This window comes from Streptomyces lasiicapitis (genome assembly GCF_014646335.1).
Lineage (GTDB): Bacteria > Actinomycetota > Actinomycetes > Streptomycetales > Streptomycetaceae > Streptomyces > Streptomyces lasiicapitis.
In genome coordinates this window covers 1-57,473 of sequence record NZ_BMNG01000018.1, presented here as the reverse complement: position 1 = coordinate 57,473, position 57,473 = coordinate 1, and the positions used below count along the sequence as shown (strand labels likewise).

The following is a 57,473-nucleotide window of genomic DNA, read 5'->3' as shown; positions in this document are numbered from 1 at the left end:
GGCTGGTGGAGTAGACGTGCTCGAGGCGCCAGCCCTTGGGGAACTTCTTCGTCCACTTGACCTTGCCGGTCTCGGGGTCGAGTTCCTCGATCTCGTCGTGCTCGGTGGGCGTGCTCGCGCCGCACGACAGGGCCCGCAGCATGCGGTCGCCGCCGGTGAACCCGGCCGGGAAGCAGGTGCCCTCGTCCTTCTTGCGCGACACGAACAACTGGTCGCCGTCACTCATGCTGTAGGCGGTGCCGGACTGGGAGCGGCCGACCATCAACGTGTCGTCGGTGATGTTGAGTTCGAGGCTGAGCGTGGAGTCGAAGAGACCTTCCTCCTTGATCTGCTTCTTCCAGCCCGGCTTGCCCGTCTTCAGGTCCACGACCTGGAGCTGGTCGCACTTGGCGCCGTCCTTCGTGCCCGCCTTGTACGCGACGACGATCTTGCCGTTGTCGCTGACCTGCTTGGAGGCCGCGCAGATCTCCTGCGGCAGCTTGATCGCGTCCCAGGCGGGCTTGCCGGACTGGACGTCGTAGGCGAGGAGTTCCTTGTACGCGGCCTTGACCGCGATGCCGTCCTCGATCCACATGCCGGGGGCGTCGGCGCCCTTGCCGGGGGCCTTGGGCGCCTCCTTGTACCAGAGCACCTTGGCCTCGTCCGGCTGGCGGCCCGCGTTCAGGTTCTCCTTGCCCGCGTGGCCGTCGCCGCTGCCGTCGCCCGGGTTGACCGGGGCGGAGGACTTGGGGTTCTTGTTCTTGGCGTCGGTCTTCTTCTTGCCGTCGTCGTCACCACCGCTGGTGACCGCGAAGACGGCGCCGCCCGCGACAAGGAGGGCCGCCACGGCCGCGCCGATGATCACCGCGGGCTTGCCCTTGAAGGGGCTCTTGCCGCCGCCACCGCCGGGCGGCGGGGTGCCGGGGCCGCCGGGGTGACCGTGCTGGCCGGGCTGCGGGTAGCCGTAGCCGGGCTGCTGGCCGTAGGGGCCCGGCTGGCCGGGCTGCGTGGGCTGGCCGTACGGGCCGGGCTGCTGCGGGTAGCCGTAGGGGCCTGCCTGGCCGGGCTGCTGGCCGTAGGGACCGGGCTGACCCGGCTGCGTGGGCTGGCCGTACGGGCCCGGCTGCTGCGGGTAGCCGTAGCCGGGCTGCGGAGTCGGCGGCTGGCCCGGCTGCTGTGGATCCTGTGGAGCTCCGAAGCCGCCGTGCGGCGGCTGATTGGGCGGCTGAGTCATCAGCGCTTCCCCCTTCACTGATTTTTCGGCACGCCAAGTGGTGCTCAGGCCGCCCTTTCTATCACCCCATTCAAGCCATGACGGGGGCCGGTCCTGCCCCTGTACCCAAGGGAGGACCGGCCTGTAATGCGGTTGTTACGGGATACTCACGCGTCCTCCGCGAGTTCGAGCCAGCGCATCTCCAACTCCTCGCGCTCGCCGATCAGTTCGCGGAGCTCCGCGTCCAGTTTCGCCACTTTTTCGAAGTCCGTGGCGTTATCGGCGATCTGTGCGTGGAGCTTGGTCTCCTTCTCGGAGACCTTGTCGAGCTGCCGCTCGATCTTCTGCAGTTCCTTCTTCGCGGCGCGGGCGTCGGCGGCGGACACGGCCTTCGTGCCGTCCGCGGCGACGGCGGCGGGCGCGGGGGCGGCCGGGACGGCGGCCTCGGTCATCCGCTGCCTGCGCTCCAGGTACTCGTCGATGCCGCGCGGCAGCATCCGCATCGTCGCGTCGCCGAGGAGCGCGAACACGCGGTCGGTGGTGCGCTCGACGAAGAACCGGTCGTGGGAGATCACGACCATCGATCCCGGCCAGCCGTCGAGCACGTCCTCCAGCTGCGTCAGCGTCTCGATGTCGAGGTCGTTGGTGGGCTCGTCGAGGAAGAGGACGTTCGGCTCGTCCATGAGCAGGCGGAGCAGCTGCAGCCTGCGCCGCTCACCGCCGGACAGGTCCCCGACGGGCGTCCACTGCTTCTCCTTGCTGAACCCGAACGTCTCGCACAGCTGGCCCGCGGTCATCTCCCGGCCCTTGCCGAGGTCGACCCGCTCGCGCACCTGCTGCACGGCCTCCAGGACCCGGAGCGTCGGCTTCAGCTCGGCGACCTCCTGCGAGAGGTAGGCCAGCTTGACGGTCTTGCCGACGGAGACGCGGCCCGCGGCGGGCTGCGTCTCGCCGCCGGTGCGGGCGGCCTCGGCCATCGCGCGAAGCAGCGAGGTCTTGCCCGCGCCGTTCACCCCGACCAGGCCGATGCGGTCGCCGGGGCCGAGCTGCCACGTCAGGTGCTTGAGCAGCAGCTTGGGGCCCGCCTGGACGCTCACGTCCTCCAGGTCGAAGACGGTCTTGCCGAGCCGGGTGGTGGCGAACTTCATCAGCTCGCTGGTGTCCCGGGGCGGCGGCACGTCCTTGATCAGTTCGTTGGCGGCCTCGACGCGGAAGCGGGGCTTGGAGGTGCGGGCCGGGGCGCCGCGGCGCAGCCACGCCAGCTCCTTGCGGACCAGGTTCTGCCGCTTGACCTCCTCGGTCGCGGCGATCCGCTCACGCTCGGCGCGCGCGAAGACGTAGTCGGAGTACCCGCCCTCGTACTCGTAGACCGTGCCCTTCTGTACGTCCCACATGCGCGTGCACACCTGGTCGAGGAACCAGCGGTCGTGGGTCACGCAGACCAGGGCCGAGCGGCGCTCGCGCAGATGGCGCGCGAGCCAGGAGATGCCCTCCACGTCGAGGTGGTTGGTGGGCTCGTCGAGCACGATCAGGTCCTGCTCGGCGATCAGCAGCTTCGCCAGGGCGATGCGGCGGCGCTCACCGCCCGAGAGCGGCCCGATGACGGTGTCGAGGCCGTGCTCGAACCCGGGCAGGGCGAGCCCGCCGAACAGGCCCGTGAGCACGTCCCGGATCTTGGCGCTGCCCGCCCACTCGTGGTCGGCCATGTCACCGATGACCTCGTGCCGCACGGTGGCCTTCGGGTCGAGCGAGTCGTGCTGCGTGAGCACCTCGATGCGCAGGCCGCCGCTGTGCGTGACGCGCCCCGAATCGGCCTCCTCCAGCTTGGCGAGCATGCGGATGAGGGTCGTCTTCCCGTCACCGTTGCGCCCGACCACGCCGATCCTGTCCCCCTCGGACACACCGAGTGAGACACCGTCGAGCAGCGCGCGGGTGCCGTACACCTTGCTGACTGCCTCGACATTGACCAGGTTGACGGCCATTTCTCTCCTGACGACGGAATGCGATCGATCAACCAGCGTAGTCGGGCCCCGGGGCATGCCGCGGCGCGCGCTTCCACGGCGGCCGCCGGCCGCGGTGGGTGTCTGCCGTGCTGTGTCGTACGCCGCCGACGCTACGGGCGCGGTACGAGCACCGTCGCACCGGGTGCGGGTGCCTCGGCGACGCGGGCCGCGCGGCAGGTGCCGGAGGCGAGCAGGGCCTCGGCGACGCGGGCTGCGGACTCGGCGTCCTTGACGAGGAAGGCGGTGGTGGGCCCCGAGCCGGAGACGATGCCGGCCAGGGCACCCGCCGCCGTGCCCGTCCTCAGGGTGTCGGTGAGCGACGGGAAGAGGGAGAGCGCGGCGGGCTGGAGGTCGTTGGCGAGGGCGGCCGCGAGGGCGGTGGCGTCGCCGGTGCGGAGCGCTTCGAGGAGGGCCTCGGACGCCTCGGGCACGGGGGCCTCCGGAGTGAGGCGGTCGAACTCGCCGTACACGGCCGGGGTGGAGAGGCCGCCGTCGGCGACCGCGAACACCCAGTGGAAGGTGCCGCCGACCGCGAGCTCAGCCAGCTTCTCGCCGCGTCCGGTGCCGAGGGCGGCGCCGCCGACCAGGCTGAACGGCACGTCGCTGCCCAACTCGGCGCAGATGTCGAGGAGTTCCTCGCGGGAGGCTCCGGTCCCCCACAGTGCGTCGCACGCCACGAGTGCGCCCGCGCCGTCCGCGCTGCCGCCCGCCATGCCGCCCGCCACGGGGATGTCCTTGGCGATGTGGATGTGCACGTCGGCCGAGCGGCCGTACCGCGCCGCCAGCGCCTCGGCCGCGCGGGCCGCCAGGTTCGTGCGGTCCAGGGGGACCTGGTCGGCGCCCGGCCCCTCGCAGGTCACCCGCAGCTCGTCCGCCGGTGTCACCGTGACCTCGTCGTACAGGCCGACGGCCAGGAAGACGTTCGCCAGGTCGTGGAAGCCGTCGGGGCGGGCGGCGCCCACGGCGAGCTGGGCATTGACCTTGGCGGGGACGCGGACGGTGATGCTGCGGGGGGTGATGCTGCGAGGGGTGGTCACTTACCGGGTTCCTCGGTTTCGGCGGTGGTGTCGGGCTGGGGAAGCTTGTTCTCCGCGATCCGCGCGAACTCCTCCACCGTCAGGGACTCGCCGCGCGCCTGCGGCGAGACGCCCGCGGCGACCAGGGCCGCCTCGGCCGCCGCGGCGGAGCCCGCCCAGCCCGCGAGGGCCGCGCGCAGCGTCTTCCTGCGCTGGGCGAAGGCCGCGTCGACGACGGTGAACACCTCCCGCTTGGACGCGGTGGTCTTCACCGGCTCGGCGCGGCGCACCAGCGACACCAGGCCCGAGTCGACGTTCGGGGCGGGCCAGAAGACGTTGCGGCCGATGGAGCCCGCGCGCTTGACCTCGGCGTACCAGTTCGCCTTCACCGACGGGACGCCGTACACCCTCGAGCCCGGGTCGGCGGCGAGGCGGTCGGCGACCTCGGCCTGCACCATCACCAGCGTGCGCTCGATGCTGGGGAAGGTGTCCAGCATGTGCAGCAGGACCGGTACGGCGACGTTGTACGGGAGGTTCGCGACCAGGGCGGTCGGGGCGGGGCCCGGGAGTTCGCGGACGAGCATGGCGTCGCTGTGGACCAGGTCGAAGGAGGCCGCCTTCCGCGGGACGCGGGCCTCGACCGTCGCCGGGAGCGCCCCGGCGAGCACGTCGTCGATCTCCACGGCGGTGACGTGGGACGCCGTCTCCAGGAGGGCCAGGGTCAGCGAGCCGAGGCCCGGACCGACCTCGACGACGACGTCGTCCGGGCCCACCTCCGCGGTGCGGACGATGCGGCGGACGGTGTTCGCGTCGATGACGAAGTTCTGGCCGCGCTGCTTGGTCGGGCGTACGCCGAGTTTCGCGGCGAGGTCGCGGATTTCGGCGGGGCCCAGGAGGGCGCCTTGCTCGGTACTCACCGCCCCAGAGTAGCTCTGGGTGCGCCGCACTCTTTCCCCCCGGCGGGGCGCCTACATGGGGCTTCGCCCCTCTCCCCCATTTTTCGGCCCTCCGGGCCTCGTCCTCAAACGCCGGACGGGCTGATTCCCCGCCGGTCGTCGAGTCCGGCTGAGCCGGCGCACCCACCCGGCCCGTCGACGCCATGCAACCGTCCGCGGCACCGGAAGCCTGGCTTGCCCGCAGCTGTCGCGTGCTGTGACCCCGGTTCCGGCGCGACGCCTTCTGTGTCGGCGAACGGGCGGGCGGGTGGGAAAGGTCAGAGACGGCGGCCGCAGTGGGGCCAGGGGCTGGCTCCGCGTTGGACGTAGAGCTTCTTGGCTCGGTGGGTCTGTTCGGCGGCGGGGGCGTCCTGGGGGCGTCCGGAGCCGCCCAGGCCCTGCCAGGTGCGGGTGTCGAACTGGTAGAGCCCGCCGTAGGTGCCGGAGGGATCCACGGCGCTGGCGCGCCCGCCCGACTCGCAGGCGGCGAGCGCCCCCCAGTTCAGCCCCTCCGCCCCGGCGACGGCAGTCGGCTGCGCCTTCGTGCCGACCTTCACGATCCGCGGCTGCGGCTCCCGCACCACCTCGCTCCTGAGCCGCTTCGGCTTCTGCCGCACGCCGTTGACGGTGCGTACCGAGTACGTGATCCGCCGCGCGCCGGCGCGCCCGGCCTGCGACACGACCTCCGTGCCGCGCGGCAGCGAGGCGTCCTCGGTCTTGCGCGTCTCGAACGGGATCGGCTCCTCCCGCACCTCCTTGCGGCCGGAGATCCGCATGACGGTGACGGTCTGCCCGTCGCGCGGAAAGCTCGCGGTCGGCACGGACGTCGTGTCGGAGCCGCGCAGGGTCACCCCGGACTCCTCGACGGCCTCGCCGACGGTCGCCGCGTTCGTACGGATGGTGCGGGACCGCCCGTCGGCCATGATCGTCACGGTGCGCTCGGTGCGGACGTCGAGGTCGAGTCCTTCGCGGGCGATGCGCTTGCTGCGCGAGGTCGAGAGGTAGGCGCCCTCGGCGCGCACCCCGAGCTGGTGCAGCGCGCCGTCGACCGTGCGGGCGGTCGTCCACACCTTGCGGCGCTGGCCGTCGAGGGTGAGCCGGACGGGCCGCCCGTAGCGGACGGCGATCTCGTCGCCGCTGGCGAGGGCGGTGGCGGCGGTGGGCGCGACGATGTCGTGCGCGCCGACGTCCACGCCCTCGTCGGCGAGGAGTTCGCCCACGTCGTCGGCGAAGGTGTGCAGCGTGCGGGACTTGCCGTCGACGCTGAGCTGGACGGCCTTGTCGTTGGCGACGAAGGCGGAGGTGCCGCCGGCGAGGAACGCGACGACGAGGGCCTGCGGCAGGAGCCTGCGCAGTCCGTCGGGCCGCTGGGCGGACCGCCGGCGCCGCGCGGCCCGCCGCGCCCCGGCCCGCCCGTCGGAACGCCCGTCGGCCGGTTCGCCGGAACCCCCGTGGGCCAGTTCGTCGGTACGCCCGTCGGCCCGCGCCGCACCCCCGGACTCCGACTCCGGCTCCGACGCCCAGCCGGGCTCAGCCGCGAACCCGCCCCCGCCGAACGCGTCCGGCGTGAACACCCGCGTCGGCAGCTCGTCCACCGCCGCCCCGCCGACGCCGAACACCTGCGTCGGCACGCCGTTCCCGGCGAACCCCTCGGCGCGGTCGAACTCGTCGGCCGCCCGGAACTCCCCGGCCGTGAAGACCTGGGTGGCGGGGCCGCCCCCGGTCCCCCCGCCCTCGTACCCGTATCCGGGCCCGTGGGCGGCATGGCGGTCGTACGTCTCATACGTCTCGTACGCGTCGTACGAACCGTGCGGCTCGCTCGGCGGCGCGTACTGCGGCTGCTGCTCATACGTCTCGTACTGCGGTTTGCTCACGACGACGCTCCAGCGACAAGTGACCCAGGTGCAGATCGGCTTGCAGAACCTAGCGGAGGCGCCGTCACTCTCCAAAGCAGCGTGACTACGCAGTGTCGCTGTACTGACCCAAGCTGTCAGGCCGGAGAAGGCTTCGGTCGTTATCGATCAGTAATCAAAGGCGCGGGCGGTGTTCGAGGAGATCGCCGCGGCCATGGCGTCCTCGTCGATGGCGCGCACCTCGGCCATGGCGCGCAACGTGACCGGAATGAGATAGGGGGCGTTGGGCCGTCCGCGGTACGGGGCGGGGGTCAGGAAGGGCGCATCGGTCTCGACGAGGACGAGTTCGAGGGGCGCGACGGCGAGCGCGTCGCGCAGCGGCTTGGCGTTCTTGAACGTGACGTTGCCGGCGAAGGACATGAAGTAGCCGCTCTCCGCGCAGAGTTGGGCCATGTCGGCGTCGCCGGAGTAGCAGTGGAAGACGGTGCGCTCGGGCGCGCCCTCCTCCTTCAGGACGCGTAGCACATCTTCGTGGGCCTCCCGGTCGTGGATGACCAGGGCCTTGCCGTGCCGCTTGGCGATCTCGATGTGCGCGCGGAAGGAGCGCTCCTGGGCGGCCTTGCCCCCGGGGCCGGTGCGGAAGTAGTCGAGGCCGGTCTCGCCGACGCCCTTGACGTGCGGCAGCGCGGCGAGGGCGTCGATCTCGGCGAGCGCCTCGTCGAGGGCGCCCTCGCCCCCGGCGGGCCGCGCGCCCTGGCGCGACCAGCCGTCGGGGTCGCCGTGCACGATGCGCGGGGCCTCGTTGGGGTGCAGGGCCACGGTGGCGTGCACGGCGGTGTGCGCGGCCGCGGTCTTGGCGGCCCAGCGGGAGCCCGCGACGTCGCAGCCGACCTGGACGACCGTCGTCACGCCCACGGCCGCCGCCTTGGCGAGGCCGTCCTCGACCGTGCCGGACTGCATGTCGAGGTGGGTGTGGGAGTCGGCGACCGGCACGCGCAGGGGCGGGGGCGGCGGGGGCGGGGTGGTGTCGGCGGGCATAGGTCGATGGTACGAAGCCCGGATGGGAGCTCCCCAATCCCGCCCCTTCCCGAAACTGGGGCTCCGCCCCAGACCCCGCTCCTCAAACGCCGGAGAGGCTGAAACTCACCGGCACGATCTCAGCCCGCCTTGCGGTGGAACGGGTGGAGGAGGTCCGAGAGGTGCCAGTGGTGGTGGGGCTTGGGCTCGCCCGCCTCGTCGTCGGCCGCCGCGGCCGCCTCGCCCGCGCGGGCGACCCGCTCCGCCGCCTGCCGACGATGCATCGATTCGAGCGCCGACCGCACCGACGACACCTGGCCCGCACGCATGATCCGCACCACGTGCCCGCCGCAGTTCAGGCAGGTGGGCCGGGTCAGCGGCGACGGCACGTGGTGGCCGTCCGCCAGGTACATCACGAATTCCTGGCCCTTGGCGTCGACGTGGTGCTCTATCTCGTACGTCTGCTCCCAGCCGTGCCCGCAACGCATGCAGGCGAAGGCGTAGGACTCTTCGACGACCTTGGCAGCCGCGGTGCGGTGACCGGTGTCTGCGATCTCACTCATGCCAGCTCCTCTTGTCCGCTGGACAAGCGCCGCCAGTCCGGGGTTCCTGACCCGGTCCGGCCGCGTGGGACGGGTGCGTCCCTGCACCCAGTGGACGCCTTTCCCGGAGCGAGCGCATCAGACCTGTCGACTGTTGGACCCGATTTGGCAGTCCCATGGAAAAACAGGCTGGCGCGCGGCCCGTGCTTTGCTTTTCACGATAGTCCTTTGCCTGCCGATGGGCTCTTTCGAGCCACCGCACGCCCCTTTGCGCCGGGCATGCGCCGGGCATGTGCCGGGCCCGCGCCGGCTACGACCCGCCCGCCGCGTTCCCTGCCGCGTTCTTCGCCGCCACCACCGCGTCGAACACCTCCCGCTTGGGCAGCCCCACCTCGGCCGCGACCGCCGCGATGGCCTCCTTGCGCCGCTCCCCCGCCTCCTCGCGCACCCGCACCAGGCGCACAAGCTCGTCGGGCCCGAGCGCGCCGGGGTCCTTGTCCGGAGCGCCCGCGACCACGACCGTGATCTCGCCGCGCACATCGCCGGGCGCCGCCCACTCCGCGAGCTCCTTCAGCGTGCCGCGGCGGATCTCCTCGTACGTCTTCGTCAACTCCCGGCACACCGCGGCCCTGCGCTCGTCGCCGAACGCCTCGGCCATCGCGGCGAGGGTGTCGTCCAGGCGGCGCGGCGACTCGAAGTACACCATCGTGCGCCGCTCCTCGGCCGCCTCGCGAAGCCGCGAGAGCCGCTCGCCCGCCTTGCGCGGCAGGAAGCCCTCGAAGCAGAAGCGGTCCACGGGGAGGCCGGACAGGGCGAGGGCGGTGAGCACGGCGGAGGGGCCCGGCACGGCCGTGACGCGGATGTCGCGCTCGACGGCGGCGGCCACCAGGCGGTAGCCGGGGTCGGACACCGACGGCATGCCCGCGTCCGTCACCAGGAGCACCCGCGCCCCGCCCGCGAGCGCCTCGACCAGCTCGGGCGTGCGCGCCGCCTCGTTGCCCTCGAAGTACGACACGACCCGGCCGCCCACCTGCACGCCGAGCGCCTGCGTGAGCCGGCGCAGCCTGCGGGTGTCCTCGGCGGCGACCACGTCGGCGCCCGCCAGTTCGGCGGCGAGCCGGGGCGGGGCGTCGGCGACGTCACCGATGGGCGTGCCCGCGAGGACGAGGGTGCCGGGGCCGGTGGCGGGACTGAGGGGTGAATCTGCGCTTCCTGTCACGGATCCATCCTCGCAGGGGCCGGGCGCGGGACTGTCACAGTCTGGTTCCCTACGATGGCGCGGTGACCAGTACCGCGTCTTCCCCGGAGACCCGCCAGGGCCGGCCAGCCGAGGAGCAGCAGCCGTCGTCGTGGCAGCACAGGCTGCGCCGCTTCGGCCACGCGGCGCGGCGCAGAGACGATGTGCGGACGCGGCTCGTCCCGCCGTACAACCGCCCCAGCGACCGGCTGTGGGCGGCGCTCGGCGTGCCCAGGCAGCTCTCGGACCCGCTGGTGCGGTGGTCGGGCTGGCTCGGGCCGCTTGCGGTCGCGCTGGTGGCGGGGCTGCTGCGGTTCTGGAATCTCGGCAGCCCGAAGGCCGTGATATTCGACGAGACGTACTACGCGAAGGACGCCTGGGCCCTCATCCACAAGGGCTATGAACTGAGTTGGCCGGACAAGGTCAACGACGCGGTCATCGACCAGGGCAGCGGGGTCGCGCTGCCCACGGACCCGGCGTACGTCGTGCATCCGCCGGTCGGCAAGTACGTGATCGGGGTCGGGGAGTGGCTGTTCGGCCTCGACCCGTTCGGCTGGCGGTTCATGACGGCGGTGCTCGGCACCCTGTCGGTCCTGATGCTGTGCCGGATCGGGCGGCGGCTGTTCCGCTCGACGTTCCTCGGCTGTCTGGCGGGCGCGCTGCTCACCGTGGACGGGCTGCACTTCGTGATGAGCCGCACGGCGCTGCTCGACCAGGTGCTGATGTTCTTCGTGCTCGCGGCGTTCGGCTGCTTCCTGATCGACCGGGACAAGGCGCGCGCGAGACTCGCGGCGGCGCTGCCGGTGGACGCCGACGGCATCGCGCGCCCCGACGCGTACGTCGCGGAGACGCTGCGCATCGGCCGGCGGCCGTGGCGCTGGGCGGCCGGGCTCTGCCTCGGCCTGGCCTTCGCCACGAAGTGGAACGGCCTCTACGTCATGGTGTTCTTCTGCCTGATGACCGTGCTGTGGGACGCGGGCGCGCGGCGCGTGGCGGGGGCGCAGCGGCCGTATCTGGCGGCGCTCAAGCGGGACGTCCTGCCGGCGTTCGTGACGACGGTGCCGGTCGCGGTCGGCACGTATCTCCTCTCCTGGCTCGGCTGGATCCTGTCGCCGAGCGACGGCACCGGCGGCTACTACCGCGACTGGGCGGCGACGGCGGGCAAGGGCGGCGGCTGGACCTGGCTGCCGGACTGGTGGCGCAGCCTGTGGCACTACGAGAACAAGGTCTACGACTTCCACGTCGGCCTGTCCTCACCGCACACCTACCAGTCCAACCCGTGGAGCTGGATCGTCGACGGCCGCCCCGTCTCGTACTTCTACGAGTCCCCGGCGCCCGGCAAGGACGGCTGTCCCGCCGACACCAAGGAGAAGTGCGCCCGCGAGGTCCTGGCACTCGGCACCCCACTCCTCTGGTGGGCCGCGGCATTCGCACTCCTCTACGTCCTGTGGCGCTGGTTCTTCCGCAGGGACTGGCGGGCGGGCGCGATCGTGTGCGGCGTCGCGGCGGGCTATCTGCCGTGGTTCATGTACCAGGAACGGACGATCTTCTACTTCTACGCCGTGGTCTTCGTGCCGTTCCTCTGCCTTGCCGTCGCCATGATGATCGGCGCGATTCTCGGACCACCGGGTTCCTCGGAACGCCGCCGCGTGGTGGGCGCCGCGGCCGCGGGCGTCCTGGTCCTGCTGATCTTCTGGAATTTCATTTACTTCTGGCCGATCTATACCGGGCAGGCGATCCCCATCGACTCGTGGCGGTCCCGGATGTGGCTGGACACCTGGGTCTAGCTGGGCGAACAAGGCTGAGGGGCGCGACCGTTGTCGCGCCCCTCTTGTCGTTGTTGGTCGTTGCCGGTCGTCCTGGGCCGTGGTCGGACGGCCCAGCGACGGCCCGAGATCGGCGCCTTTGCAGCGGGCTCCGTTAACCGCCTGCGACCTGTGGCGTTCCGTGTGCCGCCCGCTGACGGGGACACGTGGGGCTGCGGGGTGTCGGCGACCCGTCATGTTCGTACATCTGGACAATCGAAATCGGGCGACGTGAGCCTTTGGCCTGGCGCATAATTCGGCGCAGGCGACAGGGAGGGATCGCGCATGGATACGTACTACGCACCGCTCTCAGGTCTTATTCCAGAAGGATTCTCTGAGCCTGCCCAAGCAGGACCATATGGCATGGTCCCGCGAAAGTGGGAGGTCAGCCTATTCGATTGGGCGGAGCTGGGTAGCAAGCATAAGCTCCACATCCCGTACACGGTAGGCGACATGCGCCTTAAGAGCTGCAACCTGGAGCTGGCCATAGCGGCGGAGTCCATCGAAGATGCTCAAGGTAAAATTGCCCCGTTCCACGTGATGATGTACGCTCGCGGATTTCACCCCTTCTCGGTTCAGTTCATTTCCAGTCACTCCGTAAATGAATATGCGGGGATATGCTCGCGAAAGTCGAGCTATGGAACCGACCTCCTTCCGGAGGGGCTGCGGGTCGGGATCACCAGCGACACAGCGTCCGTTGAGATTTGGGGGGCACCCTACAGCTCGGGCTCCTCAATCCGTAGGGAGGCGCTCAATCGATCCATCACGCCGAACCTGTTCGTCCAGGTAGCTGACGATGTCGAGAAGTGGACAGTCCTCCGCGATAGGTACCCGGTCTGCTTGTTCCTTGAGCGTGTTCTAACTTCCAGCCCAGTAGTTTCTGATGTCGGGCAATCACTTCTTCACGTCTGGACTGGCCTGGAATCGATATTCCCTAAGGTTCAATCCGAAGTCAGCTTTCGACTTGCCCTGTACCTGGCTCAACTCCAGTCCCCTTTGGGGGATCGGCAAGATTTCTTCCAGCGGGCAAAGAGATCCTATGGGGATCGATCGAAGGTGGCTCATGGTGGCGCCATTAAGGCCAAAGGTGGCGTGGACCCTTGGATGGAGGCTTGGATTATTTTGACGCACACGGTGTGCGCGATTCTTGAACGGCGCAGTGTTCCAACGGAGGAGGAACTGATCCAAGAGCTTTTGGTGGCGGCCGATGCCAGTGGTTGAATCGATGATTCCTCTTCAACCCACCACTATCACCAGATCCCATCCCGTCCGTCTAAAAAGTGGGGTCGGTCTAGATAACGTGCCTGGTCAGCTCCTATGGTCCCCTCGCGTGCGGGGGTGGTCCCTTCATCGTCTTCGAAATCATCCGCACGATGTGATGGTCCCCGCGCGTGCGGGGGTGGTCCCTGGCGGGGCAGGCAAGATGTATTGGCCAGGGAGGTGGCCTGCGCACACGGACCCCGATGAAGGGCTAGCACCGCATCACGTGATGCGGTGGCCCCCGTTACGCTGGTACGCACCACCTCAGAACGGAGAGTGCGCTGCGGATGGGGCCGAAGACAGCCAAGGTCTACGAGACGATTCGTGCACGGCTCGCGTCCGGCGAGTACGCCCCCGGCGACAAGATGCCCTCGGAGCGAACGCTCGTTGAGGAACTCGGCATCGGCCGGACGGCGCTTCGACAAGTGCTGGCCCGGCTTGTAGCGGAAGGCGCTTTGGAGGTTCGCGGCAGGAGTTCGTACCGGGTGCCCGGAGCGGTGAGCGTCGAGGCTCCCGAGGGGCTGGAACCCTGGCGCATCCACGGTGAGCGAGACCTCTACGACAACCGCTGGGTCAAGCTCCAGCTTTGGGATGTTGAGCCGCCCGGCCTGAAGCGGTTCGAGCACCACGTGGTGAAGCTCCACCACGTGGCCATCACCGCAGTTCTGGACGACCAGGACCGCGTCTTGATGATGTGGCGATATCGCTTCGTCCCACAGCAGTGGGGCTGGGAGCTGCCAGGCGGCATCGTGGACGAAGGCGAGGAGCCTGCGGCCACGGCGCTCCGGGAGGTCGTCGAAGAGACCGGCTGGCGGCCGAAATCGGTGGAGCACGTCGTCACCTATCAACCCATGGTGGGCATGGTCGACTCACCCCACGAAATCTTCGTCGGGCACCAGGCTGAGCGAGTCGGTCCGCCGACGGATCTGGAAGAGGCCGGACACATCGAGTGGGTACCGCTTGCCGACATTCCGGGACTGATGGCTCGTGGCGAGCTGATGGGCTCCGGAACTCTCGTGGCCTTGCTCCACATCCTGGCGAGCCGTGGAAGGCAAGGAGCTACAACCGCGCAGTGAGCAGGTCGACGCGACGGCGCTGCCGCACCGAACCGGTGCGGCTCGCCAACAGCCGCGCCTGCCTCAGGTGGATGTTCGCGTCGTCGTACTCCGCTCGCGCCAAGTGCGCCTGCGCGAGGTCGGTATGAAGCCCGCCTTGCGCGCGGACAAAGGTCGGGTCCACGGCTTCCAATGCGTCGTACAGGCTGGTCACTGCCTCACCGTCTCCAAGCAAGGCAAGCACGTTGCCTCGCCAGCGAGTGAGGTGCGCGCCGTTCAGGAAGATGCTCAGCATGTCCGGGTCCCTGTCCCCGGAGCCGGATGGAATGCTCGCCCCCGCCGAATCGAGGGCCCGTCGGCAGTCATCAGGCAAACCGGCGTGGGCGCACAACTCGGCTTCAGCCGCGGACAACCACGCCCGAAGGCGCGGGGACCCGTTCCCTGCGAGGGTGCGCTGCGCGTCGCGGACCAAGTCGACTCCCAGGGACGGCCGACCAGCCTCGCAGAGTACGTATGCCTGCTCTGCCATCGCGTGGGCGAGGTACATGGGAGCCTCAGCGTCTCGCGCGGCACGCTTCGCGAGTTCGTAGTGACGCCATGCGCGTTCGACCGCCCCGGAGTCAATTGCCTGCCATGCCGCCAAGGTTGACGCTCCCGCAAGCGCGAGCGCCACGGGACGACGTGCAGTGGGGAGCACCGTGAAGTTCAGCGCGTCTTCCAGGGCAGAGAGGTGCCCCGTCATCTGGTCCACGAGACCGGCCGCGCCCATCTGGCGGTCCATGGTGCGCAGTAACTCCGTCTGATTGTCGAACGCCTTCACCATGGATTCGCTGACGCTGCCTGCCGAATCGATCCGGCTCAGCAGTTCGTCGTACCCGTCGGCGGACGGTGGCGCAGCCGCGGGTGGGCCGCCCCGTAACTCCGCATCGGTGACCCCGAGGAGCTGCCGCAGGATCACCGCGTACCGGTCCGAGATAGCGCGCTTCCCGTTCTCCCACTCGGACACGTACACGCGCAAACTCGCGGTCGACGCGACGTCTGTGACGTGCCGTCGGGCGTACTGCTCGATCTCGCGAACCAGCCGCTCCTGAGACCAGCTCCGCGCCGTTCGCGCGCTCCGAAGTCCTGTACTCACAGGCCACCGCCCGGCGATAGGTCCACTCCCTGACCTTCCCAGCATGCCTCACATCACCCCAGGTCAACAGGGGTTAACAACAAGGGAGTTAAGGCCTGTTGGCTACCGACACCCCTCCCGAACGGGTCTTCTGGAGATGCACCAAGGCGGGCAACCGCCGCTCGAAACGGCGAGACTCCTTGACTCTGGTGCGCACCAGATGCTTTCCTTCTGGTGCGCACCAGATGAGGGAATCGCTCCCGATTCGCGGTGCGCAAGTGGCCCTCTCCGGGCTTGTTCCATCGCGGTGCTGGTTCGGGATAGCTCGCTTCCACGTGGAGCCCCTTGCTGGTCGTTCCTTGAGAACTCAACAGCGTGCCAAGTCGACGGGGTGAGAGTCCCCGTCCCCGCAACGGCCCGGGTGACGGCCGCTGGCGGCCACTTCCCTGCACACCGGCCCTGGAGAACATCCGTGGGGATCATCCCTCCATTCCTGGAGGTCAGCCCTTCGCGATGCCATCTGGTGTGCGCCGCCCTGCTGGCGTCAGAGCAGTGACGATGACGCACCCGGCCATTGCGGCTCGGGACTGGTACACCGTTGCCACGGCGTACCGGTGAAGCCGTGAACCCAGTTTTGGACGCCCTGATGGTCGTAGGCCGGGTTCGACTCCCGGCCGGGGCGCTGCGGTCGCACTCGCTGACCGCGCTGCCGCAAAGCGGCTTTCCCCATCAACGGCGCGCGCCCCCGGAGTTGCAGCTCCGGGGGCGCTGTTCGGGCCGTTCCACCTGCTAGGGAGAACACGACCCATGGACCACATCGTCACTGTTCAGGACGCTGTTACCGCGTTCGCCGACTGGATCGAGCCGACCGGTGCGGAACTGGCCGCGATCGAGCGGGAGATGCCCGTGATCCTCGCGGACGTCGACCTGCTCGACGCGCAGATCATCACCCTTGACCGCACGCCGAACGAGCTGGACGACCGCCGTATCCGCCGGGCCCGCCGCCGGGCACTCGCCGCCCGGGTCGCGCTGGTCAACCTCGCGGCCGGTACGAGCCTTCCCGGTGGTGCCGCGTGAGTGCCCCCGACCGGAACCTGATGGCCGCGCACGCTGAGGTGAAGGCGGAGATCACGCGCACGGACACCAAGACGGGCTTGTTGCTGGCGTTCGTCGGCGCGGTGTTCGCGGGCGCCTGGACGGTCGCCCGCGCTCTGCCCCTGAACCTCCCGGCCTGCGTGGCGGGAGCTCTCGGGATGGGCCTGCTGGTCGCCGCGGCCGGGCTGTTGCTGCGTTCCACGCGGCCGAACCTGCGCGGCAGGCACGGCTTCACGCTGTGGGCCACGCTCACGCCCGAGGAGATCCCCGCGGCGATGTCGAACGATCTCGCCGCGGACATCGCCGGGCTGTCCCGGCTGGCGGTCGCCAAGTTCACGTGCCTGCGCCGCGCGGTCGACCTGACCTGCGCCGGTGGCGCCCTGCTGATCGCCGCGACGCTGCTGACGCTGGGGGGTGCGGCATGAGCGAGTCCCGCAAGACGGCTGCGTGGCCGGAGGGTGTCATCGCCCGCTTGCTCACCGTTGCTGGTGCCACTGTCGACCTGTCGTACGAGTCGGGCAGCGGCACGATCGTCGCGGTGTGCACGGGGGAGTTGTGCGGCTGGACCGAGCGCACCGACACCCGGAGCCTGTACACGGATACACCCGAGCAGGAGCGCGAGCGCTTCGAGGACTGGCTGCCGACGACCAAGAAGCGCGCACAGGACCATGCCGGACGCTGCCGCCTCCTGCCTCGTCCGGGGGGTGCGGCATGAGCGCCATTCGTCAACAGCGGTGGCGCCTGGTCGCCGTTCTCCTGTGCGTGCTCGGTTCGGTCGCCGCGAGCCTGTCCGCGGTGTTCTTCGCCCGCTCCTGGTCCGCCGTCAGCATCGCGCTCGGGTGCTTCCTGATCGCCTGGTACCTGCGCACCCAGACGCCCGCGCCGCCCGCTAACGGGCCGGACAGTGACGGCACCGGGGGTGCGGCATGAGTGCCCGTACGTCGCTGACCCGGGTTCAGGCCGGTGTGCTGTCGGCTGCGTTCGTGCCGATGCTGGCCACGGGCGTGTTCGGCGGGATCGGGACCTACAGCAACATCGGGCACGCCTACGGCACCGGCACCGCACTCGGTGCGCTCGCCGCCGGTGAGGGCGCCACCGCTGTGCTCGCCCTGGTGCTGCTCGGGCTGACCATGCTCGGGCAGTCCTCCCCGCGCATCGTGCGGGGAGGACTGTGGGCGCTGCCTGCCGCTGCTGCGGTCATGGGCGCCATGGCCGCGCCGGACGCAGGCCGCACGGTGATCTACGCGCTGACGCCGATGGGCATGTCCGTGTCGGCGGAGGGCATGGCGTTCCTCGCCCGCCGCATCGTCGTCCACACCGACGGCCGCGACGCCGAACATGAGCGCCGCACCGCCGACATCGTCCAGGCCCTCGCCTACCACCGCGCCCGCGCCGCGCAGCACCCGACCGACCGGGTCAGGAAGCGGTCGGAGCGGACGTCATGGCGTCTGGCCCGCAAGGTCGGCATCGGGGACGCGGCGCTGGGATCGAGGCTGCTCGATGTCCAACGCGATCGGATCACCGAAGGTGCGGATGCCGCACTCGCCTCGATGTTCAGCGCCCCCGTCCCGACCCCCGCCCCGACCGCGAATGCGGAGGAATCTACTGAGACCGTCAGTAATCGGTCTACGGCTGACCTGCCGGTATCGGCCCCCGAGCCGATCACCATGAACCCTGTGGCGTTGCCGCGTCCGGTGGCGGTCGGGTTCCTGAAGTCGGCCCTGCCCCTCAAGCCCGTTGCCCCGCCCTCGATTTCTCCGGTGGGCCCGATCGCTGCGGCGATCGAGGCGCGTCCGGTAGCGGCTGAGTCGGTCCGGCCGCGTCGGGCGACCGGCCGGGTTCCTGAGGTTGCTCGATCGCCGCGGCCCAAGCGCACGGCCGCCGATCTGCTTGCCGAAGCCCGTGCGGCGACGGCCGGTTGGTCGGATGAGGAGCTGACGGCCGAAGCGATCCGCAAGGCCGTCCGTACGGCGCCCGCCAAGGCCCGCATGCTGCGCGATCAGTTGAAGGCTGAGCGTGGCGAGGGGGTGGCGGTATGACGGCGCCACAGCTTCGCGTTCTCTCGCTGGGAGCGGGCGTGCAGTCCACGACCCTGCTGATGCTCGCTGCCGAAGGGCGGTTGCCGAAGCCTGATGCGGCGATCTTCGCTGATACGGGCTGGGAACCGGCGCGCGTGTATGCGCACCTGGACCGGTTGGAGCGGGAGGTGGCCCGGCCTGCCGGGATTCCGCTCTACCGCGTTCAGGTCGGCGTCACGGACGGCCCGACGCGGACTACGGGTGATCTGCGGGCCGACTCGCTCGATCCGGGCTCCTGGGTGCGGATGCCGGTCTTCGTCGCGGACCGTTCCGGGGAGCGGGCTGCCCCGGTGAGGCGGCAGTGCACGGAGGAGTACAAGGTCAAGCCCATCAAGACCGCGATCCGCGGCCTGCTCGGCTACCCCCATCCGACCCCGGTTCCGGCCGGGGTGGTAGTGGAGCAGGCAATTGGGATCAGCCGGGACGAGTTCGAGCGGGCCAAGGACGCCCCCGTGCGCTACCTGCGCAACGTCTTCCCGCTGCTCGACATGGACGGCGCCGCAGACGGCCGGGAGGGCTGGACCCGCACCGACTGCGTGCGCTACCTACGCGCCCACGGCTGGGGACAGACGCCCAAATCCGCGTGTATCGGCTGCCCCTTCCACGGCAACCAGGCGTGGCGCAAGCTGCGCGACGACTACCCCGAGGAATGGGCCGACGCGGTCGACTTCGACCACCGACTTCGACAGATCCCGCACCGGGGGATCAAGGCCGCGCCGTATCTGCACCGCAGCCTGCTGCCCCTGGACCAGGCGCCCATCGACCGCGTCACGCGCACCGAGTGGGCCGAGAGGCAAGGCGACCTGTTCGACACCGCAGCCGACACCGAGGCCGAAGACGGCGCCGCACTTGGCTGCTCCCCGTGGTCCTGCCGCGGAGCGGGAGAGGAGACGACGGCATGAGTGAACCCCTCGTCGGCGCCGCCCTGTTCCGCACCGTGATGCAGGCAGCCGACCACCGCTGTCAGTGCCAGGGCGAATGCGGCCAGCCCCACCGCAAGGGCGGCGGGCGCTGCCCGCACCAGCACGACGGCTACACCAGCAAGCACGGCCGCCGGGTCCGCCTGATCGCGGCCCCCGCCGACCCGCTCGCCTCCGCCGTCGCCGCGGCCAGCCTGCCGCCCGAGCAGTTGCGGGCCTGGTGCCCCGACTGCCACACCACCGCCGCCCGCGCGGCCAAGCGGGCCCTTCCCGACACCTCTACGGATCAGGGCTGCCTGTTCGACCTGTAACGGCCACCCTGCCGCCCAAGCTGCGGCATCAGCCAACGGAGACTCTTCGTGAACCTCACCGTGAGCACGCACAAGATCCCCGGATACGGCCCCACCCTGCGCACCGCCAAGCAGCTCGCGCAGCAGGCCGCGCGCCTGGTCGACCGGGCCGTGCCCGGCCGGATGCCCGACGTCGAAATCATCCTGACCGACCCGCGCGGCATGGCCGAACTCGGCACCGCCGCTGACGCCGAACTGGCCGGGGTCCTGGACAAGCGGACCCGCAACCGCGCCGAACGCGCCGCACGGCGCCTCGCCCGTGACGCGTCCGGACGTGCCATCCCCCGCGCCAACGGCAGCGTGCTGGTGCTGGTGAACGTCGACCAGCACGCCGCTCCCGGGCAGTTCGCCGTGACGCTCGTGCACGAACTCGTGCACGCCATGCAGTTCAGCCGAAGGCACGTCGTCGACCTGATCGTGCGCGACACGCGCGCGCAGTTCGGTGTGGAGCGACAGTCGCGCCGTCAGGCCCGCGCGCACGCCCGCCTGATCGAGCAGCACGAGCAAGAGGCCTACGGCCGCGAGTACCTCGCCAACCAGCTCATCCCCGGCGCCACCGCATCCGCTGCCGCCTGAGCAGCCCTCTTCCCAGTCTGGAGATCTACCGCATGAGCGAGAACGTCGTTCACCTCAACAAGCACCCCCAGCCGCCTGCCCCTGAGGCGGGCCCGACCGTGCTGACCGTGGTCCCGGACCAGGTCGTCGAGACAGTGCCGGTGGTGCCGCTGTGGGTGCGCTCCGGGCGCGCCATGAAGACCGCCATCGCACACGAGCGCACCAAGACCGCCGCCCGCGCAGTCGCCCGCAACGGCCTCTACATCGCCGGTGGCACGAAGATCGTGGCGCGCCGCACCTGGGACGGGCGCACCGCATCCCGCTACGAACGCATGCTCCGCGCGGCCGAGGCCGCGGGGAACTACGAGGTGGCCGCTGAGTGGGAGGAGCGCGGGCAGCGCTTCCGCGCGGAGCGTCACCGCCGCCGCATGGACCTGCTCGCCTCCCCCGTCGACGCCGCCAAGACCGCCCTCATCGGCACCGGCATGAGCATGGGCGCACTCATCGGCCTCGGCGTGGCCCTGGCCCTGGCCACCAAGGACCCCGCCGACGTCATCACCCCCCTCGCTGCCGTGGTCGGGCTCGTGAGCCTGCTCGTCACCATCGTCATGGTGGTGTGGGGGCCCCTGCTCACCATCGGCCCCTTCCTCGCCCTGCTCAGCCTCTGGGCCGTCGGCCGCCACCAAAAGGCCGCCCCCGCCTGGGCACTGCCCGCACGGGAGCGCGACAGTGAAGGCGAGCCGATCACCCCGTCGATCGTCGTCAAGGCCCTGCGCGACCTCGGCGTGCCCGCCCTGCGCAACGCCATCAAGGAGATGGGCGACGCGGGCGCCGCCATGCTCGGACCGATCCGCATCGCCGGATGCGGCGTGGAAGTCGACGTCACCCTGCCCTCCGGAGTGTCCACGGTGGAGGTGCAGCAGCGGCGCCGCAAGCTGGCGGAGAACCTGACCCGGCACGAGCACGAGGTGTTCATCACCATCCCCCAAGCCGCGCGCACGGTGCGGCTGTGGGTTGCGGACTCCGGCGCGCTGGACGAGCCGATCGGGCCGTCTCCGCTGGTCACAGATGAGTCGATGACCGCCGACTACGCCAAGGGCCGCGCCCCCTGGGGACAGGATCTGCGCGGCGACGCCGCCGTGCTGAGCCTGTTCCAACGCCACCTGCTCATCACCGGGTTGTCGAACCAGGGCAAGACGGCGGCGCTCAGGGCGTTGGCGCTGTGGCTCGCGCTGGACCGCTCCGTGAAGTTCCTCATGGGCGACCTGAAGGGCGCCGGTGACTGGGCCATGTTCGACGGCCTGGCCGACACCCTGATCCAGGGGCCCACGGATGAGCACGTGATCCAGGTGGTGGAGATGGTGGAAGGCGGGGTGGAGGAGATGAACCGCCGCCTCCAGGCACCGCCCGGCACCGTCTTCCCGCCGCTGATTGTGCTGGTGGATGAGGCGCAGGTGGCGTTCATGTGCCCGCTCAAGGACGAGGACAAGCGCCCCTACGGCGGCGCCAAGGCCAACTCCCGGTACTTCATGGCCGTCCGTAAGATTCACAACCAGGGGCGTGCGGTCAACGTCCTGATGTGGCAGGGCACCCAGGACCCCACCGACCAGAACCTCCCCAAGCTGGTACGGGAGGGCGCCCACACCCGTGCCTCGCTCGCGCTGGGCACCGAGTCGCAGGCCCGCATGGCGCTGGGGGACAAGGCCGTGGACGGCGGCGCGGCGCCCAACCTGCTGCGTCCGGGGCTGGACAAGGGCACGGTCGTGGTCGCCTCCGACGGCATCGCGATCCCCGCCGGGCAGGCCTCGATCACGGTGCGCACGCACTACATCGACACCGACGACGCGAGTGACATCGCGGAGCGGGCGCGGGCACTGCGGGACGGCGTGACCACCCTGCACGCCATCGACCGCGACGAGGACCGTGACCCGCTCGCCGACATCGCCGCCGTGCTGGGGGATGCCTCCCGGGTGCTGACCGCCGACGTCCTCAAGCGCCTCGCGAGCCTGAACGCGGATGCCTACGGCGACTGGACGCCCGGCGACCTCAAGCGCGTGCTGGAAGCCGAAGGGGTCGAGCCCTACAAGTCCCACGGGCGCATGGTCGTCGGCCGCGACGACGTCATCCGCGCGCTGGCTGAGCGCGACAGCGAGGGTTCCGCTTCCGCCGCCGCGTAGCGGGGAGGCGCCCGCGCCTGCCGTGGGGAGGCGGGGAGAACTCCCCAACCGCCTCCCCGCACCGCATCCCCCGCACTGATCAGCGAAAACACCATGTCGGGGAGGCGGGGAGGCCCGCAGGTCACACCCTGTGAAACCCCCTCTGCAGAGCCTCCCGCAGGGGGTGTCTCTGCCTCCCCGCCCACGGATCGGAAGGGATTCCGGATGAACCACCGCGACCCGCCGGGGATCATCGCCCCGCACATCCCCGCCGACGACTACCGCCGCGCCCAGGCCACCGGCCAACCCGTCGTCATCGTCGTCCACACCACCGACCACACCGGGCGCCCCCTGCGCCACTACCTCTTCCCCATCGCAGTGGCGGGCGCGGGCGCCATGGGCATCTTCGGTCTCGTGGCCGCGTTCCTCGCGCTGCTCGACGTCGCCGCCCACACCGCCACCGCGATCGGCGGCGCCGCGGGCCCCATCGGCGTCGGCGGCATCACCCTGCGCCTGGCCCGCGGCAAGACCTAGCTACGCCAAGGGCGGCCCCCGTCTCGCCAAAGTCCGGGGCCGCCCTTGTCCACCTGCCCACTACAGAGCTGTGGAGGTCTCCCAGCATGACGCAACCCACCGACATCCGGCGAGAGCACCTGCGTGCCGCTCTCGCCCTGGCCGCCTCCGGCGTGCCCGTGCTGCCGTTGCGGGCCGGGAAGGTGCCGTTCGGCAACTGCCGCCGCTGCACCGACAACACGTGCGGTGGACGGCCGAACATGAAGACCCCTGGCCCCTGCACCTGCCCGCACCCGTGCCACGCATGGGCCGCCGCGACGACGGACGCGGACGTCATCAACTCCGGCAGTTGGCAGCGGGCCTGGGGTCGGGCTGCGGCCGTCGCCTACCACCCCGGCGGGGCCGACCTGACGGTCGTCGACCTCGACAACGCCGACGCGATCACGTGGGCGCGCGAGAACCTGCCCGCCACGCAGACCGTGGCCACCACCCGGGGTGAGCACTGGATCTACCTCGGGGCGATGGGCTCCGCCAACGGCGTCCGGCCGGGCGTGGACATCAAGTCCACGATGGCCTACGCCCGCTGGCGTGGGCACGGCACCGGCACCCCCACGGCGCTGCCGGACGCCGTGCGCACGCTCGCCGCGGCGAAGCCCGCCACGGCGCGCCCCGCGCCGCAGGCCATCGCAGTGCCCCCGTTCGCCGGGGGCGGAGCGTGCCGCCATCGCACGCCCGCGTATCTGGAGCGTGGCATCGCCATGGCGGAGCAGCGCATCACCGACGCCCGCAGTGGCGTGCACGCCACCGTCTACCGGACGTTCCTGGCCGTGCTCTCCACGCACGGCCGGTGCGGCTGCCTCACCGAGACGCACATCGGGCGCCTGTTCACCGCCGCGCAGGCCAAGGGCGAAACGGCCCGGCACTGCACCGACGCATGGACCAACGCCCGCACCCGGCTGGGACTGTAGCCATGGCTGACGACGACAAGACTCCCGCCCGCGAGATCATCACCGACTACGCGCAAGAGCACTTCCGCTACTTCCGCACCCCTGACGGCACCGTGTACGCGCAGAAGAACGGGCACCCCGTGGCCCGTCCGATCCGTTCTCAGGGGGCCACCGGAAGCCACCGGCAGGAACTCATGGTCGGACTCTTCCGCGACGGACGCGGAGTCTTCAACGGCAGCGCCATCAAGGAAGCGCTGGACCTGATCGAAGCGCTCGCGCTGAGCGAGGGCGTACAGCCGGTGCACATCCGGGTCGCCCCGGGCTTTGACGGGGCGACGTGGCTGGACCTGGGTCGCGACGACGGACAGTCCGTCCGCATCCACCCCACCGGATGGGACATCACCATTCCCGACCCGCGCGAGGTGTGCTGGCGCCGCACCCAGCTCACCGGGGAACTGCCCCTGCCCGCCAAGGACACCGATGGCAAGGGCGTCGACCTGTTGATGCGGCTGTGCAACTTCGCCAACGCCGACACCGAGTCCCTGGCTCTCGCCTGGCTGATCGGCTGCCTCGGGCCGTCCGTGCCCGTCCCCGCGCCGTTCCTCACCGGACCGCAGGGCGCGGGCAAGTCCACGGGCGGGCGGATGCTCATCAGGGTCGTGGAGGGCATGAGCGGGGACCTGCGCCGCGCCCCGAAGGACGAGGCGAATCTGATCGCGGCCGTGGCCGCCGGGTGGGTCACCGCGCTCGACAACCTCTCGCACCTGACGCCGGACCTGGCGGACGCCATGTGCTGCGTCGTCACTGGCGCTGAGGACGTCAAACGCGCCCTGTTCACCGACGGGGACGTCTACCGCACCGGCTACCGCCGCCCCCTGCTGCTCACCGGTATTGACGTCGGCCTCATCCGGCCCGACCTTGCCGAACGGCTCCTGCCGCTGCATCTGGTGCGCCCCAAGGTGCGGCGCACCGAGGCGGAGCTGTGGGCGGAGTACGAAGAGATCCTGCCCGTGGTGCTCGGCTCGCTCCTGGACCTCACGGTCAAGGTCCGCGCGGTGAAGGCGGAGACCCCCACCGACCTGCGGATGGCCGACTTCGCGCACCTGTGCGCGCAACTCGACGCAGCTACCGGTCTCGGAGCGCTCAGCGCCTACCGGGCGAGCCTGGATGACCTCAACGACGACGTGATCGAGGGCGACCTCCTCGCGCAGACCGTCTTGCGGCACGCCGACACGATCGCACCCGGAGCGGCACAGCGGATGACCTCTACCGAGTGGCTGCACCTCCTCAGCGGCCTCTACAGCGGCGAGGAACTGCGTCCCCTGCCCAAGGGCTGGCCGACCACGGGAAAGGTCCTCTCCGACCGCCTCAAGCGCCTCCAGCCCACGCTGGCCGCCCTAGGTGTCCTCATCGACTCGGGCCGCACCAGAGAGGGCCGCTACATCGAGATGGCCTGCTCGCCCGCCACGCCCCCGCACGAGCAACAGGCGTTCTGACCGGCATCGCCGCCGAACAGCAACAGCAAGAGGAGCACCCCGGGCGCGGCGTGCTCCTCTTGCTGTTCGGCGGCGAAGCCGCCCTGCGGGGACGTGCCGCGAAGCGGCTCCTTCTTCACGTCCTGAGCAGCACCGCACCACCACAGACACCCCCCTTCTTTTTCCTAAGTGGGGAACGCTGCGTCACCTGCGTCACGGGCGCCCGGAAACGCCCGGCGACCTGCGCATACGGCCGTGACGCAGACGGCCGACCTCTGCGTCACGCCGCGTCACCTGCGTCACCCGTGGCGGACAGCCTGCGTCACCGGTGACGTGCCCCCGAGCCTCTGCGTCACCCGAAACCCGCAGGTCAGAGACGCGTATGACGCAGGTGACGCTGTGACGCAGAAATCCGCACTTCGGACACACGCGCGCCCCGAGAAGCCTCCGAATGCAACACGACTCGACTTCCGAGGACCCCATGAGCCGAACCCGTTCCGCTCAACCCGACCCTCGCGCCACCCTCCGCGGCGGCCTGCCCGACCGGTACCTCACCCCCGACGACATCGCCGAGATGTTCGAGGTGCCCAAGGAGACCGTCTACCAGTGGCGTAAGAAGCGCACCGGCCCGCCCGGCTTCCGCGTCGGCAAGCACATCCGCTACGACCCCGCCGACGTCCAGAGCTGGAAACAGGAGCGCATGGCGGCCGACGCCGCCGCATAACCGAACACAGCCCAGCACGGCAGGGAGAGCCGCCTCGCGCGGCTCTCCCTGCCGTGCTTCGTGAAGGGAACGCCTCCTCGTGGCAGGCCACATCCAAGACCGCTGGCACAAGACCGAGACAGACGCCAACGGCAAGCCGCACAAGGTCAAGTCCGAGCGCCACGGCAGCGGCCTGCGCTACCGCGCCCGGTACGTCGGTCCCGATGGCTCTGAGAAGTCCAAGAGCTTCCGCGACGGACAGAAGCGCCTCGCGGAGAAGTGGTTGACCGACATCGAGTCCGACATGTCGCGCGGGCAGTACATCGACCCCAGGAAAGCGCGCACCACCTTCCAGCAGTACGCCGAGAAGTGGGTGAACGCCCACACCGGCGAGATCAACAGCCGCGAGGCTGCCGAGCGTCGGCTACGGCTGCACGCATACCCGCACATCGGCACGCGTCCCATCGGGTCGTTCAAGCCCGAGCACATCCGGGACTGGATCAGCGCGCTTGAAGGAACCGTGCCTGCCGAGTCGAGCCGCCGCGTCATCGTCGGCACGGTGTCGGCCGCGTTGCATGCAGCCGTGGAGGACGGGCTCCTCCTGAAGAACCCGTGCCGTGCCCGCACCGTCCGCCTGCCGAAGCCCGCCAAGCCGCGCGTCGTCCCGTGGACAGCCGCTCGCGTCTTTGACGTGCGGTCGGCGCTACCCAAGCGGTTTCAGGCCACCGTGGACCCGGGTGCGGGGTGCGGTCTGCGCCAAGGCGAGATCTTCGGGCTCTCGGAGGACGAACTCGACTACGAGGGCGGGTGGGTGCACGTCACGCACCAGCTCAAGCGAATCCGCGGGAAGTACGTGTTCGCACCGCCCAAGGGCGGCAAGGAGCGCAGTGCGCCGCTCCCGATGACGGTGGGCCGCTCTCTGCGCGCCCACTCGGAGGAGTTCCCGCCCATCACGGTCACGCTGCCGTGGCGCACGCCTGACGGGCCCCTCGTGACCAAGCGGCTGTTGTACAGCGGCAACGAGGGGCTGCACGTCCGCGTGAGCTACTTCAACGACTTCATGTGGAAGCCCGCTCTGGCCGTCGCTGGCGTCATCCCGGCGCCGAAGGAGGGCGAGCGGTACGCGGCGGCGCGCGAGGACGGCATGCACGCGCTCAGGCACTTCTACGCGTCCGTCCTCCTGGACGCTGGCGAGAACATCCGTGCGCTGAGCCAGTACCTCGGACACTCCGACCCTGGATTCACGCTCAGGACGTACACGCACCTGATGCCGAGCAGCGAGGGGAGGACCCGGAAAGCGGTCGACAACGCGCTGCTTCTTCCCAAGATCACGGCCCAGCGACGGCCCAGATAGAGGGCAGCAGCCCGCGTCGCAGGGTTCCCGGGCAGGTCGGGGCCGCAATGGCCCCGATCGCTCGGAATATCATTTACTTCTGGCCGATCTATACCGGCCAAGCGATCCCGATCGATTCCTGGCGTTCCAGAATGTGGCTCGATACCTGGGTCTGAACGCGACAATCGGACACCTTCGGATAACAGCCGACCCATTCGGCCCTTCCCTCCCACAGGCCCCCATAAGGTTGTGGCATTCCTGGGGAGGGGGGCGCTTGATGCGCAAGGGAGTTAAGGCCGCTCTGGTCGGCGGGGTGTTCACCGTCATGGTGGGTGGCGCCGGTTATGGCGCGTACAACGTCGTCAATGCCGTGAACGGTGGCGGGGGTTCGTCGTCGGGGAAGTCGGGGGCGAGCAGGAGCGGGCCGCCGACGCGGGACGAGGTGCGGGAGACCGCGCGGGAGTTTCTCGGGGCGTGGGCCGAGGGGGACGCGGACGGCGCGGCGGCGTACACCGACAACGCGGAGGCCGCGGCCGAGGCGCTGACGGGCTTTCGCGAGGACGCGTACATCCGCAAGGTCGAGCTGACGCGGGGGCGGATCAGCGGGACGCGGGTGCCGTTCACGGTGCGGGCCACGGTCACGTACGAGGGGAAGAGCAAGCAGCTGCGGTACGCCTCGGCCTTGGAGGTCGTACGCGGGGTCCACACCGGGCGGGCCCTGGTCGACTGGCGGGCGTCCGTGCTGCACCCGGAGCTGAGGCGCGGCGACACCCTGGAGACGGGCGAGGCGGCGGCGCCGCCGATCGTGGCCGTCGACCGGAACGGCGTGGTCCTGACCGGGAAGAAGTACCCGTCGCTCGCGCCCGTCCTGGACCAGCTCCGTGCGAAGTACGGCGAGCAGGCGGGCGGGAGGCCGGGCGTCGAGCTGTATGTGCGGCGTGCCGAGAAGGGCGCGGGCGCGAAGACGTTGCTGACGTTCGCGAAGGGGCGGCCGGGGAGGCTGCCGACGACGTTGAGCGCGGCGGCGCAGCGGGCCGCCGAGGACGCGGTGGCGCGGCACCCCGAGTCGTCGGTGGTCGCGGTCAGACCGAGCAGCGGCGACGTGCTCGCCGTCGCCAACCACCGCGCGGACAAGTTCAACGCGGCCTTCGAGGGCAAGCTGGCGCCCGGCTCGACGATGAAGATCGTGACGGCGGCCATGCTCATCGACAAGGGCGTCACCAAGGCCTCCGGGCCCGCGCCCTGCACCCCGGAGGCGACCTGGCAGAGCCAGACCTTCCACAACCTCCGGGGCATGACGCCGAACGAGGACGCCACGCTCGCGGACAGCTTCGCGCGCTCCTGCAACACGGCGTTCGTGAAGCTGGTCGACGAGAAGCCGCTCACGGACGCGTCGCTCACCGAGGAGGCGAACACCAACTTCGGCCTGGGCCGCGACGACTGGCGGACCGGCATCACGTCGGCGGACGGCTCGGTGCCCGCCTCCGGCGGCCCGGACCGCGCCGCCAACGCCATCGGCCAGGGCCAGGTGCAGCTCAACCCGCTGAACCTGGCGTCGGTGGCGGCAACGGCCATGACGGGCTCGTTCCGCCAGCCCGTCCTCGTACCGAAGAAGTTCATCGACGGTGAACTGGCCACCGCGCGCGGCCTGTCGGCGGGTACGGTCGCCCAACTGCGGCAGATGATGCGGCGCACGGCGGTCGCCGGGACGGGCGCGAGGGCCATGGCGGGGCTCGGCGGCGACGTCGGGGCGAAGACGGGGTCGGCGGAGGTCGACGGTCAGACGAAGCCCAACAGCTGGTTCGCGGGCTACCGCGGGGACACCGCGGTGGCCGCGATGGCGCAGGAGGGCGGGCACGGCGGCGACACCGCGGGGCCGATCGTGGCGGCGGTACTGCGGGCGGGCGGGTGACGGGCGGGTGAGAACCCCGGGGACCGGTCGCCCGCGCGGGCGACGCCGTGGTCAACGGGGTGCGTGGGTGCCGCTAGGTTGGCTGGCGGTGAGTGAGGTGCGGCGGGGGCCGAGGGGAACAGCGGAGGATTCGTGGGTAACAGGAGACGCGCGACCGAGCGCAAGAAGGTGCATCCGGGCGTGCTCGGCGGCGCGGCGGTGGCGATCGTGTGCGGCGTCGGGGTAGCGGCGTACGCGGTCGTCGGGAACGGCGCGGGCGGCGACGGGAAGTCCGACGAGAAATCCGTGGCCACGGGTCCGCCGACGGCCGCCGAAGTGCGCACCACCGCGCGGGCGTTCCTCACCGCGTGGGAGAAGGGCGACGTGGCCGGCGCCGCGGCGCTCACGGACGACCGCAAGCAGGCCCGCGCGGCGCTCACGGCGTACCGCAAGGAGGCGCGGATCGCCGAGGTGGTCCTGACACCCGGCAAGCCCGCGGCGCGCAAGAGCGCGAAGGTTCCGTTCAAGGCGGCGGCCACGGTCTCGTACGAGGGAAAGACCAAGCCGTACGCGTACGAATCCACGCTGACCGTCGCGCGTCGCGCCGCCGACGGCAAGGTCCTCGTGTCCTGGGCGCCGTCCGTCGTCCACCCCGAACTGCGGCCCGGCGACCGCCTTGTGACGGGCGCGGCGGGCACCCCGCCGATCAAGGCCGTGGACCGGGACGGAGGCGCGCTCACCGCCGCCAAGTACCCGTCCCTCGGCACGGTCCTCGACGGGCTGCGCGAGAAGTTCGGCAAGGAGGCCGGCGGCAAGGCGGGCGTGGAGCTGCGGGTGGTGCGCGCGGACGCCGAGCCCGACGCCGACGACAAGGGCTCGGCGGCGGCGAAGAAGAGCGACGCGAAGGACACCCCCGACAAGACGCTCCTTGCCCTCTCCCCCGGCACCCCGGGCACGCTGAAGACGACGATCAGCCCGCGCACCCAGGCCAAGGCGGAGAAGGAGACGGCGAAGCGGAAGCGGGCCTCGGTCGTCGTGGTCAGGCCGTCCACCGGCGAGATCCTGGCCGTCGCCAACTCCGAACCCGCCGGCTTCAACACGGCCCTCCAGGGCTCGCTCGCGCCCGGCTCCACGATGAAGGTCATCACCTCCTCGATGCTCCTGGAGAAGGACCTCGCGGGCGTCGACAAGAAGCACCCCTGCCCGAAGTACGAGACGTACGGCGGCTGGAAGTTCCAGAACGACGACAAGTTCCAGATCAAGGGCGGTACGTTCCGGGCGAGCTTCGCGCGGTCCTGCAACACGGCCTTCATCACCCAGGCCAAGAAGCTCGACGACGACTCCCTGACGAAGCAGGCCCAGGACGTGTTCGGCCTCGGCCGCGACAACTGGTCCATCGGCGTCGCGTCGTTCGACGGCGCCGTGCCGGTGCAGTCGGACGCGCAGATGGCGGCCTCGCTCATCGGCCAGGGCGGGGTGCGCATGAACCCCCTCAACATGGCGTCGGTCGCCGCCACCGTGAAGTCCGGCACGTTCCGGCAGCCGTACCTGGTCTCGCCCGACCTCGACGACCGCCAACTGGCGCGCGCGCCGCGCAAGATGTCCGGCAGGACGGCGTCCGCCCTGCGGGACCTCATGCACTACACGGGCGTCGCCGGCACCGCCGCCAAGCCCATGGCGGGCCTCGGCTCCGACTCCGGCGCGAAGACCGGCTCCGCGGAGGTCGACGGCCAGAAGAAGCCCAACGGATGGTTCACGGCGTACCGCGGTGATGTGGCCGCGGCGGCCGTGGTGCAGGCCGGGGGGCATGGTGGGGATTCGGCGGGGCCGGTGGTGCGGGCCATGCTGCGCTGACCTGCGGTTTCGTGTGCGGCCCTCGGCCTCGCGTCCGGTATGCGGATACGTGGTCGCGTGGCCCACACACGTACCGCTAGCGTGCGGCGCATGAGCACTACGGACAACGCCGAGGGCGCATCCGGCGCCAACCCCCGTTTCGTCGAGGCCGTGCGCGAGCTCGGCCTCGACGCGCTTCCCGCCGAGATCCGCCGCTTCCCCGACCAGACGCGTACCGCCGCCGAGGCGGCCGCCGCGATCGGCTGCGAGCTCAGCCAGATCTGCAAGTCGCTGATCTTCGCGGCGGACGGGGTGCCCGTACTCGTCCTGATGGACGGCGCCTCCCGGGTCGACGTGGAGCTGGTCCAGCGGGAGCTGGGCGTGGAGAAGGTGACCCGGGCCAAGGCGGACGTCGTGCGCGAGGCCACCGGGTACGCGATCGGCGGGGTCCCGCCCTTCGGGCACGCCACCCGTACCCGCGTCCTCGCCGACCGGTCCCTCCTCGACCACTCCGTGGTGTGGGCCGCGGCCGGCACCCCCTACACCGTCTTCCCCATGGCCCCGAAGGACCTGATCGCCCACGCGGGCGCCACGCTCGTCGACGTGCGCGAGACCGCCGCGCCCACCCCGCGCGAGACCGCCGCACCCGCCCCCCGCGAGGCCGCCGGACCCGGTCTGTGACCCCGCTCGTCGCGGGGGCCGTGCTGCTCGCCGCCGTCACCCACGCGAGCTGGAACGCGATCGCCCACCACATCACCGACAAGCTCGTCGCCTTCACCCTCATATCCGGCGGCGGTCTCCTCATCGGCCTCGCCATGGCCCCCTTCGCCCCGTTCCCCGCCGCCGAGGCCTGGCCCTACCTCCTCCTCTCCGCCGTCCTCCACGTCGCCTACATGGCCCTCCTCATGCGGTCCTTCCGGCTCGGCGACTTCGGGCAGGCCTACCCCATCGCCCGCGGCAGCGCCCCACTCGTCGTGACGATCCTTGCCGCCGTGTTCGCCGGGGAGGTGCCCGGCGGGTGGCAGGCCGCGGGCGTCGTCGTCTGCTCGGCCGGGCTCACCGGGCTCGCGCTCTGGGGGATCCGGGGGTCCGGGAAGCGGCCCGACTGGGCTGCGATCGGGGCTGCACTGGCCACTGGTGTCTCCATCGCCGCCTACACCGTCGTGGACGGGCTCGGGGTGCGGGCCTCCGGGACGTCGATTGGGTACATCGCCTGGCTGATGGTGCTTGAGGGGATCGCTGTGCCCGCGTATGCCGCTTGGCGGTGGCGGGGGGAGCTGGGGGCGCGGCTTCGGCCGTTCGTCGGGGTCGGGCTGCTGGGTGCCGCGCTTTCCGTCGCTGCGTACGGGCTTGTGCTCTGGGCGCAGACTCGGGCCGACCTCGCCCCGATCTCCGCCCTCCGCGAGTCCTCCATCATCGTCGGCGCTGCCATCGGGGCCGTGTTCTTCAAGGAGCGGTTCGGGTTGTCGCGGATGGTGGCTGCGGGGGTGATGGTTGCGGGGATCGGGTTGATGTTGCATGCGGGTTGAGGCCGGGGGCCCTGCGGGGCTTTCCCCAATCCCGCCCCTTCCCGAAACTGGGGCTCCGCCCCAGACCCCGTATCGGCGCTCCGCGCCTCGTCCTCAAACGCCGGACGGGCTAAAAAACCCCGCCGCACCGGCAAGATACGGCCCCGCCGGCTAGGTATAGCCCGTCCGGCGATTGAGGACGAGCCGCGAAGCGGCGATAGCGGGGAGAGGGGCGCAGCCCCATGCATGACGGGGGTCCAGGGGCGGCAGCCCCTGGTTACGGGAAGGGGCGGGCCTGGGGGCTACGCAGCCGCGGCAACCCGCACCGCCCGCACCAACCCCTGCGCCCGCGCGTCCGCCGTAACCCCCTTCCCCATCCCGTTCGTCACATAGCCGAAGGCAATCCCGGCCCCGGGATCCGCGAAGCCGAGGGCCCCGCCCCGCCCGGGGTGGCCGAACGACTCGGCGCCGAGGAGGGGCGACGCGCCGCCGTGGAGCATGTAGCCGAGGCCGAGTCGGGTGTGGACGACCAGGACCCGGTCGGCCCCGGCGGACGCCTCCGCGCGGGCGAGGGCAAGGGTCGACGGGTCGAACAACCGCGTACCGGAGTCGACTTCGCCGATGAGGGACGCGTAGAACCCAGCCAGACCTCCCGCCGTGGCGATGCCGTTCGACGCGGGCAGGACCGCCGAGCGGTACGCGGCGGAGTTCTCGTCGGGGAACGGCGACACCACGTCGAACGCGCGCCGCGTGAGGGACGCCGGATCCCGGTACGCCTCGGAGACCTGCGGCTTCGGCCGCGTACGCAGCCCCCCTGCCGTGGGCACGTCGAGGCGCCCGAGCCGCCCCACCCGCCCCGCCTCGGAGGCGGGCAACCCGATCCACAGGCCGAGGCCGAGCGGCCCGGCGATCTCGTCGGCGACGAAGTCCCGGATCGACCGCCCGGTCACGCGCCGCACCAGCTCCCCGGTCAGCCAGCTGTACGTGTGCGCGTGGTAGCCGTGATCCGTCCCCGGCTCCCAGAAGGGCGCCTGCGCGGCCACCGCGGCGGCGGCCGCGTCCGGGTCGAGGGCCTGCTCCGGCGTCAGCGGGCGGTCGAGGGCGGGCACCCCGGCCCGGTGCGCGAGGACATGGCGTACGAGGACGCGGTCCTTGCCGTGGGCCTTGAACTCCGGCCAGTACGCGCCGACCGGGGCGTCCAGGTCGAGCTCCCCGCGCTGGTGGAGGAGGAGCAGGGCGGCCGCGGCGACACCCTTGGTCGCCGAGCGGACTACCTGCGCGGTGCCGCGCTCCCAGGGGGCGGCCGGGTCGGCGCCGTCGACCGGCTCGGTGCCGTCGAAGTCCCGCACCCCGCCCCACAGGTCCACCACCGGCCGCCCGTCCCGGTACACCACGACCCCGGCACCTCGCTCACCCAGCGCCGCGAAGTTCCGTACGAAGGCGTCCCGCACCGGCTCGAACCCGTCGGCCACCGTGCCGTGCACTGCCGCGCCGTCCACCTCAGCGTTCTCCATGTACCGCACAACAGCCGCCCGCCACCGAAGATTCCACTACCTCGCCCCCCCGCACCGACTTCGGATCGAAGCCGAACGGGAGCTCCAGGCGGTGGCTCGCCATCAGGTCCTCGTCGGCCAGGAGTTCGCCGGTCGGGCCGTCCGCCGCGATCACGCCCTCGCTGAGGACGAGGGCGCGGGGGCAGAGTTCGAGGGCGTACGGCAGGTCGTGGGTGACCATGAGGACGGTGACGTCCAAGGAGCGGAGGATGTCGGCCAGTTCGCGGCGGGATGCGGGGTCGAGGTTCGAGGACGGTTCGTCCAGGACGAGGATTTCCGGCTCCATGGCCAGGACCGTCGCCACGGCCACTCGGCGTCGTTGGCCGAAGGACAGGTGGTGCGGGGGGCGGTCCGCGTACTCCGCCATTCCCACCTGGCCGAGCGCCTTCCGTACGCGCGCCTCCAGCTCCGGGCCCCGCATCCCCGCCGCCGCGGGGCCGAACGCCACGTCCTCGCGGACCGTCGGCATGAAAAGCTGGTCGTCGGGGTCCTGGAAGACGATGCCGACCTTGCGGCGGATCTCGGCCATGTGCCGCTTGCCGACGGGCAGTCCGGCGACCGTGACCGTTCCGGCGCCCGCGGTGAGGATGCCGTTGAGGTGCAGGACGAGGGTGGTCTTGCCCGCGCCGTTGGGACCGAGCAGCGCGACGCGTTCGCCGCGGTCGATGCGCAGGTCCACGCCGAACAGGGCCTGGTGGCCGTCGGGGTAGGCGTAGGCGAGGCCGGTGACTTCCAGGGAGGCGGAGGCGGGTGGTGCGGCGGTCACGACAGGGTCCATCCCAACAGGCAGACGGCTAGGGCGGTCAGGGGCAGGGTCAGGGCGTACGTCCACTGGGCGCGGGTCGCCGTCGCCTCGTCGATGACCGGCATCGACCCCGCGTAGCCCCGGCTGACCATGGCGAGGTGCACGCGTTCGCCGCGTTCGTAGGAGCGGATGAACAGCGCGCCCGCCGACTTGGCGAGCACGCCCCATTGGCGCACGCCGCGCGCCTCGAAGCCGCGGGACTCGCGCGCGATCTTCATGCGCCGCATCTCGTCCGTGACGACGTCCCCGTACCGGATCATGAAGGACGCGATCTGTACGAGGAGCGGCGGCAGCTTCAACCGCTGCAGCCCCAGGAGCAGTTCGCGCAGGTCGGTGGTGGCGGCGAGCAGGACGGACGCGGCCACGCCCAGCGTGCCCTTGGCCAGGACGTTCCACGCGCCCCACAGGCCGTGCACGCTCAGCGACATGCCGAGGACCTCGGTCCGCTCGCCCTCCGCCACGAACGGAAGGAGCAGCGCGAACGCCACGAACGGGACCTCGATGAGAAGCCGCTTCAGCCAGAACAGGGGCGGTACGTGGGCCGCGTACGCCACCGACGCGAGCAGCAGCGCGTACGCCGCGAACGCCCACATCGCCTCGCGCGGCGTGGACACCACGACGACCACGAAGCAGAAGACGGCGGTGAGTTTGGTGTGCGGGGGCAGGGCGTGCACCGGCGAGTGGCCCTGGCGGTAGAGGCGGTGGGCGTGGCCCGCGCCCATGTCAGGCGTTCTCCGCGGGCTTGGCCGCGGGGGTGGCGGCGGGGGTGGCCGGTGCGGTGGCCGTGACGCCCGCGCCGGTCGACGCCGGGCCGGTGTCCGTGCCGTCCGTGGCACGCCGCCGCCGTACCGCCCAGAACACCGCGCTGCCCGCGACCACCGTCACGCCGACGCCGATGATGCCCGCGAGGCCGCCGGACAGGCGGGTGTTGGTGATGTCCTTCACGCCGTAGTCCGCGAGGGGCGAGTCCGCCGCGTCGTGCTCCTTCTCGCCCTTGTCGAAGCCCTTGTCGTGGGCGACCTTCTCCAGGCCGTCGGGGTTCGTGGAGGCGTAGAAGGAGACGAAGCCCGCGAGGACCAGGGACGTGACCAGGCCCGCGGCCCACAGCTTGCGGTGCGAGGTGGCGGAAGCAGCGGAGGCCGGGGCGGCGGCGGGCGCGGCAGGTGCGTCGATCAGTTCGCCGCCCACGCGCAGCTTCAGCGGCGCCGTCAGGCCCCGCGCGCCGTGCACCAGGTCCGGGCGGACGGCGATCACCGCGCCGACCGTGAGCGCCGTGATCGCGGCCTCGCCGATGCCGATGAGGACGTGTACGCCGATCATGGCCGTGGCGACCTTGCCGAGGGAGACGTCCGTGGTGCCGCCGATGGCGTAGATCAGGGTGAAGGCGGCGGCAGCGGCCGGTACGGAGACCAGCGCGGCCGTGAACGCGGCCGCCGTCACCGAGCGGCGCCCGGCGGGCAGCACCTTCGCCAGGCCGCGGAAGATCGCGTATGCCACGACGGTCGTCACGCACGCCATGACCGTGATGTTCACGCCGAGCGCGGTCAGGCCGCCGTCGGCGAAGAGCAGCCCCTGCATGAGCAGGACGACGGAGACGCAGAGCACCGCCGTGTAGGGGCCGACGAGTATCGCGGCGAGTGCTCCGCCCAGCAGGTGGCCGCTTGTTCCGGCCGCCACGGGGAAGTTGAGCATTTGTACGGCGAAGATGAAGGCCGCGACGAGGCCGGCGAGCGGTGCCGTCCGTTCGTCGAGTTCACGCCGCGCGCCACGCAGGCTCACGGCGACGGCGCCGACGGCTACGGCACCGGCGGCGACGGAAACGGGCGCATTGATGAAGCCATCGGGGACATGCATGCGCGTGCTCCTGGAAAGGCGCATGTCATGAGCGTGGGGAGTCGCTCACGACGAGAGCGGATCGCTCCGAGCGGGTCGCTCGTGAACCTTTCAATGATGGGCGTTGTTGCGAATCGCTTGCAAGAGCGGTCGGGCAACGATTGAGCGCCCCCCACCTTGCGTGACATTCACGTACATATGGGACATTAGGGAGAAGCCGCTTTCCGTGGGCCGGAACGACTACGAGGAGTCACCATGTCGGCAGTCGAGCAGTTCACCCGGGCCCACCTCGTCACGGATTCCCCCGACGAACACGTCGTCGTCCCCGTCGCGCTGCGCTACGACCCGGAGGCCGACCCGCGTTCAGTACGGGTCGGCCTCCCTGGGTCGCACGACTGGGTCTTCACCCGCGAGCTCCTTGAGAAGGGCCTGCGGGCGCCGACGGAGAGCGGCGACGTGAGCATCTGGCCGTGCGGCCGGGTCCAGACGGTCCTGGAGTTCCACTCGGCCCAGGGGGTGGCGGTCGTGCAGTTCGACGCCTCGGCGCTGATCCGCTTCCTGCGCCGTACGTACACGGCCGCCCCTGTGCCCCACTGACTCAGACGCGTACGAGCTCCCGGTCCGCGTCCGGGTCGGGGTCGCCCTGCTCGGCCGGGGTACGAAGCCCCTCCCCCTCGACGTCCACGTTCGGCAGCACGCGGTCAAGGCGCTTCGGCAGCCACCAGGCCTTGCGCCCGAGCAGCGCGAGCACGGCCGGGACAAGCGCCATGCGCACGATGAACGCGTCGAAGAAGACGGCGATCGCGAGGCCGAAGCCGATCATCTTGACCATCTGCTCGCTGGAGCCGATGAACCCGGCGAACACCGCGATCATGATGACCGCCGCCGCGGAGACGACCCGCGCCCCGTGCTTGAACCCGGTGACGATCGCCTCGTGCGGGCTCTCGCCGTGGACGTACGCCTCCCGCATCCGGGTCACGAGGAACACCTCGTAGTCCATCGCCAGGCCGAAGACCACGCCCACCATGAAGATCGGCATCATGCTCATGATCGGACCGGTCTGCTCGACGCCGAACAGCGAGCCCAGCCAGCCCCATTGGAAGACCGCGACCACGGCGCCGAGCGCGGCGAGCACCGAGAGCAGGAACCCGAGCGCCGCCTTGAGCGGGACCAGGATCGAGCGGAAGACCACGATCAGGAGCAGGAACGCGAGGCCGACGACCAGCGCCAGATACGGAAGCAGCGCGTCGTTGAGCTTCTGCGAGACGTCGATGTTCATGGCCGTGGTGCCGGTGACCATGACCTCGGCGCCGCCGTCCGCCTGGACGGTCTTCGCCTCGCCGCGGATCTCGTGCACCAGGTTCTCGGTCTCGGTGCCGCTGGGCTTGGAGGACGGCACGACGCTGATGATCGCGGTGTCGCCCGCCTTGTTGAACTGGGGCGGGCTCACCGTGAGCACGTCGTCCAGGCCGGCGATCTTCTTCTGTACGTCGGTGGCCTCGCCCTTGGCGTCGGCGACGCCCTTGAGGTCGCTGACCACCATCAGCGGACCGTTGTAACCAGGACCGAACCCGTCCGCGATGAGGTCGTAGGCCTTGCGCTGGGTCGTGGACGTGGGCTGCGCGCCGTCGTCGGGCAGTCCGAGTTCGAGCTGCGAGACCGGCAGGGCGGCGGCGCCGAGGCCGAGGATGCCGAGCAGCAGGACGGCGACCGGACGACGGGCCACGAAGCGGGCCCAGCGGGTGCCGAGGTTCTCCTTGGCCGGGGTGCTCCCGTTGGCAGCGGCGCCCGCGCCGGAGGCCATGTCCACGCCGGACTTCTTGGCCTTGCGGCCGCCGAGCAGCTTGCCCTTCTCCCCCGCGGGCTTGACCTTCCTGCCCGCGTACCCGAGCAGCGCCGGGATCATCGTGAGCGCGATCAGGACGGCGATGGCGACGGTGCCCGCCGCGGCGAAGCCCATCTTGGTGAGCATCGGGATGTTCACGACCGCGAGCCCGACGAGGGCGATCACGACGGTCAGACCGGCGAAGACGACGGCCGACCCGGCCGTGCCGACGGCGCGGCCGGCCGCGTCCTCGCGCTCCCTGCCCTCCGCGAGTTCGGCGCGGTAACGGGAGACGATGAACAGCGCGTAGTCGATGCCGACCGCGAGGCCGATCATCATCGCGAGCGTCGACGTCGTCGTACCGAGGTCGAGCGCGTTGGCGAGCGCGGCGATCGAGGAGACGCCGATGCCCACGCCGATCAGCGCGGTCAGCAGCGGAAGCCCGGCCGCGACCAGCGAGCCGAAGGTGATGACGAGCACCACGGCCGCGACGGCGATGCCGATGATCTCGGTGGCGCCGGTGTGCGGCACGGCCTGCAGCGCGGCACCGCCGACCTCAACGGTCATCCCGCCGGTGCGGGCGTCGTCGGTGGTCTTCTCAAGGGCGTCCCGGCTGTCGTCGGTCAGCTCCATGGAGGTGACCTTGTACGTCACGGACGCGTAGGCCGTCGTGCCGTCCTTGGAGACCGTCTTGGCCACGAACGGGTCGGCGGCCGAAGCCACCTCGTCCGAGCTGGACTTGAGCGCGGTGACGGTCTTGCTGATCGCGGCCTTGTTGGCCGGGTCGGTGACCTTCTCGCCGCCCGGCGCCTTGAACACCACGCGGGCGGTGGCGCCGTCGGCGCTCATCTCGGGCACGCGCTTGTCGAGCAGGTCGAAGGCCTTCTGGGCCTCCGTCCCCGGGACGGAGAAGGAGCTGGACGCCGCGGTGGGCGCGGACGCCGCGCCGACTCCGGCGAGGGTCAGCAGGGCGACCCAGATCAGGGCGACGAAGTGCCGTCGCCTGAAGGACAGTCGGCCTAGTTTGTACAGGAATGTGGCCACGGGGAGTGCTCCCGGTCGGGTCGTGGTGGCTGATGGCTTCTGAGCAGGGGTGATCGGCCCAAGGGCAGGGGTGATCAGTCCGGGGGGGCAGGAGTGATCGGCCCGACGACGTGAGCGGCCGTGTCAGGTGGAACTGGGTTGGATTTGCTGGGAGTTGAGGGTCGGTCAGAGGCCGAGGGCGGGGAGGACCACGGCCTTGAGGTACCTCTGCAGGAACTCCTGGTCGGGCAGGCGCTCCTCGACGATTTCCCGGGCCACGAAGCCGCCGACCAGCATGTGGATGACGTATTCCAGCGCGGGGTGATCGGCGGCGATCTCGCCGCGCGCGACGGCGCGGCGGAGCAGCTCGTTGAGACCGGTGATCTCCGGCTCGATCAGCAACTGCCGCATCGCCTGGTGGAGTTCGGGGTTTCCGTGGATGGCGTGGAACAGGCCCCGCATCAGCGCCTGGTCCTGCTCCATCTTGCAGTCGTCCTGGCGGGACACCATCTGCAGGAGGTCCCCGCGCAACGACCCGGTGTCGATGTCGGCCGCGGACACCGGCTTGTTGTGCCGGAGGGCCCGCGCGACCAGTTCCGCCTTGCCGCCCCACTGGCGGTAGAGCGTGGCTTTGCTGGACCGGGTGCGGGTGGCCACGGCGTCCATGGTGAGCCCGTCGTACCCCACCTCACGAAGAAGATCGAGCACGGCTTCGTACAGCTCGGCCTCACGCTCGGGCGTGATCCGACTCCGCCGCGGCGACGTTGCCACTTCGGCCATGTGCCGGCTCCTTCCCGATGAGGCGATTCCACGGTTCCACCGTGCTGTGCCCCAGACTCTACGCGACCAACTAACGAAACGAAACAGTTTCGTACGTGTCCAGCGCCACACTCATCAGCCGGTCCGGCGCGGGAGGCAAAGTCAGCCCGTCCGGCGTTTGAGGACGAGGCCCGAAGGGCCGAAAAGGGGGAAAGGGGCGAAGCCCCATAAGTTGCCGCGGCTTCCGGCACGGAAAAGCATGGGGAGGTGACCCAGGCCTACCTACGTTTCCCGCACGTAAGCGGCGACCACCTCTGCTTCGTAGCAGAGGACGACCTTTGGGTGGCCCCCCTCACCCCGGAGGGCGCCCCCGCCGACCGCGCCTGGCGGATCACGGCGGACCGCACAAAGCTGGGGCACCCTCGCTTCTCCCCCGACGGCAGTCACATCGCGTACACGACCTGGCGCACCCTGGACCCCGAGATCCACCTGGCACAGGTGACAGGCGGGCCCGCGCGCCGACTGACGTACTGGGGCTCCACGGACACCCGCGTCTGCGGCTGGTCGCCCGACGGCCACATCCTGGCCGTGTCCTCGCACGGCCAGCCCTTCTCGCACTTCTGCTGGGCCTACGACGTGCCCACCGACGGCTCCCCCGGCGGCAAGCTGCCCTGGGGCCCGGTCCACCACATCGCCGTCCTGGACGTGGAGGGCGACCGCAAGACGCTGCTCCTGACCGGCAAGCCTCCGCACGAACCGGCCGCCTGGAAGCGTTATCGCGGCGGCGCGACGGGCCGTCTGTGGCTGCACGGCGAGCGGCTGCTCGAAGAGCTCGACGGGCACCTGGACGCGCCCATGTTCGTGTCGGGCCGCATCGCGTTCCTCTCCGACCACGAGGGCGTCGGCAACCTCTACTCCTGTCTGCCCGACGGCACCGACCTGCGCCGCCACACCGACCACGACGCGTTCTACGCCCGGCACGCGGCGAGCGACGGCACCCGCGTCGTCTACCAGTGCGCGGGCGAGATCTGGCTGGTGGACGACCTGGCCGCCGACTCCGTACCGCGCCGCGTCGACGTCGAGATCGGCGGCCCGCGCGCGGGCAGACGCACCTACCAGGTCCCCGCCGCGCAGCACGTCGACGCGCTCTCCGTGGACACCACGGGCCGCGCCAGCGCCGTCGTCGTACGCGGCAGCCTCTACTGGCTCACCCACCGCGACGGTCCCGCCCGCACCATCGTCGACACCCCGGGCGTGCGGGTGCGGCTGCCGGAGATGCTGGGCACGGGCGGGCAGGTCGCGTACGTCACCGACGCGGAGGGCGAGGACGCGATCGAGATCGCGTATCTGCCGCGGGCCAGCGGCGACCGCGAGCCGCGCAGGCTGGCGAGCGGGCAGCTCGGCCGGGTGCAGGAGCTGGTCTCGGACCCGGACGGCGAGCGGCTCGCGATCGCCTCGCACGACGGACGGCTCCTCCTGGTCGACGCGACCGAAGACTCCAACGGCGAGGTCACCGAGCTCGTCCGGTCCGTCAACGGGCCCGTGCGCGATCTCGCCTTCTCCCCCGACGGGGCCTGGCTCACCTGGTCGCACCCTGGCATCGGCAGATCCCTGCGGAAGATCAAGCTGGCGCGGATCGAGGGGCCGGGCGCGCGCACCATCATCGACGTCACCAACGGCCGCTTCGAGGACGAGAACCCGGTCTTCACCCGTGACGGCCGCTATCTCGCCTTCCTCTCCTGGCGCGGCTTCGACCCCGTCTACGACGTGCACACCGGCGACCTGTCCTTCCCGCTGGGCTGCCGCCCCCATCTCGTACCGCTGTCGTCCGCGACGCCCTCGCCCTTCGCGCTGCTGCCCGACGGGCGGCCCGCGGCGGGCGGGCTCGACCCGGACGCGGACGGCGGGGAGGGCGAAAGCCCGGGGGACGGGACCGTGACGGTGGAGGCCGAGGGCCTGGAGAGCCGGGTCACGCCCTTCCCCGTGGCGGCCTCGAAGTACTCGGCGCTGTACCCCGTCAGCGGCGGCGGCCTGGTGTGGCTGCGCTGGCCGATCTCGGGCGCGCTCGGCGAGACCTTCGTCAACCCCGCCGACACCTCGGGCCGGCCGACCCTCGAATACTTCAACATCACCAAGGCCAAGAAGTCCGAACTCGTCGACCACCTCGACTGGTTCGCGATCAGCGGGGACGGCACGCGGCTCGTGGTCGTGGACGAGGGCGACCTGCGGGCCGTGCCGTCCACCGAGTCCGGCGACCTCGACTCCACCGTCTGGATCGACCTGCGCCGCATCCTGCACGACGTCGACCCGGCCGCCGAGTGGCGGCAGGCCTTCGAGGAGGCGGGCCGCCTCATCCGCGCCTACTTCTGGGAGCCGGGGATGTGCGGCATCGACTGGGACGCGGTGCTCGGCCAGTACCGGCCGCTCGTGGAACGCGTCGCGTCCCCCGACGAGTTCGCCGATCTGCTCCGCGAGGTCCTCGGCGAGCTGGGCACCTCGCACGCGTACGTCACCGCCGCGCGGCGCAGCGAGGGGCCGCCGCACTACCAGCGCGCGATGGGGCTGCTCGGCGCCAACCTGGCGTGCCGGGAGGAGGGTTGGGTGGTCAAACGGATCCTGCCGGGCGAGTCGTCCGACTCCAAGGCGCGCTCGCCCCTTGCCGGCGCGGGGATCCGGGAGGGTGCCGTGCTCACGCACGTCGACGGGCGGCCCGTGGATCCGGTGACGGGTCCCGGTCCGCTGCTCGCGGCGGCGGGCGGTACGACGGTGGAGCTGACGTTCCAGCCCGCCGAGGGAGAGGGGCGTTCCCGGCGGGTCGCCATCGTGCCGCTCATCAACGAGCGGCCGCTGCGATACCAGGACTGGGTGGCCAAACGGCGCGATGTCGTACGGGAGTTGAGCGGCGGCCGGTGCGGCTATCTGCACATCCCCGACATGGGCGGGTCGGGGTGGGCCCAGTTCAACCGGGACCTGCGGCTCGAGGTGTCGCTGCCCGCGCTGCTCGTGGACGTACGCGGCAACGCGGGCGGCCACATCAGCGAGCTGGTCGTGGAGAAGCTCACCCGGAAGATCCTCGGCTGGGACCTGACGCGCGACGCCCAGCCGGTGTCGTACGCCTCCAACGCCCCCCGCGGCCCGGTCGTCGCCCTCGCCGACGAGGCGACCTCCTCCGACGGCGACATGATCACGGCGGTGTTCAGGCTGCTCGGGCTCGGGCCCGTGGTGGGGCAGCGGACCTGGGGCGGGGTGGTCGGCATGACGGGGCGGCACGCGCTCGGCGACGGGACCGTCATCACGGTGCCGATGAACGCGGCCTGGTTCGACGCCTACGGCTGGTCCGTGGAGAACCACGGCGTCGAGCCGGACCTCGCGGTGCTGCGCACGCCCCTCGACTGGGCGGAGGGGCGGCACGCCCAGCTCGACGACGCGGTGCGGGTGGCCCTCGACCTCCTGGAGAAGCACCCCGCGGCGGTGCCGCCGGGCTACTCGGACGTGCCGGACCGGAGGCGGCCGGGGCTGCCTCCACGCTCCTGAGATACGCAGGGTCACTGATCGAAATGCGCGGTATGTCCACGCGTGTTTATCTGGTCGAGGCCCAATCCCCTCACCCACAACGGGAGTGACAAAGCATGGGCATCAAGGACCAGTTCCAGAACAAGGCCGAGGACCTCCGCAACAAGGCGCAGGACGCCATGGGCAACGCCAAGGAAGAGGCGAGCGAGCGCTCCTCGCAGGCCAAGGAGAAGGCCAAGGACCGCCGCTCCGAGACCCCGGACGAGGCCCAGCGCGCCGCGCAGGAGGCTCAGGACAAGTTCAACCAGGACTACGACGCGTAGCCGTTGCACTTGGCGGAACAGCAAGCGGGGCTCCCCCGATCCACCGGGCGAGCCCCGCTTCGCGCGTTCCCCTACGGGGGCAACCCGCCCCCCTAGCCGCGCCCCCGGCGAGCATCCGCGTCAGCGGTGCCCCCCGCCCCGACAAGGCCGGTCGAAACCTCCCCGAGCCGAGGCTCGAACCTCCGCATCTCCCGTTGGCCGACCCCCGCGATGATCCCCGGCAGATACGGCCGAAGGCCCTGCATGCCCCGCAGCCACCACTGCGCGTACACGTGCGCGGAGCGCCGCTCGATCCCGGCGACGAGCCGGTCGACGGCCGGTCCGAGCGGGTACGTCTTGTTGGACGGCCACGGCAGCCGCGAGCGCAACTCCCGCATGACGTCGTCCTGGTCCGCCCCGCGCACCATGTCGGTGTCCGTCCAGGACAGGTACCCGACGCCGACCTTGACGCCCTTGTAGCCGACCTCGGCCCGAAGGGCGTGCGCGTACGCCTCCACGCCCGACTTGGACGCGCAGTACGCGGTCATCATCGGCGCGGGCGTCAACGCCGCGAGCGAGGCGATCTGGAGGAGATACCCGCGGCTCTCCATCAGCACGGGCAGGAACGCCCGCGCCGTCACCGCGCTGCCGATCAGGTTGACCTCGATGACCCGCCGCCAGGCGACGGGATCGGAGTCGAGGAACGGACCCCCGCTCGCCACCCCGGCGTTGGCGACGACGGCGTCCACCTTCCCGAAGCGCTCCTTCACCTCGGCCGCCACCCGAGCCATCGCCTCGTGGTCGGTGACGTCGGCGTACCAGTAGTCGCCGTCGGTGTGCAGCCGCTCGCAGACCTGCTTCAGCTCGGCCTCCTCCAGGCCGACGAGCGCGACCCGCGCACCCCGCGCCGACAGCTTGCGGGCGAGCTGCTCGCCGACCCCGCGCGCCGCCCCCGTGACGACGACGACCTGTCCGTCCAGGCTCACCTTGCTCACGCGCCCTCCCTCTCCATCTCCCGGCCGAGTCCCCGTTTCCGGTCCCGGACCACGTACGTATCGGCCAGTTCAACGATCCGGCCGGTCACCACTTCCGGCGCCTCCACGGGCGTCATGTGCCCGACGCCCGTCAGCTCGGTCAGGCCCAGGCAGCGCGGCAGCGCGGCCGCGATCCGGCGGGCGTGCACGATCGGGGTCATCCGGTCGGCGGTGCCCGCGATCACGGCGGTCGGCGCGGTCAACTCGCCGAGTCCGGCGTCCAGATAGAGCTCGTCCAGGACGTGCGCCCAGCGATAGCGCACCACGCGCGGGCACGCGTGCACGATCCGCGCGCACACCTCGACCCGCTCGGGGGCCGAACCGGGCCCCATCGTCGCGTACTTGAGGGCCCGCCGGGCCAGCGGCGTCACGGGCCCGAGCGGAGCCCGCGCGCCCAGGACCCGGCGCGTGAGCCGCGTCCGCAGCCCGCCCGCGCGCAGCGGCACCACGGTCGACTCGGAGACGAGCCGCGAACTGCCCGTGCTGCAAAGGAGCACCGCCGCCGCGTGCTCCCGCACCCCGGGCCGCCCGGCCGCCGCCATCAGCGTCATGCCGCCCATGGAGTGCCCGACGAGCACCGCGGGCTCACCGGGCGCGAGGGTCGCGGCGAGCACGGACTCCAGGTCGTCGGCGAGCGCCCGCGTGCCGTACCCGGCGGGCTCCAGGGGCGCCTCGGTGCGCCCGTGCCCGCGCTGGTCGTAGGCGATCACGCGGTACGTGCCCGAAAGGGCCCGGATCTGCGCCGCCCAGAACGCCGTGGAGCACGTCCAGCCGTGCACGAGGACGACGGCGGGCGCGTGCTCGGCGCCGTGCACCTCGACGTGGATCCGGGCACCGTCGGCGGACACGGCGGTCAGCTCGTGCGCGGGCACCGGCGGCTCGTAGGGCCCGCCGCGGACGTGGGTGAGCCTGCTCATGCCGTGGCCCTCACCTTCGTGGACTTGCCCTTCCGGGCGGTACGCGACCAGGGTTCCGCGTCCGCCTCTGGGGCGCGCGTGACCTCGTACTCGGACAGGTCGACGCGGCGCGTGGCCGTGCGGAACTCCGTCGTCGTACCGGGCCAGACCGTGGTGTTGACGCCGTTGGCGTCCAGGTACCAGCTCGTGCAGCCGCCGGTGTTCCACACGGTGCGCTTCATCCGCTCCTGGACGCGGTGGTTCCAGGCCTCGACGGCGGCGGGGCGTGGGGCGAGCGCGGTGCGGCCGCCGATGACGTTCAACTGCCGCATGTAGTCGGCGAGATAGTTGAGCTGGGACTCGATCATCAGGATCATCGAGGAGTTGCCGAGGCCGGTGTTGGGGCCGATGACGGTGAAGAAGTTCGGGAAGCCCGCGGCGGTCGCGCCGCGCAGCGACTTCATGCCGTCCTTCCAGGACTCCATCAGCGTCTGGCCGTCCGCGCCGACGACGCGTTCGGCGATCGGCATGTCCGTGACGTGGAATCCGGTGCCGAAGATGATCGCGTCGACCTCGGCCTCGGTGCCGTCGGCGGCCACGGCCGTGGACCCGCGCACCTCGGCGAGGCCGCTGGCGACCACGTCCACGTGGCGCTTCGCGAGCGCCGGATAGTAGGAGTTGGACAGCAGGATCCGCTTGCAGCCGATGCGGTACGTCGGCGTCAGCTTGGCCCGCAGCTCCGGGTCCTTGACGGACCGCTCCATGTTCCGCTTCGCGATCCGCTCGATGAGGCCGAGCTCGTCGGGCCGCTTGGTGAACGCCTGCACCTGGAGCTCCCGGATGCCCCACAACAGGCCCCGGCGCGCGTGCGTGGTGAACGGCAACTGCCGGTGCAGCCAGCGCTCGGCGCCGCTGATCGCCCGGTCCGCGCGCGGAAGGACCCACGGCGGCGTGCGCTGGAACAGCGTCAGTTTCTGTACGTCGCGCTGGATCTCCGGCACGATCTGGATCGCGGAGGCCCCGGTGCCGACCATGGCGACGCGCTTGCCGCGCAGGTCGTAGTCGTGGTCCCAGCGGGCCGAGTGGAAGACCTTGCCCGGGAAGGTGTCCAGGCCCGGGATGTCGGGCGTCTTGGGGTCCGAGAGCGGTCCGGTGGCGGAGACGACGACGTCGGCGGTGAGCTTCCCGGTGCTGGTCTCGATCAGCCAGCGCAGCTCGTCGCCGTCCCAGGTCAGCTTCCGCACCTCGGTGTCGAGGCGGATGTGCGGGCGCAGCCGGAAGGTGTCCGCGACCCGCTCCAGGTAGTCCCAGATGTGCTCCTGCCCGGAGAACGTGCGCGGCCAGTCCGGGTTGGGCGCGAACGAGAACGAGTACAGGTGGGACGGCACGTCGCAGGCGCAGCCCGGATAGCTGTTGTCACGCCATGTGCCGCCCACCGCGCCGGCCCGCTCCAGGACGACGAAGTCGGTGACGCCCTCCCTGCGCAGCCGGACGGCGGCCCCGATCCCGCCGAAGCCGGACCCGATCACCGCCACCCGCACGTGTTCCACACGTTCGCTCCCGGCCATGCCGACGCCTCCCGAGAAGTGACTCTGCCAGTAAGCACTGGCACAATCGGGAGCGTAGAACAGTCGCGTACTCATGGGTAGGGGTCGGGCGACGAAAGTTACCGGCGGTACGGACCCGGCGTGACAGGACCGTCCCGGCATAGGCTGCTCACGTGGCGGACGAAGGAGGGGGCGCAGTGGCGGACACGGCGGCGAGCGCGGCGGGCCCTGTGCGAGGCACGGCTCCCGTACGCGAGTACCGCATGGAGGAGCTGGCCAAGGAGGCCGGCATCACCGTGCGCACCGTCCGCTTCTACCGCGAGCGCGGGCTCATCCCGCCACCGCGCCGCGAGGGCCGCATCGCCTGGTACGACGAGCACCACCTGGCCCGCCTTCGCACCATCGCCGCCCTCCTGGAGCGCGGCCACACCCTGAACGGCATCGCGGAGCTCGCCGAGGCCTTCGAGCAGGGCCGCGACGTGGCCGAACTCCTCGGCATGGGCGGCCCGTCGGAGGAGACCCCGGTCCGCCTCACCCCGGAGGAACTGGCCGACCGCTTCGCCGGCGAGGTCACCCCGGAGAACCTGTCGGCGGCGCTCGACCTCGGCTACCTCGGCACCGACGGCGACGAGATCGTGCACGTCAGCCACCGCCTGCTCGACGCCTCAACCACCTTGGTGCGCAAGGGGATTCCGCTCGCGGCGGTCCTGGAGGCGGGCCAGCGGGTCCGCGAACACGCCGACGCGCTCGCCGAGTTGTTCCTCACGGTCGTCCGCACGCACGCGCCCGACAACCCGGACGTCGGCGTCGAGATGCTGCGGCCGGTCGCCAAGGCGGTGGTGGAGGCGGAGCTTTCGCTGGCCCTTGACCGGCGCCTGGCGGACGAGAAGCCGGACGAGAAGCCGGACGAGGAACGGGACGGGAAGCCGGACGAGGCCTGACCCCCGCCCGAGGGGCCGCTCAGCGCGGCAGCCACCAACGCGCCTTGTAGATCCCGCCGTTGACCAGCGTGTACGCGGCCGCGGGCCGGTGCACGCTCACCTTCGTCGTCCACCAGGTCTCTTCGAGCCCCTTCTCCGGGACGGTGCTGAGGACCTGCCCGGTGCGCGGGTCGTTGCCGACGGCCTTCACCGACGCCCGGTCGATCGCCTCGCTGCCCGCGTAGTTCCGTACGAAGGTCCCGTGCCGCTGGTCGTACTGGTACACGGACGCGTTGGTCGTCACCCACAGCCGCCCCGGCCGCCCCGCGACCGGGAACAGGTCGTGGCCGCCCGCCGTCTTCCCCGGCACGGCGACCGGCAGCGGGGTCACCGATGCCCGCGTCAGCGTGGGCCGCGCGGAGGTCCCGCCGACCTCGTACGCCACCAGGTCGTCGTCGCCGATCGCCCACAGCACCCGGCGCGCGCGGTCCCAGTGCAGGCCGTGCGCGCCCTTGAGCCCGTCCTCGGCGTACCGGGTCGCGTCCGGGCCGAGCGAGGCGGCGTACACGCGCACCAGCGCGCCCGTGCTGCACGCCACCGCCACATTGCCGTCCGGCAGGAGCTCCGCGCTGTGCGGGTTGAACAGGTCGTCGCCGGGGCCGAGCGCCGCGCCCCAGTAGCGCCGCCCGGTCGGGTACTCGACGGCGGCCACGAACCCGAACGACGCGGTGGTCAGCACGAGCGCCCGCTTGCGGTGCACGCGCACCTTCGCCTCGCACGGGTACACCCAGCTCACGTCCGGCCGCAGGTCCTGGTAGCGGGGGTCGCCGAGCGGCGAGAACTGCCAGCGCACGACGCCCGGTTCGGCCGCCGGGTCCCAGACGCGGCGGCGCGGGTCGAGCACGAGGATGCGCTTGCTGGCCTGCTCGGTGAGGAGGACGGGCGGGGTGCCCGGGGGGATGCCGGGGCCGGCGGCGTACGGAGACGACGCGGCGGAGGCGTACGCGGCACCTACGGGCAGCGCGCCCACCACAGCGCCCGCGGCACCTGCCAACAGCCCTCGTCTGGAAAAACCGGCAGACATGAAGTACCCCCGCGCGACCGACAGTTGGCGCGCCCATCATGACGAGGGGCGCGCCCGCAATCTGTCACGCCACGCGGCGGCCGGACAGTCCTCCGCCGGACTTTTCGCCGCGTCTTGGCCGGGGCGTCGCCGAGTGGCCCACTCGTGGACGACGGCCGGGCGGCCTACTCGTAGACGACCGTCACCGGCGCGTGGTCCGACCAGCGCTCGGCGTGCGTGGCGGCGCGCTCGACGTGCCCCTTGACGGCGCGTGCGGCGAGGCCCGGCGTCGCCACGTGGTAGTCGATGCGCCAGCCGGTGTCGTTGTCGAAGGCGCGGCCGCGGTAGGACCACCAGGAGTAGGGGCCCTCGACGTCCGGGTGCAGCGCGCGCATCACGTCGTCGCCGAAGCCCTCGAAGACCTCGGACATCCAGGCCCGCTCCTCGGGCAGGAACCCGGAGTTCTTCTTGTTGCCCTTCCAGTTCTTGAGGTCGGCCTCCTGGTGGGCGATGTTCCAGTCACCGCAGACGAGGACTTCACGCCCGTCGGCGGCGGCACGGGCCTTGAGCCCCTTCAGGTACGTGAGGAACTCCCCCATGAACCGGATCTTCTCGTCCTGCCGCTCGGTGCCGACCTCGCCCGAGGGCAGGTAGAGGCTGGCGACGGTGACGCCGGGCAGGTCCGCCTCGACGTAGCGCCCGCTGCCGTCGAACTCCGCAGAGCCGAAGCCGACCTGCACCCGGTCCGGCTCGCGCCGCGTGTACAGGGACACTCCGGCGCGGCCCTTCGCGGCGGCCGGTGCGTGCGTGACGTACCAGCCCTCGGGGTCGCGCACCTCCTCCGGCAGCTGCTGCGGCTCGGCGCGCACCTCCTGCAGACACAGCACGTCCGCGCCGGTCCCGGCGAGCCACTCCACGAAGCCCTTCTTGGTGGCGGCACGCAGGCCGTTCACATTCACGCTGGTCACTGTGAGCATCCCGGCACGATACCGGCACACTGGTAACGCCTGAATCACGCCACCGCCCTACACGATCCTGCATAGAAGTACGATGGAGAGCATGAACATGCAGCACGCGCAGCTGAACATACGTCCCGTCGCCTTCGACCACCCGGACGCGATCAAGCTGAACGACCGCGTCCAGCTCGAGTACGCCGAGCGCTACGAGGACGAGGGCGACGTGACGCCGCTGGCCGCGTCCATGTTCAAGCCGCCGTACGGCCTGTACCTGATCGCGTACGACGACGCGGGCACGCCGCTGGCCACGGGCGGCTGGCGCGTGATGGACGAGAACGGCGAGGGGTACGCGGACGGCGACGCCGAGATCAAGCGCATGTACGTCACCCCGGAGGCCCGGGGCCTCGGCCTCGCCCGCCGCATCCTCGCGTGCCTGGAGGACGACGCCCGCGAGGCGGGCCGCGCCCGCATGGTCCTGGAGACCGGCACGAAGCAGCCGGAGGCGATCTCCCTCTACACCTCGAGCGGCTACGAACCCTGCACGCTGTTCGGCCACTACCGCTTCTCCCCGCTGAGCCGCTGCTACGCGAAGCCGCTGCGGTAGCCGCGCAGGGGCGGCGGGCGCTGCCCGTACGGGGGCTCCGCCCCCTGGCCCCCCGTATCGCCGCTTCGCGGCTCGTCCTCAAACTCCCCCAAGCTCTTAATGAGCAGGGAGGGACCCCCTTGACGGGCTGGATTCTCCGGCCCCGCCGAGGTCCAGCTCCGCCAACGCCCCACCCCCTGCCGGGTTGGAGAACCGCAACCCCGCCCCCAGCACCTTCGCCTGCCCCACAGCGATCGTGAGCCCAAGCCCAAGACCCGCCCCCTCCGCCCCCGTGCGGAACCGCTGCGGCCCGCCCGAAAGCAGCCCCTCCGGAAACCCGTCCCCGGAGTCCCGCACCCCCACCACACCCCCGTCGACCGTGACGACCACCGGCCCCCGCCCATGCCGCAGCGCGTTGCTGACGAGGTTCACGAGCACGCGCTCCACCCGCCGGGGATCCGTCTCCACCTCCACGTCCCGCACCACCCGCACCCGCACCTCGTCCCCATCTGCACCGCCAGCCCCCACAACCCCCGCGACAGCCCTCCGCACCACCTCCCCCACCCCGCACACCTCGGCCCGCACCTCCTCACTCGCACTGTCGAGGCGGGCCACCTCGATCACGTCGTCCACCAGCTCCCGCAACCGCCCCGCGGACTCCCGTACCAACTCGGCGGGCCGCCCCGGCGGCAGAAGGCCGGCCGCCGTCACCATCCCCGCCACCGGCGTACGCAGCTCGTGCGCGATGTTCGCGGTGACCTCCCGCTCGGCCTGGAGCCGCCCGGCAAGCGCGTCGGCCATGGTGTTCACGGCGGACGTCAGCTTGGTGATCTCGTCCTTGCCGTGCAGCGGAAGGCGGGCCGTGAGGTCCCCGTCGGCGATGCGCTGCGCGGTGTCGGCGGAGGCGGTGAGCCGCCGCCCGAGCCGGGTGGCGACGAGCAGCCCCGCCACACACGCGAGCGCGGTCCCGATCGCCCCGGAGATCCACAGCACCCGGTCCAGGTCGCGTACGGTCTCGGCCTCGCGCTCATAGGGCCGCTTCAGCGCGACGGTCTCGTCGCGGTACCGGCTGGCGGCCCACATCTGCGGAAGCTTCCCGCTCCGGTCCAGATAGCTGCCCCACTTCCCCTTGCGCACGGCGTCCGCGAGCGGCTGCGGCAGATCGGGCGGATCGATGAGCGTACGGTCGCCGTCGATCCCGGCGGCATGGTCCTGCACGGCGGTCTGCAGCCGGTCCCCGGCCTGGCTGCGCGCGCTCGCGTACTGCGCCTCGACCGTCCGGTGGTGCACCAGGAGCCCGATGACGACGGAGACCACCGCGGCCGTGCCCGCGATGGCGATCCCGATCTTCGTCCGCAACCCCATGCCGCCTCAGAACTCCGGCACCATCAGCCGGATCCCCTGGAACTGCACGTTCACCGCGGCGGGCGGCAGCGCCTCGGGCCGGACCGGCTCGACGGTCGCCCGCCGGTAGTACGCGGCCGCGTCCTGCCGCTCCACCCCGCTGAGCGTGAGCGTCGCGTCGTACGGCTCCCGCGAGCAGCCGGGCAGACACCAGGTGCCGCTGAGCCGTCCGGTGGCACGCGCGGTGGGCCCGCCCCAGTCCTTCCAGCGCAGCGACGACATCGCGACGTCGTCGGTGAGCCCGATGACGGCCGGCTTCTGCAGCGGCGAGGCCAGCGCGTCGGCGACGTACACCGGACCGCTGATCCGTGTGGGCCGCAGCGCAGGACCCTCGACGTACAGCCCGCCGTGCTCCGCGCAGCCACCGGCCAGCGCGGCCGTCAGCGCCGCGCCGCAGAGGACGGCGGCGGCCCTGACGGGACGGCTGAGGCGACTGAGACGACGGCTGACCGGACGACTCCACACCCCTCAAATGTATCGATCAGGACATTTCACACATGTGGAGAGCGGGCGGACGGCCGCCGTAAGGACGTACGGCCAGCTCGGCCACCGCCTCCCGCGCCGCCGCCAGCGAGTCCGCCGCCAGGTCCTGGAACCGGGCGAGCCCGGGAATGTCCCCGGCCCGCGTCAGCTCGGCCCGCACGACGTGCAGCTCGTCCTCGGCCACCCCGAGATTGCCGAAGTACGCCCGCAGATACGGCACCTGGAAGTCGCAGTCCGCGCGCGGCGTCCCCGGCCCGTACCCGCCCCCGCACGCGGCGACCACCACGACCCGCGTCCGCTCCAGCAGCGACCGCCCGCTGTCGGGGTCGGTGTACGCCCCCGGGAAGGACACCCGGTCGATCCACGCCTTCAGCGCGGCGGGCACCCCGAAGTTGTACATCGGCACCCCGATCAGCACCGTCCCCGCCTCCCGCACCTCCGTGACCAGCGGCAGCGTCCGCGCCCACTCCCGCTCCTCCTCGACCCCCTCGGCCAGCGCCGCCACCTTCTCCAGCGGTACGACCCCCTGCCGCTCCACCCGCGTCCCGAGCCCCACGAACCCCGACCCCACCAGCGGCACCGGCTCGGCGACCAGGTCCCGGTAGCGGTACCCGGCGTCCCCGTACCGCTCCCGCCAGACCCGCGCGAACAGCCCACTGAGCCGCCGCGTCACGGACGCCTCCTCACGCCGATCGGCACTGGAGTCCAGATGCAGCAGAGCCCCGTTCACGCCACTCACGTCACTCATCCCACTCACTCCTGTCACATTGATCCGGTCGCGTACGTCAGTACGTCGTCGAGGTGACGGAGCAAGCCGGGGAAAGGTGACCGATGGACGAGCCGGCCGAACTGGCGGACCGCTTCGAGGCACAGCGCGGGCGACTGCGCGGTGTCGCGTACCGCATGCTCGGCTCGCTGGCCGAGGCCGACGACGCCGTCCAGGAGACGTGGCTGCGCCTCGCCCGCACGGACGCCGGGGCAGCCGACGGTGGCGAGCGGATCGAGAACCTGCCGGCCTGGCTGACGACGGTCGTCTCCCGCGTCTGCCTCGACATGCTGCGTACGCGCGCGTCCCGCAGGGAGGACTTCGTCGGCGGCCAGGTCCCCGACCACATCGCCGCGGCCGAAGCACACTCCCCCGAGGAGGAGGCCCTCCTGATCGAGTCGGTGGGCCGCGCCCTGCTCGTGGTCCTGGACACCCTGACCCCGGCGGAACGCGTCGCCTTCGTGCTGCACGACTCCTTCGCCGTGCCGTTCGACCGGATCGCGCCCATCGTGGAACGCTCGACGGCCGCCACGAAGAAGCTGGCGAGCCGCGCCCGCGGCAAGGTCCGCGGCACCCAGGCGACCTCGACGACCCCGGCGACCTCGACGACCTCGACGACCTCGACGACCTCGACGACGGAGTCGGCCCCGCACCGGCACGTCGTCGAGGCCTTCCTCGCCGCGGCCCGAGGCGGCGACCTGGACGCCCTGCTCGCGGTCCTGGCCCCCGACGTCGTCCGCCGCGCCGACCCGGCCGCGCTCCCCCTGGGCGCCGCCACCGAGATCCACGGCGCCGCGGCCGTGGCCCGCGAGACCGTCCTGCTCACCCGCAACGCCCAGCACGCGGCGCTCGCCCTGATCAACGGCGCCCCCGGCATCGTCGTGGCCCCGGGCGGCCGTCTGCTCCTGGCCCTCACCCTCACCGTCGACTCCGGCAGGATCACCTCGTACGAAGTCATCGCCGCCCCGGCCCGACTGCGCGAACTGGACCTCGCCGTCCTGCCGGAGTGAGCCCGCCGAAGAGGCGAGTGCCCGCCGACTGCGGCCATCGAGGCTGTTTGCGCCACAGCCCGCCCTCAATTCGGCCTGTGCCCCGACCATGCGCCGCCCGCCTGAGTACGGAAGCGGAAGCCACGTTCCTACAGGTCAGTCAATTCCGTCGGTTGCCCTAGGGGATGACGAGTAGCTTGCCGGTGGTACGCCGAGCCTCCAGATCGCGGTGAGCTTGGGCGACCTCGGTGAGCGGGTAGCGGGCCGTCACGGTGGTCTCAAGCGCCTTGGTGCGCACCAATTCGAGCACGTCGGCGGCGCGCCGGAGCAGCTCGGACCGGTCGGCGATGAAGTGCCCGAGGCTTGGCCGGATCAGGGTCAGCGAACCGCCCTGGGCGAGCCGGATGGGGTCGAAGGGCGGCACTGCACCACTCGCGGCGCCGAAGAGCACCAGGTGGCCGCGGGTTCGCAGGCTGGCGAGGCTCGCATCGAAGGTGTCCCTGCCGACGCCGTCGAAGACGACAGGCAGGCCCTGGCCGCCATGGAGCCGCTTCACCTCGGCCGCGAGATCGTCCACCGCAGAGTAGAGGATCACCTCGGCGGCCCCGGCGCGCCGTGCCAGCTGGGCCTTCTCCGGAGTCGAGGTCGTGCCGATCACTCTGCCGCCGAGATGGGTGATGAGCTGGGTCAGCACAAGCCCCATGCCGCCGGCGGCAGCGTGCACGAGCACCGTGTCGCCTGGCTGGACCGGGTAGGCGTCCTTGACGAGGTAGTGCGCCGTCATGCCCTGCAGCAGCACGGCGGCGGCGGCCTCGAAGTCGACGCCGTCGGGCAGGGGCACGAGCCGGGAGGAGTCCACGACGGCCTGCTCGGCATAGGTGCCGGGAATCTCCACCCAGCCGACCCGGTCTCCCACAGCGACGTGGGTGACGCCGGGTCCAACCTCGAGGACCGTGCCCGCGCCCTCAGTGCCCGGGGTGAAGGGCAGCGGGAGGGTGTACCGGCCCTGGCGGTGGTATACGTCGAGGAAGTTGACGCCGGACGCGGCGACCTCCACGACCGCCTGGCCCGGGCCCGGCGTCGGTTGATCAATGTCGACCAGTCGCAGCACCTGGGGACCGCCCACTTCGGAAACCTGAATCGCTCGCATGACCCCTCCTGAAACGGCTGACTTCCCTCACCAACTCCGGTCGTGGCGATCCGATTCCCGCTCGCGGTGAGGTGTCGTAGCCGTCTCGTGCCCACGTGGGAGAAGGGTGCCACCGACGGAATGGGCCTGCTCAGGTGACGCAACGCGGTCGACGGTCGGCCGGGCATCACGGCTCTGCCTGCGCTCGCACCGCAGCTGGCTCCCGTTAGCGGTCATCACCCGGGATCGCGAACACAGCTGCGCGGGATCGTCGCCTGGCGAAGGCCACGTTCCTGCAGGTCAGTCAAGCCACCACCTGCAGCGATCAACTTTGCTGACAGCCGCAAGCGGGCCGCCCACCCCGCCGCCCGTCCGACCGTCCAGCTCCCCGAGAAGGAACGGCTTGCCCTCCCGCCGGCGGACGAACTGCCAGACGTCTGCAGCAAGTCCGACATCAGCGTTCCCGCCGACGCCGACGCCGACGGCGACCGCAGGACCGCGAAGTTCCGGCAGGATCACCACAACCTCACCAAGGCCTGGCCCACCGCCTACAAGCCCATCCGCTCCCACAACGAGGGCATCAACGGCCGGCTCAAGAGCGCCGAGATCGACCGATCGCCGTCATCGCTCACCCCGAACAGCCTCGAACAGACCTGGGAAACGACGAAGATCCCGCCCGATCTTCCGATCGGACGGGATCTCGTCAACCGACCTTGAGCTATCTCAAGAACGGCCGTGCAGTGGACCTGTGGGGATTTGAACCCCAGACCCCCTCGATGCGAACGAGGTGCGCTACCAGACTGCGCCACAGGCCCTTGCAACGAGTGAAACTCTAGCATCCCCATCCGGGTGCTTGGAAATCCGTTCCTGGCTGGTCAGGGAGGCGGGCCGACCCGGGCGCGTGCCTCACTCGTTGGCGGCGCGCGGGCGCTTGCCGGTGCCGTCGTCGTACTGGTCGAACAGCGGGGTGCGGCCGCGCTCGCGGGAGCGGCGGGCGGAGGCGGCGCGGCGTGCGTCGCTGCGGCCGCCGTCGGCCCCGCCCTCGGAGCCGTCGGCCTGCGCCTCCTCGGCGGGGGCCTCGGCGTGCTGCGCGGACTCCCGGGCGGCGGCGGACCTGCCGGCCGGTTCGGCGGCGCTGGAGCGGGCCGAGCTCCAGGTGTCGGGGGCGCCCAGGTCGACGCTGCCGGTGGCGCGCGGGGCGACCGGCGCGGTCACGTACGTCGGCAGCGGCACCGGGACCGGGTCCCAGCTGTCGCTGCGGCCGGGGCCGTGCTGGCGCTCGCGCTGCTGGTCGACCCACTCGGCGTGGTCGGTCTGCTCGACGAGGGCGCGCCGGTCGGCGGCCAGCGCGGACAGGCCGGTCTCCGACTCCGGGGCGGGCTCCTCGGCGGCGGGCTCGGCGCTCGCCTCACGCCCGCGCGGCTGCCGCTCACGCAGCCGCCGCGCGGCGGCCTCGGCGCGCTGGCGGTCCATCGTGTACGTGAAGCGGCGGCGCTCCTGACGGCGGAGATAGACGATGTACGCGCTCAGCAGCGCGGCCGGCGCGGCGGGCGCCCACAGGAGCCCGAGGCCGCCGACGGCGGCGACGACCGTGCCGAGCGTGAAGGCGACGAAGAGCATGACGGTCGTACGGCGGCGGCGCGCGAGCACCTTGGTGCGTCGGGCCCGCGCGGCGGCGTCGGCCGCGGCGGCGCGGCGGGCGGT

General features: G+C 71.4%; 52 protein-coding genes and 1 tRNA gene (1 of these 53 running past the window's edge). 27 read left to right on the top strand and 26 right to left on the bottom strand.

From position 1 onward, the window contains the following. The 8 genes from IEY91_RS33995 to rsmI all read right to left on the bottom strand — a co-directional run. A protein-coding gene (locus IEY91_RS33995; RefSeq protein WP_164324095.1) for an outer membrane protein assembly factor BamB family protein crosses the window boundary here: on the bottom strand, positions 1-1,213 show its 5' portion. Its footprint begins 554 nt before the window's first position; the window shows 1,213 of its 1,767 coding nt (coding positions 1-1,213); its start codon is at positions 1,211-1,213; its stop codon lies off the left edge, out of view. 146 nt (positions 1,214-1,359) lie between these two features. Next, on the bottom strand, positions 1,360-3,174 hold the full coding sequence (locus IEY91_RS33990) for an ABC-F family ATP-binding cassette domain-containing protein (protein WP_189176943.1): 1,815 nt from the start codon (positions 3,172-3,174) through the stop codon (positions 1,360-1,362). 131 nt (positions 3,175-3,305) lie between these two features. Further along, complete coding sequence (locus IEY91_RS33985) at positions 3,306-4,232, bottom strand: 4-(cytidine 5'-diphospho)-2-C-methyl-D-erythritol kinase (RefSeq protein WP_229697407.1); 927 nt, start codon at positions 4,230-4,232, stop codon at positions 3,306-3,308. Further along, positions 4,229-5,128 (bottom strand): 16S rRNA (adenine(1518)-N(6)/adenine(1519)-N(6))-dimethyltransferase RsmA, encoded by a 900-nt coding sequence (rsmA, locus tag IEY91_RS33980; protein WP_189176942.1) that lies wholly within the window; start codon positions 5,126-5,128, stop codon positions 4,229-4,231. The genes IEY91_RS33985 and rsmA overlap by 4 nt, the downstream gene beginning before the upstream one ends. Positions 5,129-5,424: 296 nt before the next feature. Then, positions 5,425-7,020, bottom strand: coding sequence for a resuscitation-promoting factor (locus IEY91_RS33975; protein WP_189176941.1), 1,596 nt, complete (start codon positions 7,018-7,020; stop codon positions 5,425-5,427). A gap of 147 nt (positions 7,021-7,167) precedes the next feature. Beyond that, positions 7,168-8,037 (bottom strand): TatD family hydrolase, encoded by an 870-nt coding sequence (locus tag IEY91_RS33970; protein ID WP_189176940.1) that lies wholly within the window; start codon positions 8,035-8,037, stop codon positions 7,168-7,170. A 119-nt stretch (positions 8,038-8,156) separates the two neighbouring features. Continuing rightward, entirely contained in the window at positions 8,157-8,579 is a 423-nt protein-coding gene (locus IEY91_RS33965; RefSeq protein WP_164324083.1) for a hypothetical protein, read from the bottom strand. 289 nt (positions 8,580-8,868) lie between these two features. Further along, on the bottom strand, positions 8,869-9,777 hold the full coding sequence (rsmI, locus tag IEY91_RS33960) for a 16S rRNA (cytidine(1402)-2'-O)-methyltransferase (protein WP_164324081.1): 909 nt from the start codon (positions 9,775-9,777) through the stop codon (positions 8,869-8,871). A 62-nt stretch (positions 9,778-9,839) separates the two neighbouring features. Between rsmI and IEY91_RS33955 the strand changes: the two genes are divergently transcribed. The 3 genes from IEY91_RS33955 to IEY91_RS33945 all read left to right on the top strand — a co-directional run bounded on the left by IEY91_RS33955 (position 9,840) and on the right by IEY91_RS33945 (position 13,936). Beyond that, the gene (locus tag IEY91_RS33955; RefSeq protein ID WP_164324079.1) at positions 9,840-11,582 is read left to right on the top strand and encodes a dolichyl-phosphate-mannose--protein mannosyltransferase; all 1,743 of its coding nucleotides are present in this window, start codon (positions 9,840-9,842) and stop codon (positions 11,580-11,582) included. A gap of 303 nt (positions 11,583-11,885) precedes the next feature. After that, a complete protein-coding gene (locus IEY91_RS33950) occupies positions 11,886-12,821 on the top strand; it encodes a HEPN domain-containing protein (protein ID WP_189176939.1) in 936 nt (311 codons plus the stop codon). A gap of 326 nt (positions 12,822-13,147) precedes the next feature. Further along, positions 13,148-13,936 (top strand): GntR family transcriptional regulator, encoded by a 789-nt coding sequence (locus IEY91_RS33945; RefSeq protein WP_189176938.1) that lies wholly within the window; start codon positions 13,148-13,150, stop codon positions 13,934-13,936. Here IEY91_RS33945 and IEY91_RS33940 read toward each other — a convergent pair. Then, the gene (locus IEY91_RS33940; RefSeq protein WP_189176937.1) at positions 13,920-14,927 is read right to left on the bottom strand and encodes an NsdA family TPR-like regulatory protein; all 1,008 of its coding nucleotides are present in this window, start codon (positions 14,925-14,927) and stop codon (positions 13,920-13,922) included. The genes IEY91_RS33945 and IEY91_RS33940 overlap by 17 nt on opposite strands. A gap of 909 nt (positions 14,928-15,836) precedes the next feature. Between IEY91_RS33940 and IEY91_RS33935 the strand changes: the two genes are divergently transcribed. The 18 genes from IEY91_RS33935 to IEY91_RS33850 all read left to right on the top strand — a co-directional run bounded on the left by IEY91_RS33935 (position 15,837) and on the right by IEY91_RS33850 (position 32,407). After that, positions 15,837-16,106 (top strand): DUF6284 family protein, encoded by a 270-nt coding sequence (locus tag IEY91_RS33935; RefSeq protein WP_189176936.1) that lies wholly within the window; start codon positions 15,837-15,839, stop codon positions 16,104-16,106. After that, positions 16,103-16,549 (top strand): Pycsar system effector family protein, encoded by a 447-nt coding sequence (locus IEY91_RS33930; protein WP_189176935.1) that lies wholly within the window; start codon positions 16,103-16,105, stop codon positions 16,547-16,549. Before IEY91_RS33935 ends, IEY91_RS33930 begins: the two co-directional genes overlap by 4 nt. After that, positions 16,546-16,839 carry a hypothetical protein gene (locus tag IEY91_RS33925; RefSeq protein ID WP_189176934.1) on the top strand — a complete coding sequence of 98 codons (294 nt, stop codon included), beginning with the start codon at positions 16,546-16,548 and terminating at the stop codon, positions 16,837-16,839. The genes IEY91_RS33930 and IEY91_RS33925 overlap by 4 nt, the downstream gene beginning before the upstream one ends. Then, positions 16,836-17,054, top strand: coding sequence for a hypothetical protein (locus IEY91_RS33920; RefSeq protein WP_189176933.1), 219 nt, complete (start codon positions 16,836-16,838; stop codon positions 17,052-17,054). Before IEY91_RS33925 ends, IEY91_RS33920 begins: the two co-directional genes overlap by 4 nt. Further along, the gene (locus IEY91_RS33915; protein WP_189176932.1) at positions 17,051-18,163 is read left to right on the top strand and encodes a conjugal transfer protein; all 1,113 of its coding nucleotides are present in this window, start codon (positions 17,051-17,053) and stop codon (positions 18,161-18,163) included. The genes IEY91_RS33920 and IEY91_RS33915 overlap by 4 nt, the downstream gene beginning before the upstream one ends. Positions 18,164-18,201: 38 nt before the next feature. Then, positions 18,202-19,104, top strand: coding sequence for an adenine nucleotide alpha hydrolase family protein (locus tag IEY91_RS33910; RefSeq protein WP_229697406.1), 903 nt, complete (start codon positions 18,202-18,204; stop codon positions 19,102-19,104). Beyond that, the gene (locus IEY91_RS33905) at positions 19,101-19,433 is read left to right on the top strand and encodes a hypothetical protein (RefSeq protein WP_189176931.1); all 333 of its coding nucleotides are present in this window, start codon (positions 19,101-19,103) and stop codon (positions 19,431-19,433) included. Before IEY91_RS33910 ends, IEY91_RS33905 begins: the two co-directional genes overlap by 4 nt. A gap of 48 nt (positions 19,434-19,481) precedes the next feature. Beyond that, positions 19,482-20,048, top strand: a complete 567-nt coding sequence (locus IEY91_RS33900; RefSeq protein ID WP_189176930.1) for a hypothetical protein — start codon at positions 19,482-19,484, stop codon at positions 20,046-20,048. A gap of 32 nt (positions 20,049-20,080) precedes the next feature. After that, on the top strand, positions 20,081-22,204 hold the full coding sequence (locus IEY91_RS33895) for an ATP-binding protein (protein WP_189176929.1): 2,124 nt from the start codon (positions 20,081-20,083) through the stop codon (positions 22,202-22,204). 204 nt (positions 22,205-22,408) lie between these two features. Continuing rightward, positions 22,409-22,717, top strand: coding sequence for a hypothetical protein (locus tag IEY91_RS33890; protein WP_189176928.1), 309 nt, complete (start codon positions 22,409-22,411; stop codon positions 22,715-22,717). An 86-nt stretch (positions 22,718-22,803) separates the two neighbouring features. Then, positions 22,804-23,664, top strand: coding sequence for a bifunctional DNA primase/polymerase (locus tag IEY91_RS33885; protein WP_189176927.1), 861 nt, complete (start codon positions 22,804-22,806; stop codon positions 23,662-23,664). A gap of 2 nt (positions 23,665-23,666) precedes the next feature. Continuing rightward, positions 23,667-25,139 carry an AICE element replication initiation protein gene (locus IEY91_RS33880; protein WP_189176926.1) on the top strand — a complete coding sequence of 491 codons (1,473 nt, stop codon included), beginning with the start codon at positions 23,667-23,669 and terminating at the stop codon, positions 25,137-25,139. A gap of 460 nt (positions 25,140-25,599) precedes the next feature. Then, a complete protein-coding gene (locus IEY91_RS33875) occupies positions 25,600-25,842 on the top strand; it encodes a helix-turn-helix domain-containing protein (RefSeq protein ID WP_189176925.1) in 243 nt (80 codons plus the stop codon). Between the two features lie 79 nt (positions 25,843-25,921). Continuing rightward, entirely contained in the window at positions 25,922-27,175 is a 1,254-nt protein-coding gene (locus IEY91_RS33870) for a tyrosine-type recombinase/integrase (protein ID WP_189176924.1), read from the top strand. A 256-nt stretch (positions 27,176-27,431) separates the two neighbouring features. Further along, the gene (locus IEY91_RS33865) at positions 27,432-29,066 is read left to right on the top strand and encodes a penicillin-binding transpeptidase domain-containing protein (RefSeq protein ID WP_189176923.1); all 1,635 of its coding nucleotides are present in this window, start codon (positions 27,432-27,434) and stop codon (positions 29,064-29,066) included. Positions 29,067-29,198: 132 nt separating this feature from the next. Beyond that, entirely contained in the window at positions 29,199-30,899 is a 1,701-nt protein-coding gene (locus tag IEY91_RS33860; RefSeq protein WP_189176922.1) for a penicillin-binding transpeptidase domain-containing protein, read from the top strand. Positions 30,900-30,989: 90 nt separating this feature from the next. Next, positions 30,990-31,559: a YbaK/EbsC family protein gene (locus IEY91_RS33855; RefSeq protein WP_189176921.1), complete on the top strand. Its 570-nt coding sequence runs from the start codon at positions 30,990-30,992 to the stop codon at positions 31,557-31,559. Next, positions 31,556-32,407, top strand: a complete 852-nt coding sequence (locus tag IEY91_RS33850; protein WP_189176920.1) for an EamA family transporter — start codon at positions 31,556-31,558, stop codon at positions 32,405-32,407. Before IEY91_RS33855 ends, IEY91_RS33850 begins: the two co-directional genes overlap by 4 nt. Before the next feature lie 281 nt (positions 32,408-32,688). Here IEY91_RS33850 and IEY91_RS33845 read toward each other — a convergent pair whose 3' ends face one another. From IEY91_RS33845 to IEY91_RS33830, 4 genes are read right to left on the bottom strand one after another with little or no spacing between them, the layout of a single operon-like run. After that, positions 32,689-33,900, bottom strand: a complete 1,212-nt coding sequence (locus IEY91_RS33845; protein ID WP_189176919.1) for a serine hydrolase domain-containing protein — start codon at positions 33,898-33,900, stop codon at positions 32,689-32,691. Next, complete coding sequence (locus tag IEY91_RS33840; RefSeq protein WP_189176918.1) at positions 33,887-34,717, bottom strand: energy-coupling factor ABC transporter ATP-binding protein; 831 nt, start codon at positions 34,715-34,717, stop codon at positions 33,887-33,889. The genes IEY91_RS33845 and IEY91_RS33840 overlap by 14 nt, the downstream gene beginning before the upstream one ends. After that, entirely contained in the window at positions 34,702-35,466 is a 765-nt protein-coding gene (gene cbiQ / locus IEY91_RS33835) for a cobalt ECF transporter T component CbiQ (protein ID WP_189176917.1), read from the bottom strand. The genes IEY91_RS33840 and cbiQ overlap by 16 nt, the downstream gene beginning before the upstream one ends. Position 35,467: 1 nt before the next feature. Beyond that, positions 35,468-36,598: an energy-coupling factor ABC transporter permease gene (locus tag IEY91_RS33830; protein WP_189176916.1), complete on the bottom strand. Its 1,131-nt coding sequence runs from the start codon at positions 36,596-36,598 to the stop codon at positions 35,468-35,470. A 234-nt stretch (positions 36,599-36,832) separates the two neighbouring features. Between IEY91_RS33830 and IEY91_RS33825 the strand changes: the two genes are divergently transcribed. Continuing rightward, positions 36,833-37,174 (top strand): SsgA family sporulation/cell division regulator, encoded by a 342-nt coding sequence (locus IEY91_RS33825; RefSeq protein WP_164324060.1) that lies wholly within the window; start codon positions 36,833-36,835, stop codon positions 37,172-37,174. A gap of 1 nt (position 37,175) precedes the next feature. Here the strand turns inward: IEY91_RS33825 and IEY91_RS33820 are convergent, their stop codons facing one another. Both IEY91_RS33820 and IEY91_RS33815 read right to left on the bottom strand, forming a co-directional pair. Continuing rightward, a complete protein-coding gene (locus tag IEY91_RS33820) occupies positions 37,176-39,446 on the bottom strand; it encodes an MMPL family transporter (protein ID WP_189176915.1) in 2,271 nt (756 codons plus the stop codon). 165 nt (positions 39,447-39,611) lie between these two features. Further along, entirely contained in the window at positions 39,612-40,205 is a 594-nt protein-coding gene (locus tag IEY91_RS33815; RefSeq protein WP_189176914.1) for a TetR/AcrR family transcriptional regulator, read from the bottom strand. Positions 40,206-40,451: 246 nt separating this feature from the next. Between IEY91_RS33815 and IEY91_RS33810 the strand changes: the two genes are divergently transcribed. Together IEY91_RS33810 and IEY91_RS33805 are read left to right on the top strand one after the other, a co-directional pair. Beyond that, positions 40,452-43,718 (top strand): S41 family peptidase, encoded by a 3,267-nt coding sequence (locus tag IEY91_RS33810; protein ID WP_189176913.1) that lies wholly within the window; start codon positions 40,452-40,454, stop codon positions 43,716-43,718. A gap of 95 nt (positions 43,719-43,813) precedes the next feature. After that, positions 43,814-44,020 carry a hypothetical protein gene (locus tag IEY91_RS33805; protein ID WP_164324052.1) on the top strand — a complete coding sequence of 69 codons (207 nt, stop codon included), beginning with the start codon at positions 43,814-43,816 and terminating at the stop codon, positions 44,018-44,020. A 92-nt stretch (positions 44,021-44,112) separates the two neighbouring features. On the opposite strand, the gene IEY91_RS33800 is transcribed toward IEY91_RS33805, so the two are convergent. The 3 genes from IEY91_RS33800 to IEY91_RS33790 are packed head-to-tail and all read right to left on the bottom strand — an operon-like array spanning position 44,113 to position 47,497. Continuing rightward, positions 44,113-44,994, bottom strand: coding sequence for an SDR family oxidoreductase (locus IEY91_RS33800; protein ID WP_189176912.1), 882 nt, complete (start codon positions 44,992-44,994; stop codon positions 44,113-44,115). Continuing rightward, positions 44,991-45,950, bottom strand: coding sequence for an alpha/beta fold hydrolase (locus tag IEY91_RS33795; RefSeq protein ID WP_189176911.1), 960 nt, complete (start codon positions 45,948-45,950; stop codon positions 44,991-44,993). Before IEY91_RS33795 ends, IEY91_RS33800 begins: the two co-directional genes overlap by 4 nt. Then, on the bottom strand, positions 45,947-47,497 hold the full coding sequence (locus IEY91_RS33790) for a flavin-containing monooxygenase (protein WP_189176910.1): 1,551 nt from the start codon (positions 47,495-47,497) through the stop codon (positions 45,947-45,949). The genes IEY91_RS33795 and IEY91_RS33790 overlap by 4 nt, the downstream gene beginning before the upstream one ends. A gap of 152 nt (positions 47,498-47,649) precedes the next feature. Here IEY91_RS33790 and IEY91_RS33785 point away from each other — a divergent pair, with 152 nt between their 5' ends. Beyond that, positions 47,650-48,417: a MerR family transcriptional regulator gene (locus IEY91_RS33785; RefSeq protein WP_373288079.1), complete on the top strand. Its 768-nt coding sequence runs from the start codon at positions 47,650-47,652 to the stop codon at positions 48,415-48,417. 19 nt (positions 48,418-48,436) lie between these two features. Here IEY91_RS33785 and IEY91_RS33780 read toward each other — a convergent pair whose 3' ends face one another. Both IEY91_RS33780 and IEY91_RS33775 read right to left on the bottom strand, forming a co-directional pair. Further along, positions 48,437-49,450 carry a DUF6528 family protein gene (locus tag IEY91_RS33780; protein WP_189176909.1) on the bottom strand — a complete coding sequence of 338 codons (1,014 nt, stop codon included), beginning with the start codon at positions 49,448-49,450 and terminating at the stop codon, positions 48,437-48,439. Positions 49,451-49,644: 194 nt separating this feature from the next. After that, on the bottom strand, positions 49,645-50,436 hold the full coding sequence (locus tag IEY91_RS33775; RefSeq protein WP_189176908.1) for an exodeoxyribonuclease III: 792 nt from the start codon (positions 50,434-50,436) through the stop codon (positions 49,645-49,647). Between the two features lie 103 nt (positions 50,437-50,539). Between IEY91_RS33775 and IEY91_RS33770 the strand changes: the two genes are divergently transcribed. Beyond that, positions 50,540-51,019, top strand: coding sequence for a GNAT family N-acetyltransferase (locus tag IEY91_RS33770; protein WP_189177008.1), 480 nt, complete (start codon positions 50,540-50,542; stop codon positions 51,017-51,019). Positions 51,020-51,115: 96 nt separating this feature from the next. On the opposite strand, the gene IEY91_RS33765 is transcribed toward IEY91_RS33770, so the two are convergent. From IEY91_RS33765 to IEY91_RS33755, 3 genes are read right to left on the bottom strand one after another with little or no spacing between them, the layout of a single operon-like run. Then, on the bottom strand, positions 51,116-52,363 hold the full coding sequence (locus tag IEY91_RS33765; protein WP_189176907.1) for an ATP-binding protein: 1,248 nt from the start codon (positions 52,361-52,363) through the stop codon (positions 51,116-51,118). Between the two features lie 6 nt (positions 52,364-52,369). Next, entirely contained in the window at positions 52,370-52,867 is a 498-nt protein-coding gene (locus IEY91_RS33760) for a hypothetical protein (RefSeq protein ID WP_189176906.1), read from the bottom strand. 16 nt (positions 52,868-52,883) lie between these two features. After that, positions 52,884-53,633: an FMN-dependent NADH-azoreductase gene (locus IEY91_RS33755; RefSeq protein WP_189176905.1), complete on the bottom strand. Its 750-nt coding sequence runs from the start codon at positions 53,631-53,633 to the stop codon at positions 52,884-52,886. 83 nt (positions 53,634-53,716) lie between these two features. Between IEY91_RS33755 and IEY91_RS33750 the strand changes: the two genes are divergently transcribed. Beyond that, on the top strand, positions 53,717-54,661 hold the full coding sequence (locus tag IEY91_RS33750) for a sigma-70 family RNA polymerase sigma factor (RefSeq protein ID WP_189176904.1): 945 nt from the start codon (positions 53,717-53,719) through the stop codon (positions 54,659-54,661). A gap of 157 nt (positions 54,662-54,818) precedes the next feature. On the opposite strand, the gene IEY91_RS33745 is transcribed toward IEY91_RS33750, so the two are convergent. The 3 genes from IEY91_RS33745 to sepX all read right to left on the bottom strand — a co-directional run. Continuing rightward, a complete protein-coding gene (locus IEY91_RS33745; protein WP_189176903.1) occupies positions 54,819-55,790 on the bottom strand; it encodes a quinone oxidoreductase family protein in 972 nt (323 codons plus the stop codon). Between the two features lie 720 nt (positions 55,791-56,510). Continuing rightward, a tRNA-Ala gene (locus IEY91_RS33735) sits at positions 56,511-56,584 on the bottom strand. Between the two features lie 91 nt (positions 56,585-56,675). Next, the coding region (gene sepX, locus IEY91_RS33730) for a divisome protein SepX/GlpR (RefSeq protein WP_444545481.1) at positions 56,676-57,473 on the bottom strand (798 nt) is incomplete at its 5' end.

Bases quoted from the DNA above. Each gene is read 5' to 3' on its own strand.
- IEY91_RS33990 (WP_189176943.1), bottom strand. From the start codon at position 3,174: ATGGCCGTCAACCTGGTCAATGTCGAGGCAGTCAGCAAGGTGTACGGC.
- IEY91_RS33970 (WP_189176940.1), bottom strand. From the start codon at position 8,037: ATGCCCGCCGACACCACCCCGCCCCCGCCGCCCCCGCCCCTGCGCGTG.
- IEY91_RS33965 (WP_164324083.1), bottom strand. From the start codon at position 8,579: ATGAGTGAGATCGCAGACACCGGTCACCGCACCGCGGCTGCCAAGGTC.
- IEY91_RS33950 (WP_189176939.1), top strand. From the start codon at position 11,886: ATGGATACGTACTACGCACCGCTCTCAGGTCTTATTCCAGAAGGATTC.
- IEY91_RS33945 (WP_189176938.1), top strand. From the start codon at position 13,148: ATGGGGCCGAAGACAGCCAAGGTCTACGAGACGATTCGTGCACGGCTC.
- IEY91_RS33935 (WP_189176936.1), top strand. From the start codon at position 15,837: ATGGACCACATCGTCACTGTTCAGGACGCTGTTACCGCGTTCGCCGAC.
- IEY91_RS33925 (WP_189176934.1), top strand. From the start codon at position 16,546: ATGAGCGAGTCCCGCAAGACGGCTGCGTGGCCGGAGGGTGTCATCGCC.
- IEY91_RS33920 (WP_189176933.1), top strand. From the start codon at position 16,836: ATGAGCGCCATTCGTCAACAGCGGTGGCGCCTGGTCGCCGTTCTCCTG.
- IEY91_RS33915 (WP_189176932.1), top strand. From the start codon at position 17,051: ATGAGTGCCCGTACGTCGCTGACCCGGGTTCAGGCCGGTGTGCTGTCG.
- IEY91_RS33905 (WP_189176931.1), top strand. From the start codon at position 19,101: ATGAGTGAACCCCTCGTCGGCGCCGCCCTGTTCCGCACCGTGATGCAG.
- IEY91_RS33895 (WP_189176929.1), top strand. From the start codon at position 20,081: ATGAGCGAGAACGTCGTTCACCTCAACAAGCACCCCCAGCCGCCTGCC.
- IEY91_RS33890 (WP_189176928.1), top strand. From the start codon at position 22,409: ATGAACCACCGCGACCCGCCGGGGATCATCGCCCCGCACATCCCCGCC.
- IEY91_RS33885 (WP_189176927.1), top strand. From the start codon at position 22,804: ATGACGCAACCCACCGACATCCGGCGAGAGCACCTGCGTGCCGCTCTC.
- IEY91_RS33880 (WP_189176926.1), top strand. From the start codon at position 23,667: ATGGCTGACGACGACAAGACTCCCGCCCGCGAGATCATCACCGACTAC.
- IEY91_RS33875 (WP_189176925.1), top strand. From the start codon at position 25,600: ATGAGCCGAACCCGTTCCGCTCAACCCGACCCTCGCGCCACCCTCCGC.
- IEY91_RS33865 (WP_189176923.1), top strand. From the start codon at position 27,432: ATGCGCAAGGGAGTTAAGGCCGCTCTGGTCGGCGGGGTGTTCACCGTC.
- IEY91_RS33855 (WP_189176921.1), top strand. From the start codon at position 30,990: ATGAGCACTACGGACAACGCCGAGGGCGCATCCGGCGCCAACCCCCGT.
- IEY91_RS33845 (WP_189176919.1), bottom strand. From the start codon at position 33,900: ATGGAGAACGCTGAGGTGGACGGCGCGGCAGTGCACGGCACGGTGGCC.
- IEY91_RS33840 (WP_189176918.1), bottom strand. From the start codon at position 34,717: ATGGACCCTGTCGTGACCGCCGCACCACCCGCCTCCGCCTCCCTGGAA.
- cbiQ (WP_189176917.1), bottom strand. From the start codon at position 35,466: ATGGGCGCGGGCCACGCCCACCGCCTCTACCGCCAGGGCCACTCGCCG.
- IEY91_RS33830 (WP_189176916.1), bottom strand. From the start codon at position 36,598: ATGCATGTCCCCGATGGCTTCATCAATGCGCCCGTTTCCGTCGCCGCC.
- IEY91_RS33825 (WP_164324060.1), top strand. From the start codon at position 36,833: ATGTCGGCAGTCGAGCAGTTCACCCGGGCCCACCTCGTCACGGATTCC.
- IEY91_RS33815 (WP_189176914.1), bottom strand. From the start codon at position 40,205: ATGGCCGAAGTGGCAACGTCGCCGCGGCGGAGTCGGATCACGCCCGAG.
- IEY91_RS33805 (WP_164324052.1), top strand. From the start codon at position 43,814: ATGGGCATCAAGGACCAGTTCCAGAACAAGGCCGAGGACCTCCGCAAC.
- IEY91_RS33795 (WP_189176911.1), bottom strand. From the start codon at position 45,950: ATGAGCAGGCTCACCCACGTCCGCGGCGGGCCCTACGAGCCGCCGGTG.
- IEY91_RS33790 (WP_189176910.1), bottom strand. From the start codon at position 47,497: ATGGCCGGGAGCGAACGTGTGGAACACGTGCGGGTGGCGGTGATCGGG.
- IEY91_RS33775 (WP_189176908.1), bottom strand. From the start codon at position 50,436: ATGCTCACAGTGACCAGCGTGAATGTGAACGGCCTGCGTGCCGCCACC.
- IEY91_RS33765 (WP_189176907.1), bottom strand. From the start codon at position 52,363: ATGGGGTTGCGGACGAAGATCGGGATCGCCATCGCGGGCACGGCCGCG.
- IEY91_RS33755 (WP_189176905.1), bottom strand. From the start codon at position 53,633: ATGAGTGACGTGAGTGGCGTGAACGGGGCTCTGCTGCATCTGGACTCC.
- IEY91_RS33750 (WP_189176904.1), top strand. From the start codon at position 53,717: ATGGACGAGCCGGCCGAACTGGCGGACCGCTTCGAGGCACAGCGCGGG.
- IEY91_RS33745 (WP_189176903.1), bottom strand. From the start codon at position 55,790: ATGCGAGCGATTCAGGTTTCCGAAGTGGGCGGTCCCCAGGTGCTGCGA.